The organism is Bradyrhizobium sp. USDA 10063 (genome assembly GCF_054063735.1).
On the sequence record NZ_JBSSGP010000002.1, the window covers coordinates 8,597,871 to 8,654,504 of the forward strand.

The 56,634-nt window shown below is 61.3% G+C and carries 48 protein-coding genes and 4 pseudogenes (2 of these 52 running past the window's edge); 30 read left to right on the forward strand and 22 right to left on the reverse strand.

Going from position 1 to position 56,634, the window contains the following annotated elements:
* The 3 genes in view from exbB to ACVJGD_RS42230 are tightly spaced (at most 4 nt apart) and all read left to right on the forward strand, a layout consistent with a single transcriptional unit that may run on beyond the window.
* Positions 1-230 carry the end of a tonB-system energizer ExbB gene (gene exbB, locus ACVJGD_RS42220; RefSeq protein WP_456639603.1) on the forward strand. The gene continues 592 nt to the left of window position 1, outside the view, so the window shows 230 of its 822 coding nt (coding positions 593-822); the start codon falls outside the window, past its left edge; it ends in the stop codon at positions 228-230.
* Positions 231-234: 4 nt separating this feature from the next.
* Positions 235-660 (forward strand): TonB system transport protein ExbD, encoded by a 426-nt coding sequence (gene exbD, locus ACVJGD_RS42225; protein ID WP_456639604.1) that lies wholly within the window; start codon positions 235-237, stop codon positions 658-660.
* The gene (locus ACVJGD_RS42230; RefSeq protein WP_456639605.1) at positions 657-1,409 is read left to right on the forward strand and encodes a TonB family protein; all 753 of its coding nucleotides are present in this window, start codon (positions 657-659) and stop codon (positions 1,407-1,409) included. The genes exbD and ACVJGD_RS42230 overlap by 4 nt, the downstream gene beginning before the upstream one ends.
* 25 nt (positions 1,410-1,434) lie before the next feature.
* Here the strand turns inward: ACVJGD_RS42230 and ACVJGD_RS42235 are convergent, their stop codons facing one another.
* The gene (locus ACVJGD_RS42235; protein ID WP_456639606.1) at positions 1,435-4,185 is read right to left on the reverse strand and encodes a TonB-dependent receptor domain-containing protein; all 2,751 of its coding nucleotides are present in this window, start codon (positions 4,183-4,185) and stop codon (positions 1,435-1,437) included.
* Positions 4,186-4,830: 645 nt separating this feature from the next.
* Here ACVJGD_RS42235 and mntR point away from each other — a divergent pair.
* Positions 4,831-5,307: a manganese-binding transcriptional regulator MntR gene (gene mntR / locus ACVJGD_RS42240; RefSeq protein WP_456639607.1), complete on the forward strand. Its 477-nt coding sequence runs from the start codon at positions 4,831-4,833 to the stop codon at positions 5,305-5,307.
* A gap of 18 nt (positions 5,308-5,325) precedes the next feature.
* Positions 5,326-5,499, forward strand: a pseudogene (locus ACVJGD_RS42245) (hypothetical protein); the annotation flags it as partial.
* On the opposite strand, the gene ACVJGD_RS42250 reads toward ACVJGD_RS42245, so the two are convergent.
* The 7 genes and pseudogenes from ACVJGD_RS42250 to ACVJGD_RS42280 form a co-directional block, all read right to left on the reverse strand.
* Entirely contained in the window at positions 5,489-6,013 is a 525-nt protein-coding gene (locus ACVJGD_RS42250; RefSeq protein ID WP_456639608.1) for an IS630 family transposase, read from the reverse strand. The pseudogene ACVJGD_RS42245 and the gene ACVJGD_RS42250 overlap by 11 nt on opposite strands.
* Before the next feature lie 269 nt (positions 6,014-6,282).
* Positions 6,283-7,406 (reverse strand): annotated as a pseudogene (locus ACVJGD_RS42255) (IS110 family RNA-guided transposase).
* Between the two features lie 78 nt (positions 7,407-7,484).
* A pseudogene (locus ACVJGD_RS42260) lies at positions 7,485-8,050 on the reverse strand (IS630 family transposase); the annotation flags it as partial.
* Between the two features lie 155 nt (positions 8,051-8,205).
* Positions 8,206-9,846, reverse strand: a complete 1,641-nt coding sequence (gene groL, locus ACVJGD_RS42265; protein ID WP_456639609.1) for a chaperonin GroEL — start codon at positions 9,844-9,846, stop codon at positions 8,206-8,208.
* A gap of 90 nt (positions 9,847-9,936) precedes the next feature.
* The gene (groES, locus tag ACVJGD_RS42270; RefSeq protein WP_456639610.1) at positions 9,937-10,251 is read right to left on the reverse strand and encodes a co-chaperone GroES; all 315 of its coding nucleotides are present in this window, start codon (positions 10,249-10,251) and stop codon (positions 9,937-9,939) included.
* Between the two features lie 355 nt (positions 10,252-10,606).
* Positions 10,607-10,867: a helix-turn-helix domain-containing protein gene (locus ACVJGD_RS42275; protein ID WP_456639611.1), complete on the reverse strand. Its 261-nt coding sequence runs from the start codon at positions 10,865-10,867 to the stop codon at positions 10,607-10,609.
* 45 nt (positions 10,868-10,912) lie between these two features.
* Positions 10,913-11,494, reverse strand: coding sequence for a hypothetical protein (locus ACVJGD_RS42280; RefSeq protein WP_456639612.1), 582 nt, complete (start codon positions 11,492-11,494; stop codon positions 10,913-10,915).
* A 332-nt stretch (positions 11,495-11,826) separates the two neighbouring features.
* On the opposite strand from ACVJGD_RS42280, the gene ACVJGD_RS42285 reads away from it, so the two are divergent.
* Together ACVJGD_RS42285 and ACVJGD_RS42290 are read left to right on the forward strand one after the other, a co-directional pair.
* Positions 11,827-12,402 (forward strand): hypothetical protein, encoded by a 576-nt coding sequence (locus ACVJGD_RS42285; RefSeq protein WP_456639613.1) that lies wholly within the window; start codon positions 11,827-11,829, stop codon positions 12,400-12,402.
* A gap of 104 nt (positions 12,403-12,506) precedes the next feature.
* Positions 12,507-12,641: a hypothetical protein gene (locus tag ACVJGD_RS42290; RefSeq protein ID WP_456640614.1), complete on the forward strand. Its 135-nt coding sequence runs from the start codon at positions 12,507-12,509 to the stop codon at positions 12,639-12,641.
* Between the two features lie 816 nt (positions 12,642-13,457).
* Here ACVJGD_RS42290 and ACVJGD_RS42295 read toward each other — a convergent pair.
* The 4 genes and pseudogenes from ACVJGD_RS42295 to ACVJGD_RS42310 form a co-directional block, all read right to left on the reverse strand.
* Positions 13,458-14,690 carry a helix-turn-helix domain-containing protein gene (locus tag ACVJGD_RS42295; protein ID WP_456640561.1) on the reverse strand — a complete coding sequence of 411 codons (1,233 nt, stop codon included), beginning with the start codon at positions 14,688-14,690 and terminating at the stop codon, positions 13,458-13,460.
* Positions 14,691-14,755: 65 nt separating this feature from the next.
* Positions 14,756-15,736, reverse strand: a complete 981-nt coding sequence (locus ACVJGD_RS42300) for a zinc-binding alcohol dehydrogenase family protein (RefSeq protein ID WP_456639614.1) — start codon at positions 15,734-15,736, stop codon at positions 14,756-14,758.
* A gap of 48 nt (positions 15,737-15,784) precedes the next feature.
* Positions 15,785-16,803, reverse strand: a pseudogene (locus ACVJGD_RS42305) (zinc-dependent alcohol dehydrogenase family protein).
* A complete protein-coding gene (locus tag ACVJGD_RS42310) occupies positions 16,800-17,603 on the reverse strand; it encodes a pyrroline-5-carboxylate reductase (protein WP_456639615.1) in 804 nt (267 codons plus the stop codon). Before ACVJGD_RS42310 ends, ACVJGD_RS42305 begins: the two are co-directional and overlap by 4 nt.
* A 249-nt stretch (positions 17,604-17,852) precedes the next feature.
* Here ACVJGD_RS42310 and ACVJGD_RS42315 point away from each other — a divergent pair, with 249 nt between their 5' ends.
* The 5 genes from ACVJGD_RS42315 (at position 17,853) to ACVJGD_RS42335 (ending at position 23,934) form a co-directional block, all read left to right on the forward strand.
* A complete protein-coding gene (locus tag ACVJGD_RS42315; protein WP_456639616.1) occupies positions 17,853-19,844 on the forward strand; it encodes an FAD-dependent oxidoreductase in 1,992 nt (663 codons plus the stop codon).
* A gap of 51 nt (positions 19,845-19,895) precedes the next feature.
* On the forward strand, positions 19,896-21,527 hold the full coding sequence (locus ACVJGD_RS42320; protein ID WP_456639617.1) for an AMP-binding protein: 1,632 nt from the start codon (positions 19,896-19,898) through the stop codon (positions 21,525-21,527).
* Between the two features lie 27 nt (positions 21,528-21,554).
* Positions 21,555-22,322, forward strand: a complete 768-nt coding sequence (locus tag ACVJGD_RS42325) for a glucose 1-dehydrogenase (RefSeq protein ID WP_456639618.1) — start codon at positions 21,555-21,557, stop codon at positions 22,320-22,322.
* A gap of 10 nt (positions 22,323-22,332) precedes the next feature.
* Positions 22,333-23,103, forward strand: coding sequence for an enoyl-CoA hydratase-related protein (locus ACVJGD_RS42330; protein ID WP_456639619.1), 771 nt, complete (start codon positions 22,333-22,335; stop codon positions 23,101-23,103).
* 351 nt (positions 23,104-23,454) lie between these two features.
* Complete coding sequence (locus tag ACVJGD_RS42335; protein ID WP_456639620.1) at positions 23,455-23,934, forward strand: MarR family winged helix-turn-helix transcriptional regulator; 480 nt, start codon at positions 23,455-23,457, stop codon at positions 23,932-23,934.
* A 30-nt stretch (positions 23,935-23,964) separates the two neighbouring features.
* On the opposite strand, the gene ACVJGD_RS42340 is transcribed toward ACVJGD_RS42335, so the two are convergent.
* The gene (locus tag ACVJGD_RS42340; RefSeq protein WP_456639621.1) at positions 23,965-25,164 is read right to left on the reverse strand and encodes an ABC transporter substrate-binding protein; all 1,200 of its coding nucleotides are present in this window, start codon (positions 25,162-25,164) and stop codon (positions 23,965-23,967) included.
* Positions 25,165-25,399: 235 nt separating this feature from the next.
* Between ACVJGD_RS42340 and ACVJGD_RS42345 the strand changes: the two genes are divergently transcribed.
* From ACVJGD_RS42345 to ACVJGD_RS42355, 3 genes are all read left to right on the forward strand, one after another.
* Positions 25,400-26,188: an enoyl-CoA hydratase/isomerase family protein gene (locus tag ACVJGD_RS42345; protein WP_456639622.1), complete on the forward strand. Its 789-nt coding sequence runs from the start codon at positions 25,400-25,402 to the stop codon at positions 26,186-26,188.
* Positions 26,189-26,286: 98 nt separating this feature from the next.
* On the forward strand, positions 26,287-27,426 hold the full coding sequence (locus tag ACVJGD_RS42350) for an acyl-CoA dehydrogenase family protein (protein ID WP_456640562.1): 1,140 nt from the start codon (positions 26,287-26,289) through the stop codon (positions 27,424-27,426).
* A 127-nt stretch (positions 27,427-27,553) separates the two neighbouring features.
* Positions 27,554-28,771, forward strand: a complete 1,218-nt coding sequence (locus ACVJGD_RS42355) for an ABC transporter substrate-binding protein (protein WP_456640563.1) — start codon at positions 27,554-27,556, stop codon at positions 28,769-28,771.
* Between the two features lie 43 nt (positions 28,772-28,814).
* Here ACVJGD_RS42355 and ACVJGD_RS42360 read toward each other — a convergent pair whose 3' ends face one another.
* A complete protein-coding gene (locus ACVJGD_RS42360) occupies positions 28,815-29,741 on the reverse strand; it encodes a sigma-54 interaction domain-containing protein (protein ID WP_456640564.1) in 927 nt (308 codons plus the stop codon).
* Here ACVJGD_RS42360 and ACVJGD_RS42365 point away from each other — a divergent pair.
* From ACVJGD_RS42365 to ACVJGD_RS42415, 11 genes are read left to right on the forward strand one after another with little or no spacing between them, the layout of a single operon-like run.
* A complete protein-coding gene (locus ACVJGD_RS42365; RefSeq protein ID WP_456640615.1) occupies positions 29,643-30,623 on the forward strand; it encodes a hypothetical protein in 981 nt (326 codons plus the stop codon). The two genes, ACVJGD_RS42360 and ACVJGD_RS42365, sit on opposite strands and share 99 nt — an antisense overlap.
* A 50-nt stretch (positions 30,624-30,673) precedes the next feature.
* Positions 30,674-32,290 (forward strand): class I adenylate-forming enzyme family protein, encoded by a 1,617-nt coding sequence (locus tag ACVJGD_RS42370; RefSeq protein ID WP_456639623.1) that lies wholly within the window; start codon positions 30,674-30,676, stop codon positions 32,288-32,290.
* A gap of 12 nt (positions 32,291-32,302) precedes the next feature.
* The gene (locus ACVJGD_RS42375; RefSeq protein WP_456639624.1) at positions 32,303-33,427 is read left to right on the forward strand and encodes a CaiB/BaiF CoA transferase family protein; all 1,125 of its coding nucleotides are present in this window, start codon (positions 32,303-32,305) and stop codon (positions 33,425-33,427) included.
* Positions 33,427-34,425, forward strand: coding sequence for an NADPH:quinone oxidoreductase family protein (locus tag ACVJGD_RS42380; protein ID WP_456639625.1), 999 nt, complete (start codon positions 33,427-33,429; stop codon positions 34,423-34,425). The genes ACVJGD_RS42375 and ACVJGD_RS42380 overlap by 1 nt, the downstream gene beginning before the upstream one ends.
* A gap of 1 nt (position 34,426) precedes the next feature.
* Entirely contained in the window at positions 34,427-35,725 is a 1,299-nt protein-coding gene (locus ACVJGD_RS42385) for a CaiB/BaiF CoA transferase family protein (protein ID WP_456639626.1), read from the forward strand.
* Positions 35,722-36,501, forward strand: coding sequence for an enoyl-CoA hydratase-related protein (locus ACVJGD_RS42390; RefSeq protein ID WP_456639627.1), 780 nt, complete (start codon positions 35,722-35,724; stop codon positions 36,499-36,501). Before ACVJGD_RS42385 ends, ACVJGD_RS42390 begins: the two co-directional genes overlap by 4 nt.
* A 4-nt stretch (positions 36,502-36,505) precedes the next feature.
* Positions 36,506-37,273 carry an enoyl-CoA hydratase/isomerase family protein gene (locus ACVJGD_RS42395; protein ID WP_456639628.1) on the forward strand — a complete coding sequence of 256 codons (768 nt, stop codon included), beginning with the start codon at positions 36,506-36,508 and terminating at the stop codon, positions 37,271-37,273.
* Positions 37,266-37,973, forward strand: a complete 708-nt coding sequence (locus ACVJGD_RS42400; RefSeq protein WP_456639629.1) for an SDR family NAD(P)-dependent oxidoreductase — start codon at positions 37,266-37,268, stop codon at positions 37,971-37,973. Before ACVJGD_RS42395 ends, ACVJGD_RS42400 begins: the two co-directional genes overlap by 8 nt.
* Positions 37,973-39,139 (forward strand): acyl-CoA dehydrogenase family protein, encoded by a 1,167-nt coding sequence (locus ACVJGD_RS42405; protein ID WP_456639630.1) that lies wholly within the window; start codon positions 37,973-37,975, stop codon positions 39,137-39,139. The genes ACVJGD_RS42400 and ACVJGD_RS42405 overlap by 1 nt, the downstream gene beginning before the upstream one ends.
* A complete protein-coding gene (locus ACVJGD_RS42410) occupies positions 39,136-40,017 on the forward strand; it encodes a 3-hydroxyacyl-CoA dehydrogenase family protein (protein WP_456639631.1) in 882 nt (293 codons plus the stop codon). Before ACVJGD_RS42405 ends, ACVJGD_RS42410 begins: the two co-directional genes overlap by 4 nt.
* Before the next feature lie 5 nt (positions 40,018-40,022).
* On the forward strand, positions 40,023-40,658 hold the full coding sequence (locus ACVJGD_RS42415; RefSeq protein WP_456639632.1) for a 3-hydroxyacyl-CoA dehydrogenase family protein: 636 nt from the start codon (positions 40,023-40,025) through the stop codon (positions 40,656-40,658).
* Between the two features lie 580 nt (positions 40,659-41,238).
* Here ACVJGD_RS42415 and ACVJGD_RS42420 read toward each other — a convergent pair.
* The 7 genes from ACVJGD_RS42420 to ACVJGD_RS42450 form a co-directional block, all read right to left on the reverse strand.
* Positions 41,239-42,741: a tyrosine-type recombinase/integrase gene (locus ACVJGD_RS42420; RefSeq protein ID WP_456639633.1), complete on the reverse strand. Its 1,503-nt coding sequence runs from the start codon at positions 42,739-42,741 to the stop codon at positions 41,239-41,241.
* A 637-nt stretch (positions 42,742-43,378) separates the two neighbouring features.
* Complete coding sequence (locus tag ACVJGD_RS42425) at positions 43,379-44,890, reverse strand: PQQ-dependent sugar dehydrogenase (protein ID WP_456639634.1); 1,512 nt, start codon at positions 44,888-44,890, stop codon at positions 43,379-43,381.
* Positions 44,883-45,338: a DUF2231 domain-containing protein gene (locus ACVJGD_RS42430; RefSeq protein ID WP_456639635.1), complete on the reverse strand. Its 456-nt coding sequence runs from the start codon at positions 45,336-45,338 to the stop codon at positions 44,883-44,885. Before ACVJGD_RS42430 ends, ACVJGD_RS42425 begins: the two co-directional genes overlap by 8 nt.
* Before the next feature lie 518 nt (positions 45,339-45,856).
* Entirely contained in the window at positions 45,857-46,744 is an 888-nt protein-coding gene (gene hflC / locus ACVJGD_RS42435) for a protease modulator HflC (protein ID WP_456639636.1), read from the reverse strand.
* Positions 46,741-47,847, reverse strand: a complete 1,107-nt coding sequence (gene hflK, locus ACVJGD_RS42440; RefSeq protein ID WP_456639637.1) for an FtsH protease activity modulator HflK — start codon at positions 47,845-47,847, stop codon at positions 46,741-46,743. The genes hflC and hflK overlap by 4 nt, the downstream gene beginning before the upstream one ends.
* 162 nt (positions 47,848-48,009) lie before the next feature.
* Positions 48,010-48,606 carry a response regulator gene (locus ACVJGD_RS42445; RefSeq protein WP_456639638.1) on the reverse strand — a complete coding sequence of 199 codons (597 nt, stop codon included), beginning with the start codon at positions 48,604-48,606 and terminating at the stop codon, positions 48,010-48,012.
* Positions 48,603-49,496, reverse strand: a complete 894-nt coding sequence (locus ACVJGD_RS42450; RefSeq protein WP_456639639.1) for a sensor histidine kinase — start codon at positions 49,494-49,496, stop codon at positions 48,603-48,605. The genes ACVJGD_RS42445 and ACVJGD_RS42450 overlap by 4 nt, the downstream gene beginning before the upstream one ends.
* A 374-nt stretch (positions 49,497-49,870) precedes the next feature.
* On the opposite strand from ACVJGD_RS42450, the gene ACVJGD_RS42455 reads away from it, so the two are divergent.
* The 4 genes from ACVJGD_RS42455 (at position 49,871) to ACVJGD_RS42470 (ending at position 56,303) form a co-directional block, all read left to right on the forward strand.
* Entirely contained in the window at positions 49,871-51,340 is a 1,470-nt protein-coding gene (locus tag ACVJGD_RS42455; RefSeq protein ID WP_456639640.1) for an aminoglycoside phosphotransferase family protein, read from the forward strand.
* A 421-nt stretch (positions 51,341-51,761) separates the two neighbouring features.
* Positions 51,762-53,558: a lanthanide-dependent methanol dehydrogenase XoxF5 gene (xoxF5, locus tag ACVJGD_RS42460; RefSeq protein ID WP_456639641.1), complete on the forward strand. Its 1,797-nt coding sequence runs from the start codon at positions 51,762-51,764 to the stop codon at positions 53,556-53,558.
* Between the two features lie 608 nt (positions 53,559-54,166).
* Positions 54,167-54,574 (forward strand): nucleoside diphosphate kinase regulator, encoded by a 408-nt coding sequence (gene rnk / locus ACVJGD_RS42465; protein ID WP_456639642.1) that lies wholly within the window; start codon positions 54,167-54,169, stop codon positions 54,572-54,574.
* Positions 54,575-54,794: 220 nt separating this feature from the next.
* Complete coding sequence (locus ACVJGD_RS42470) at positions 54,795-56,303, forward strand: glycosyltransferase (protein WP_456639643.1); 1,509 nt, start codon at positions 54,795-54,797, stop codon at positions 56,301-56,303.
* Positions 56,304-56,576: 273 nt separating this feature from the next.
* On the opposite strand, the gene ACVJGD_RS42475 is transcribed toward ACVJGD_RS42470, so the two are convergent.
* Positions 56,577-56,634, reverse strand: the 3' end of a protein-coding gene (locus ACVJGD_RS42475; protein WP_456639644.1) for a Na+/H+ antiporter subunit G. 263 nt of this gene lie beyond the right edge of the window; the window shows 58 of its 321 coding nt (coding positions 264-321); its start codon lies off the right edge, out of view; the stop codon is at positions 56,577-56,579.

The following is a 56,634-nucleotide window of genomic DNA, read 5'->3' on the forward strand; positions in this document are numbered from 1 at the left end:
CCAATCTGGCAGTGGTGGCGCCCGGCATCGCCGAGGCGTTGCTGGCAACCGCGCTCGGGCTCGTCGCGGCAATTCCGGCGGTGGTGATCTACAACCTTTTCGCCCGCCAGATCGGCGCCTACCGGGCGCTGCTCGGTGACGGCGTTGCGGAGATCGCGCGGCTCGCAGGCCGCGATCTCGATGGCGGCACGATCGTCGTGCGACGACCGCACCTTGCGGCCGCGGAGTGATCCGGTGGCGGTCAATCTGAACCAGTCCGGCGCCGAGCTCGCCGAGGTCAACGACATCAACGTGACGCCGTTCATCGACGTCATTCTCGTATTGCTCATCATCTTCATGGTGGCGGCGCCGCTCGCCACCGTCGATGTCGCCGTGGACCTGCCGGCCTCGAACGCGCAGCCGCATCCGCGCCCGGACAAGCCGGTGTATCTCACAGTGAGGCCCGATCTGTCGCTGTTGGTCGGCGAGGCGACGGTGAGCCGCGCGGCGCTCGCGGCCGCGCTCGATGCCGCGACGGAGGGCCGGAAGGACAGCCGGATATTTTTGCGCGCCGACAAGGCGGTTCCCTATGGCGAGGTGATGCAGGTCATGAACGGATTGCGCACGGCCGGCTATCTGAAAGTGGCGCTGGTCGGCCTGGAGCAGTCGGCCGCGCCATGATGGCTCTTGCGGCCGACGACGTCGCCGATCTGAGGCGCTGGACATTCTCCGGTCTCGTCGTGTTCACGCTGTACGGCGCTCTCACGGCATCCCTGATCGCATGGCGCGAGCCCGACAACGTCGAGCCAGCCGAGCCATCCGGCGCAATTGTGGTGGATCTTGCACCGGTCTCGGCCGCGCCCTTGACGACGCCCACGGACGTTGCGCCCGGTCCCGAGCAGACGCTTGCCGAGGCCCGGCCAGAGGCAAAGCCCGACACGCCGCTACCTGAGGACACGCCGGAGCTGCCGCCGGCGCAGAATCCCGAGGCCGTTGTCGATGCGCCAACCAAGGCGCGGCCCGACGCCGTGCCCGAGCAGCAGGCTGCGGCCGCTACCACCGCACCGGCCGCGGTTGCAGACCGCGTCGCGCCAGTGGCCACGGCGCCGACGCAGGGACGTCCGGACCGCAAGGCCGAGCAGACGATCGCCACCTGGCGTTCACAGATCCTCGCGTTGATCGAGCGCAACAAGCGCTATCCGGACGCCGCACGTTCCCGGCACGAGCAGGGGATCACGCAGGTCCGGTTCATGCTGGACCGCAAGGGGCTGGTCAGCGATGCGCAGGTCACGCAAAGCTCCGGCTCCAGTGCGCTCGACGGCGAGGCCATCGCCTTGCTGCAGCGTGCGCAGCCGTTTCCTGCGCCGCCCGATACGTTCGCAGGTCAATCGGTGGCCGTAAAGCTGCCGATCCGCTTCACGGTCAAATAGCAGGCGATCGAGCGCGACAGAGCCGTCAATTCGTCGCGAAGATACGATCGCCGGCACCGAAGCGGTAGTTGACGCCGACGCGCACGGCATCGGTGCTTATCCGCGCGTCGGTATCCACCAGCATTACCGCGGCGTCGGGCAAAGTCGGCGTCGCGCGGAACGCTCCGAGATCGGAGTGCTGGTAGTCGATCGTTGCGGTCCAGTTGCCGGTCAACCTGGTTTCGATACCGGCGCCGACGGCCCAGCCGAAGCGGAAAGTGTCCACGCTGTAAGGTGTCGTGAAGAAGGCGGCGGTAGCCGTCGTGCCCGACACTGATCCGGAGGCCGTGACGGTGCCGAAGGGAACGCCGGCTGAGACGTAGGCGAGGGTCTGCGGGGTGACTGCCACGCCGATACGGCCACGCACGGTTGCGAGCCAGTCGAAACGGTAGGAAAGATCGGCCGACATCGGCGCATCGAGCGGAGCCTGTGCCGGATTGCAGACCGCGCCCGGGCACGTGCTCGCCGAGCGGCCGTGCTGGTTTGCGTAAGTGAAATCGCCCTCGATGCCGGCGACCATGCGGCCCGCAGTCCAGTCGTAGCCGGCCTGGACACCGACGCCCGCATGATCGAGTCTTGGGACCGGTGTGTTGCCGAACAGCGGCGTCTCCGTCGCGGTTTCGATGAAGCCGGCATAGGACTTCGCAGTGCCCCAGGCGTAGCCGACATGGCCACCGGCATAGAAGCCGCTCCAGCTCCACGCCGGCGCGGGCGCCGCCTTGGTGAAGAAGGCCATTGCGTCCTGCCCGCGTACCGCGCCGACCGGCGCGTCGGCCCCATACTTCACGTTGAGGAACAGCTTGAAGGTTCTGCCGGGCAGCAGGATCTCGTCCTTGTGGAATTGCACGGAGTTGCGGATGTTGGCGTTCAGCAGATTGTCGCCGATCAGGCCGGTAGCGATTTCGACCGGCCCCCACGCCGACGTCCGCCATCGCTGCCGGTGCTCGATCTGAAGTTTGAGCAGGTCGTAGCCGTCGGTCGGCGTGTCGAACTCCGCAAAGTCGTTTTGCCTGAATGCGTGCATGTAGTGCAGCCTCGTGAACCAATTGTCGTTGCGCCAGTAGATGCCGCCGCCGGCGCGCATCGGCGGAATACGCGGCACGTTGCTGCCATCGGTGAAGGTTGCGCGCACGACGTCAAACTGTCCCTCCACGCCGAAGATGCCGCCCGCGAGCGGCGAGATGTCCCACTGCCAGGTCAACTCGCCGCCACGGAAGATCGCATCGCCCTGCGAATAGGCGACCTGGATGTAATCGCCGCTGCTGGCGGGCGCGCAGGTCGAAAAGTCCGCCTCGCAGAAATTGCCCGTCGCCTGGCCATAGATGAAGTTGCTGTAGCGCGTGTAGTAGAGATTGGCATCGAACCGGACATCACCGGCCGTGCGCTTCAGGCCGACTTCCACGGTGTTGGCGGTCTCGAGCGTCAGCTTCGGATTGCCGATCTTGAAGGTCTTCTCGGAATCATCGGGCCCGCTGGCAAACAATTCGAGCGCGCGCGGGGCCCGCTGGATCCGCTGCAGCGTCAGGCTCGCCTGAAGGTAGGACGGCAGATCCTTGATGGTCGCGAAGCTGATGCTTGTCGGCAGGAAGCTCGATCGGGACGGTGTGCTGGCGGGCTCGTTCGGCGGCGGCAGGTAGCTTGACGGAAAATCGAATGACGTGCCGGACACCTCGACATGTTCGACGCGACCGGCGAGCTGTGCCCGCAGCGCATCGGTCAGTCTCAGCTCGTCGAAGAAGTACGCGGCGGCTGTCGTGGTCTGCGCGGGCCGCAGGATCGCCTGGCCGACCGTATCGAGGCGCTGGTAGGCGCCCTGGGCGCCGACGATACTCGTCAACGCACCAAGCGGCGTTGCAAGCGGCTGCGTCTCGAGCTCGATCTTGCCCTCCGTCTGGCGGTTCTTGAACGTTGCGCCGATAGTCTGGAAGTCGCCGAGGACCGTGCTGTTGTTGACGACCTCGTCGTGCCGGTAGTCCGAGTACCCAAGCCAATAGCGCACGGCTGCGAGGGCTGCAGCGTCGGGGCGGTATTCGCCCTTGCTCGCGATCTTGGTCTGCTCGAGTTGATTGTGCTGTTTGGCCTCGGACGTGGCAATGCCAGGGATATAGTAGTCGCTGGTGAAGCGCGAGATCGACAGGCCGGCATAGCCGCCGTCGAACAGATAAGAGCCGCCGATCGAGGCGCCCGCACTCTGCGTGGCGGAGTTCGGTTGCCGCCCGTTGAACGTCGGCGCGGGATTGGGAGGAACTAGATAGGGGTAGCTGGGAATGCGATAATCCTGGGCACCGCGGCCGTAGACATCGGCATGCACGGCGGCATTGCCGCTTCCGGCGTCGAGCAGAAGGCCGCTTTCCCAGCCGCTGTCGACCGAGGTGACCGCCGATCGCAACTCGGCGGAAAGGCCTCCGATCGGGGCCGCCGTGGGAATGCGATTGTTGGTCGCCTCGACGACGCCGCCGACCGCCTGCGACCCGAAGCGCAGCGCGGCCGGTCCGCGGAGCACTTCGGTCCGCTGCAGCGCCAGCGGATCAATCGGGACGGCGTGATCTTGGGCGATGTCGGAGACGTCGACGGCGCCGACCCCGTTTTCCTGGATGCGGACCTTGGCATCCGACAGTCCGCGCAAGACGGGACGCGAGGATTGGGTCGAGATACCTGCTGACGTCGAGCCGGGCGTGGTGAAGAACAGATTGCCGAAGCCCTGCGTCGGGCTCGACTGGATTTGATCGCCCGTCATGACCGAAGGCGCGAGGGGTGGGGGGCCGGAAGCCGGCGTTGCGGGTTGGGCCGCCGCGGGCACTGGCGGGGTTTGGGTCGCTCGCCGCCCGGCGGCTTCCGCGCGGTTGGCACGGCGGACCGGCCTCTTCTGCCGGCCCTCGACCGTCACCAGCGGAATGTCCACTTCGTCCGGTGAGCCGGATGACGCAGGCGAGGCCGCCGTGCTCGATGATTGCAAAGCGGGTGGTGCGGTCGCCTCGGATGGAGCGGATGTCGCGGGAGCGGCGGGCGCCGTAGAAGGCTGCTGGCCTGGCGTCGTTTGTCCGGCCGGAGGAGCGGCCGTCACCTCGGGTGAAGTTTGCTGGGCGTGAGCGCATTCGCTCAGACACATCATGACAATCGACGTCGTGCTCAGAACAGCCGAGCGAGTTACGCGAACGTGCATTTTCAATCCCCCGCGGCAGCACCGCGGGCGAAGCGGCACTTAGTAGGTACACCACCAAAATGTAGGTTAAGCTACAAATGAAGGGCGCTTGCTACAAAGTCAAGCTGCGCCTGTTGCAATTGCGAAGCTGTTGCAAGAAGGCGACAGGCAACTGCGCGAGCTTGCAATGTCGCCATGGAGGGCCCATGGTCGGATGTCTTAAAGATTCTGGATTTTTACATGCGCCCGAAGGCTTCCATGGATGTCGCGGCATCGGTTCACGCGCTCCCCACTGAGCAGGCGCAGGCGCAGCGCTTCGGCAAGGCTCGTTCGGCGCGCTCGACCGCGATCCTTGAAGACTATGTCGAGCTGATTGCCGACCTGATTGATTCAACAGGTGAGGCGCGTGCGACCGACATTGCGCGAAGGTTAGGGGTGTCTCATCCGACGGCGATCAACACGATCTCGCGGCTGAAGCGGGAAGGTCTGGCGGTGGCTCGTCCCTACCGCGGTATTTTCCTGACCGAGAAGGGCGAAGCGCTGGCCAAGCGGGTGCGCGCGCGTCACCGTCTGGTCCTGGAAATGCTGCTCGCGCTTGGCGTGCCTCGGGAGACCGCGGAGGCGGACGCCGAAGGCATCGAGCATCATGTATCCGAAGCGACCCTCAAGGCCTTTTCGGAGTTTCTCAAAAGATCGAAGGTGAGGAAGGCCAGCTGACGGTCCGTCGCCAACGGTTACACCGCGGCCATCTGGACGATTCAAACAGCCGATGAACTGGGCGCTCATATCCGCAAGGGCAAAACCGGAACGCTCGTCGTCTACTCGACTGTTGCCGTCCTCAACCATCCCGTCAACGTGATAACCGGATTCGACTGGCCGGATTCTAATACCAACGGCCTTAAGGACTGACCGTGGCCCAAGCGCGTGCGGTGATGGAAGCGATACGAGATGGATCGTTTGCGAAGAAGTTCCAAGCGTCGCAGGTTTTGTCGACGATGTCGTCGTCATCATCGAACACGGTGATGGCGAGCTTGTTTGCGCGTAGATACTCCCAGACGTTTTCGATCGGGTTGAGCTCTGGCGCATAGGGCGGCAAGCGTAGAAGGGTAATGTTGTCCGGAACGGTGAGCGCACCGGCGCCGTGATAGCCGGCGCCGTCGAAGACGAGGATGGCATGTGCGCCGAGGGCGACCTTGCGGCTGATCGCGTCCAGATGCAGCGACATAGTCTCGGCATTGGCGCTTGGCATGACCAGGCCGGCCGCGACGCGGCGCTGAGGACAGGCGGCGCCGAAGAGATAGGCCCAGTCGTAGCGCCGATCGCGGGGCGCGCGTGGCCGCGAGCTGCGTCGCGCCCAGACGCGGGTCAGCGTGCCCTGCTGGCCGATCCGCGCCTCTTCCTTACATGAGGGTTCGGCTGTCAACGCCTTCTGCGATGGCGCCTCCTATCTTTTCGTGGTGTTTTATGGCACGTCCGGGTTCGGGGCTGTCTGCATCGCAGCACGTGCTGCGTCACCTTACATGCGGTTGGGCCGGCTTTGCGACCCACACCATAATGCCTCTTGCACGAGGCTTTGCCCCGACGAGACGCGGCCCACCTGAAACGCGGCAGCATGTGGCCACCAAGGAGGAAGACGGTCGCGCTCCCCGTATTGCCGCCGGCGACATTCCGCTTGCAGCAATCCTTGTCAGCTTATGCCTTGGCCACGCTGTCCGTCCTGAGCGCGATGCCATCCGGCACCACGCCAGTCTCCACGTAGCGCCACAACGCGATCAACAACTTTCTCGCCATCGCTACAATCGCAATCCGTCGCGTGCGTCCCTGCAGCGTGCCGAGGCGCTCACGGAACCAACTGGCCAGCCCGCTGTCGGGCTGATAACGCAGCCAGAGCCAGGCGAGCTGGATCATCGTGGTGCGTGCTCGCGGATTACCCGCTCGGCTGATGCTTCGGTCGCGATCCATGCCGCCGCTTTGATAGGGCATGGGTGTGATGCCGACATAGCTGGCAAGCTGGCGGCGATTGTCGAAGGAGCGGTAGAACACCTCCCGCACCAGCACCGCGGCAAGGTTTTCCCCAATCCCGCGGATGCGTTGCAGGGCGGTGATCTTGCCAACCGTCTTGTCAGCCACTTCTGCTTCTTCCAAGGTTCGAGCGCGATTGTCTTCGAGTTCGCGGATCAGTTCCAGGACAAAGACAAGTCGCCGACGCAGGCGATCAAGTTCGGCCCGCAACAATGGCGGCAGGGCACGGCCGTCCCCGGTTCGCAGCGCGGCCACGTCGCGCTCCCAGGAGCGCAAAGACGGCCTTCCCGGATGCCCTGTGTAAATAGCAGCGCCTCAATCCTGTTCTCGATGCGCTGTTTGTCGTGAACAAGCTGTTCGCGCTCGCGGTGCGGGCGCTTGGCGTCCTCCTCCTCGGGCGTCGGCACGCGCATCATGCTACACACCTGCCGGTCGCCAGCCAGGTGGCGAGTACGCGAAGCATGCCTTCTGCGTCGAGCCGGTCCGTTTTGGCCCGCCGTGCACGTCTGTTCACAAATGCTTGTCGGCTCGAGGATATAGGCAGAGATGCCATGCGCCGTGAGCAATCGATGCAGCCAGAACCCATCCCGGCCTCGAAGCAGCACGCCAGGTCGGCGGGGCGGCCCGGCCGAAGCCTTCAAGCGCAGATCAGTCATCGTCTTGAGCAGCGTGGCCGCGTCGCCTCCCTTCACACGGTGTAGCCGCGACTTCTCGATCCCGGGTAGGCGCGCGGCCACGAGCCACGACGAGACGCTGAGTTCGATGGAGACATACACGGTGTTGTCGGCTGGCATGGCGGCAGGTTCCTCGATCTGGTTGCGGACGCTGCCAATGTTGCCAATCAGGCCGGGCGTTGTCCTGGCTCATAGCATCTGGAACCAGATCTCGATCGGCTTGCTCTGGACGTGGCTGGGGAGCGCTGCTGTGACGATCGCGGCAAAGTTTTTTTGAACGTCTCCTGGGCTCCCTCATCGGCTTGCGGATGACGGGGGCGTACAGAAAGAAGACGGTAGCCAAGCTTCGCCAGAACCTTGCCGACCGAGCGCTCATGCAACTTGACGCCGAAGCGTCGCTGCAACTCGTCACGCAAATCGACCCGGCGCCAACGGACCACCCCGTGTCGGGCTGGATCAGGGCCGGCTTCGACAAGCGCGGCCAGTTCGGCCTGTTGCGGCGCCGTGAGCCTTGACCGCGGACCTGATGGTTTGATCGAACGCAGCCCCGCCAGACCTTCGGCGTTGTAACGATGCACCCAGTCCCGCAAAGTCTGGCGATCCATTCCGCAACTTTCCGCGGCCCTCTTGCGATCTACCCCTTCAAGCACAAGCGCCAGCGCCAACATGCGTCGGGCCACTGTACCGTCCTTCTCCTTGCGCGCCGCCTTCCGAAGTTCGATCGCCGTCAAATCGAGCCGGGTGATCGCAACCGCCGTCCCCATCAATGTCGCTCCTCTCCCAAAGAGCAACTATCGATTCAGAAATTCCCTGATTTGGGAATCCCCATCATGAGTCAAACCTTAAGGCCGTTGGTATAAGCGCCCCAAGTAGAAAAACCCCGGCATTGCTGCCGGGGTTTTCGCGTGACGCGGCTGGATCAGAAGTCCATGCCACCCATGCCGCCGCCAGGAGGCATCGCGGGGCCAGTGGCGGCCTTCTTCGGCAACTCGGCGACCATGGCCTCGGTGGTGATCAGCAGCGCCGCCACGGAGGAGGCGTTCTGGATCGCGGTGCGCACGACCTTGGTCGGGTCGATAATGCCCTTGGTGACGAGGTTGCCGTACTCGCCGGTCTGCGAGTCGAAGCCGTAAGAATACTGATCCTTCTCCAGGACTTTGCCGACCACGACCGAGCCGTCTTCACCGGCGTTGATTGCGATCTGGCGGGCCGGCGCCGACAGCGCCTTGCGCACGATCTCGACGCCGGTCTTCTGGTCCTCGTTCTTGGTGCGCAGGCCCTTGAGCGCTTCGGTGGCACGGAGTAGGGCGACGCCGCCGCCCGGCAGGATGCCTTCCTCGACCGCCGCACGGGTCGCGTGCATCGCGTCATCAACGCGATCCTTGCGCTCCTTGACCTCGACTTCGGTCGCGCCGCCGACGCGGATCACCGCGACGCCGCCCGCGAGCTTGGCCAGACGCTCCTGCAGCTTCTCACGGTCGTAGTCCGAGGTGGTCTCCTCGATCTGCGCCTTGATCTGCGCCACGCGCGCCTCGATGTCGGCCTTCTTGCCGGCGCCGTTGACGATCGTGGTATTCTCCTTGTCGATCATCACCTTCTTGGCGCGACCGAGCATCTGCAGCGTGACGTTCTCGAGCTTGATGCCGAGGTCTTCCGAGATCGCCTGGCCGCCGGTCAGGATCGCGATGTCCTGCAGCATGGCCTTGCGGCGATCGCCGAAGCCCGGCGCCTTGACGGCCGCGACCTTGAGGCCGCCGCGCAGACGGTTGACCACCAGGGTGGCGAGGGCTTCGCCTTCGACGTCTTCAGCGACGATGACGAGCGGCTTGCCGGTCTGCACCACGGCCTCGAGCAGCGGGAGCAGCTCGTTCAGCGAGGAGAGCTTCTTCTCGTTGATGAGGATGTAGGCGTCGTCTATCTCAACGCGCATCTTGTCGGCGTTGGTGACGAAGTAGGGCGAGATGTAGCCGCGGTCGAACTGCATGCCCTCGACGACGTCGAGCTCCGTCTCCAGCGACTTGGCTTCCTCGACGGTGATGACACCCTCGTTGCCGACCTTCTTCATGGCGTCGGAGAGGAACTTGCCGATCTCGGCGTCGCCGTTGGCGGAGATGGTGCCGACCTGGGCGATCTCGTCGTTGGAGGTGACCTTCTTGGAGTTCTTCTGCAGGTCCGCAACCACAGCCTCGACCGCGAGGTCGATGCCGCGCTTCAGATCCATCGGGTTCATGCCGGCGGCAACCGCCTTGGCGCCTTCGCGCACGATCGCAGCCGCGAGGACGGTTGCGGTGGTGGTGCCGTCGCCGGCCGCGTCAGCGGACTTGGAGGCGACTTCGCGCACCATCTGGGCGCCCATGTTCTCGAACTTGTCGTCGAGCTCGATCTCCTTGGCGACGGTGACGCCATCCTTGGTGATACGGGGCGCGCCGAACGACTTGTCAAGCACGACGTTGCGGCCCTTCGGACCCAGCGTGACCTTCACCGCGTTGTTCAGAATGTCGACGCCGCGCAGCATGCGGTCGCGCGCGTCCACGCCGAATTTGACTTCTTTTGCTGACATATTGGTTTCCCTGAATTGTCTTGGTCTCATTTCACCCTTGGCAGGCCGCCCGGCAAGCGCTCCTCAGGGGTGAGTGGCGCGAGCGGTGGATTAGGCGGCCTTCTTGTTGGAAGACACGTCGGTGAGAACGCCCATGATGTCGCTCTCCTTCATAATCAACAGCTCCTGGCCGTCGATCTTTACCTCGGTACCCGACCATTTGCCGAACAGCACGCGGTCGCCGACCTTCACGTCGATCGGGATCAACTTGCCAGCCTCGTCACGGCCGCCCGGGCCGACCGCGATGATTTCGCCCTGCGAGGGCTTTTCCTTGGCTGTGTCTGGAATGATGATGCCGCCCTTGGACTTCTCTTCGGCTTCGATGCGCTTGACCACGACGCGGTCGTGAAGCGGACGGAAATTCATGCAGCCCTCCTAAGTATTTGCACGAGTCAACGGTTTCAATTGCTAGCAGTCGACGCCCGCGAGTGCCAGCGCAGCTGAAATAGGACAGGGTTTTTCGGGAGCAAGGGTTGGTAGCAAAAAAAACGTCGCCCAGTCCCGCCGATCTGAAGCAAATTCTGTCGGACGCTAGGCGGTTCGGTGGCGGCCACCTGCGGAGCGAGAAGCGCAAGCGTGACGAGTCACACCGTTGTGGCTCGACCTGTTGCTCATGAGAGCGCTTTCAGGAAAAGTAGAATCCGGTTTTCCGTCAGAAAGCGCGACAGGGAAAAGAAACGAGCCTTTCACGTTTCCACGGAAACGTGAAAGGCTCTCGGCGTCAGCTGCGGCGGTCGTTCCGGTAGGTGGCCGGTGTCGCGCCGGTCAACCGCTTGAAGACCTTGGTGAAATGCTCCTGATCGGCAAAGCCGCAGGCCGATGCGCTCTCGGCGATCGGTGTGACGCCTTGGGCCAGCAAGTGTTGGGCTCGGCCGACGCGGGCGCACAGGATATATTGGTACGGCGAAAGCCCGGTGGACCGCTTGAATTGTTTGACGAAATGTCCCGCGCTGAGGCCGCTGCCGGCCGCCAGCTCAGTCAATGACAGATCTCCATCGGACCGGCTTCGATCAAGTCTTTACCTTATTCAATGCCGTTGAACGCAACCCCGACGGGGGTTCAAGTTCTTGAACGCGAGCGCCGACACATTGGAATGGTCGCGGAGGAGGCGCGCGGCCAACGCCCTTGCCAGATGGTCGGTGTACAGGCGCGCCGAGTGCGGAGGATCGTCCAACGCCGCCCGCGCGGCCAAGGCCAAGCGCTCGACGACGTGATCGGCGGCTCCAAACCTGGGGATGATCTCCACCACGCTCGGGTTGCCACGAACGAAATCCGACGTCACTTCGTCGATGACCGACTTGCGAACGTAAACGTGCAGGGCCGTGATTTGTCCTTCGAGCGCGATGTTGAAGTCCGTGGTCGGCGGTACAGTGACGAAAAGTCCTGGCTCTGTCCGCCGCCGTATACTTTGTCCGCGGATTCGTCGAATGATCGATGCCGAGCCAGCAAGCCGAAGCTCGATGAGTGCGTCAGGGCGTCCGGCGAAGAAACCGTCGTAGCACGTCGTGGTATGAACGGACGCATAGAGGCACGTCCAGCCGAGACCGTCACCGTGTGTTTCGTGGCCGCCGAACTCGTTGAGCGCGCCCGCTAACTTCCCCTCCGCCATCGTGCCTCCCTGCAATGCTGGAGCGCATGAAACGCGCAGGGCCGACCTCCCGCTCAACCATCCTTCACATATCGGTGAGCAGCGCAGGTCGTTGCGAAATGACTCACTTCGTCGCGGTCTCCAATATGCACAGCCGCTAGAGGGTAACGGTAATCAACTGCCGGTTGCAGGTAATATGCTCGTGAATATCGATAAAGATTTGTGATCCAGCACGCCGCTTTGCTTCCTCATAGTTCATATGACGAGGGACGTCGTCATCGCGGAAAAGAGCGCTCTGATCCGGTTGCTGCGGTTGAGCGGTCCGCTACAGGCCGTTGAGGAAATTGATCGCCATGCAGCACATCCATCCCGACATCTACGCCCATATCCGCTTCATCATGGCCATGGTGCTCAGTCTCAGCCTTGCACGACTGCTCAACGGCCTCGCGACATTCGTTCAACATCCAATCAAAGTTAAGATTTTCTGGATTCACATAGGATGGGTGCTGTCTATGTTTCTTTTCGTCATTCATCTTTGGTGGTGGGAATTCCGCCTCAGAGAGGTCGCCAGCATCGACTTCCCAACCTATTTCTTTCTACTCGTCTTCTGCAGCCTGTTCTTTTTTCTCTGCGCCGTTCTGTTTCCGACCTCGATGGAGGAATACACCGGATACGAAGACTACTTCATCTCCAGACGGGGTTGGTTTTTTGGCATTCTTGCAGTCCTCTACGCCGCGGACTTGGTCGACACGGCGATCAAGAGCCCGGCCTACTTCGCTTCGTTCGGGCTCGAATATCCGATACGGAACATGGTCTACATCGCGCTGTGCCTCGTCGCAATCGTCGTCAGCGATAAGCGGTTCCACGGTTTGTTCGTGGCGTTAGGTCTTGTCTACCAAGTAAGCTGGATCATTCGCTCGTTTAGCTAGATCAAATAACAGCAGGTCCTTCAGACAAGGCGAAATTCACAGCGAGCACTTTCACCTGCTCGCTCCACAAAGCCCGTGCGAGCGTACGTACGCTGGAATTGTCGATGCCCGTTGACGCGCGACGTGCGCTCTATGAGGCGGCTGTCGCGCTGCTGACGCGCTTTAAACGCAAGGACAAGGTAGAAGATGGGGGTACGACCTCAGATGATATGTTGGACCCGAAGCTCTTGACGCTGTGATCGCCGCGCGTTGAACGATGGAACTCTGCGACAGCGGAAGAGGCTTGGTGCGGATCAAGGACGACGGAATGGCAAGCCGCGATCTGGTCCGCACTGATGCAGAGCGGGGCCGAGCAAGCGATCGGACGGCTCAATCCGAGCGTCACGCCCCAGGCGCTCAAAACATTCGCCAGGCAGGCCCTCAGGCGGATGCGGACCAACAGCGGTGGCTACCGCCGCGACCACGTGCATGCGCTCGCCCAGCGCATCGAGGTCGATGCGAAAGAAGGTCGTATCATGGGGCCCAGAAGCGTGCTCCTACGCACGCTCGTCGCCGCATCAAACGCACAAACGGCAGGTTTTGGATTGCCCAGTTTTGTACCGAAGTGGCGCGCCCGCCACGATTCAAACGTCCGACCTCCACCTTCGGAGGGGAGCGCTCTATCCAGCTGAGTTACGGGCGCATCTCTTATTGTCGCCTACTCCGAGCGACCCGCGCAGGTCAATGGATTCGGCTCACGCCGGGAACATTCGTCTTGCGAGAGCGATCGCCGCTCGGCCCTCTGCACAGTTACGCCTGTCTATCCGATCGTTTCCGAAATTACCCATCTCACTGATTACGCAGTGCTTACGTGAAATTTTCTTCGATTGGATCGCCCAGCGCCGATCTCACAAGTCCTTGTCTTTCCGGCCTCTTCCAAACCCTCTTTTCCACCAACTGGTTTGACATCTGCCTTCGGAGGGCAACGGTCGATCGCGCAAGCGTGGGAAGCGTCCGAGGTCTTCGTCGAACGTTCGTCGTGACGGTGCGCCAGCGATGAGCTCCCGGAACGCCGGTCACTCCATGCCGAACAGTTCGGCGGTCGTCGTCAGCGGGATTGATTCCCTTCGGCGCAAAGCCTCAGGATCGAAATCTTCCGGCGCGAGATCCAAGCCGGTGCGCTTAGACATCACCCATAGGAGGACGTCCTCAACGTCGTCGCCGCCGTCCAGCCGCTCCAGCCACGCTCGCCCTTTGGTCGAAAGGGGCCAGCGGTTGAGGGAAGCCGAGCCGGTCGAAATGTCGTCGGCTAAGTCGAACAACGAATGGTCCGCCGGAAGCAGATCGTGTTTCTCAGCGAGCGAACGGGCTTGGGCCGGATCGTCGATTATTGCAAAGGCGAGGGCGACCCTCGCCGGCGTAGCGTGCTCGCCGCGGAGGGTATCCAAGGTGAGCCCATCGGCGTCGGCCGCTAGCTTGGTGCCCAATGCCAGCAAGGCGGGCGCGGCAAGCTGCGGGTCAACGTGCCCTGCGGCCTTTGCGTAGACCATGCTCCATGCCGCCGCGTAGCGGATTGGATAGAGGTTCTCACTGGAGTCGCCGGCAACAGGGTCGTCTTCCAGGCTCCGCTCGAGCGTCGCCCAGATCCGATCGTCGTGAGACCGCGTCAGTAGGCCCAGGAGACTTGCGTGGAGCTCCACGTCCACTGGTCCATGGGGGCGGCCGTCGAGGACGGTGATGACGTGCTCGACCGCTTCAGCGGGCAGGGACTCAAACTTGCTCAATGCGTCGGCAGCCGCCCGCGCCACGTGGTACTCGGGCTCTTCCCTCTGTTGGTGCTCAGGGTGGCGGGCGTAGTTGCGGGTGTCGCCGAGCAGTGTCAGCAGCGTCGGGAGCCCATCGGTCCAGCGGTGCCTGCCGACAATTTCCGCCAGAGCGGCGCGCACCGGCGCGCTTCTGTCGCTGACCTCATCCAGCAAGCGCTGCCGCCGCGGTCCTTCGGCGCGGGGCGCCAGGACCTCGATTGCATGCAGACCAAACATCGCCGGGAGCGCAGCCTGGCTTGATAGGTCGCGCGAAGATACGCCTTCGCTCAAAGTACGCACTTGGGGCGTCAAGCCGAACAAGGCGTTCGTTTCATCGAAGGTTACGTAACCGTCATCGCGCAGCGTATCGAGCAAGCGATAGCACGTCGTCCTGTTGAGCCCGGTCCGCTTCGCGAGTTGGACGGCATTCGACGGCCCGCTCGCATCGAGTTCGTTGATCAGCGCCAGTCCTCGGGAAAGCGCCCTGACGTCGCGGTGGATGATCCCTCCGGGCGTGTTCGCAGCGCGAACATTCCATAGACTCCGATGGAATCATATGATTGGCGCCGTCATGAGGTAAGCACGACGATCTTGCCTCCTGCAGAGTTGTCTTCCATGCAGCGATGGGCTTCCGCGATCTGGTCGAGATGGAAGACGCGTCCTATGTGGACGCGGAGCGTGCCCGCTTCAACCTGCCTTACCAGGGATTGGAGCGGCGTTTTCATGAAATCATCGGCCCCGCCGGAATATGTCGTGAGGTTGACGGCGGTCGGGATGACATCCATTGGGCTGAACTTATCGAACCACCACTTATCTCCAACCATCCCGGTCATGCACACGCTTCCTTGCCGACGTGCGCATCGAAGAGAATCGGCCAAAGTGGTCGTTCCAACCAATTCAAGAACTTTTTGTGCGCCCCCGTCCAGGGTTACCTTGACGGTTTCGGCGATGCTGCCATCGTCGACCAAGACGTGATCGGCGCCCGCGGAACGAAGTAGCCGAAAACGGTCTGCACTTCGTGTGGTAGAGATCACTTCCGCGCCGTGGCTTTTGGCGATGGCCGCGGCGGCCAACCCAACTGATGTCGTTCCGCCGCGGATCAGGAGACTTTCGCCCCGGTCGAGCCGCAGAGCGGTGAAGAGTGAACCCCACGCAGTTTGCAACATTTCCGGTAGTGCACCCAACGTCTCCCAGGAAAGCGTCGTCTCCAGAGATTGGACCTGCGCAGCCGGTACGCAGACGTATTCCGCATAGCTGCCGTCGAACTGGCGTCCCATGCCGCCCATTGCCGTTGCCACGACCTGGTCGCGCCGGAATTGACCACCTGGTGCACTCTCAACCAGCCCAACGGCTTCAATACCGAGCACTCTCGGAAACGAGACGCTCGGCGACAATCCGCGTCGTGTGAACAGCTCCGATCGGTTGAGACCAAAGGCTTTGACGCGGATCAGGACCTGTTCACCAGTTGGTACGGGCATGGGCCGACTTTCAATCCGCAAGACTTCGGGTCCGCCAGCTGCACGTATCACCGCTGCTTTCATTTGCGTCATAGCTGACCACCCATTCTTGTCATCGCAACTCCCGAAAGTCGCTCATAGCTAGGTGGCTTGTATGCCGATCGCCATTTTTCCAAAGTGAGAACCGCTCGCCATGTGAGCGAATGCCTCCTTCGTCTGGTCGAACGGGAACGTCCGGTCGATCACCGGCTTCATTCCATTGAGCGAGATCGCGTCGCACATCGCCTGAAGATCCTCGACAGAGCCGACCGTGACGCCTTGCAGGCGCTGCTGCTGCATCACCATCAACGGGAGCCGCGAGTTGGGTGGCGGGGGGCCGGCGAGAACGCCAATGAAGGCGATCGTACCGCCGATCCTGGTGGCGCGGATCGACTCGTTCAGAGTACCGACGCCTCCTACTTCGACGACGATATCTACGCCATGGTCCGTCAGCTCGCGTGCCTTCTTTCCCAGTCGGGCGTGGTCTTGTAATTGATCGCGACGTCGGCGCCTAGGCTCTTGAGCCGTTCGATCTTGCCGTCGCTTGAGGAGGTTGCGATGACGCGCGCTCCACACATCTTTGCGAACTGGAGCGCGAAGAGTGAAACGCCGCCGGTTCCTTGCGTCAGAACGGTCTGACCGGGCTTGACGCCGCCGAGCTTGATCACCGCACTCCACGCGGTAAGGCCGGCGCAGGGCAGCGCCGCCGCCTCCTCATCGGCGAGGTGTAGCGGCGTCTTGACCAGCGCGTGCGCCGGAAAGACGCGATACTCGGCGAGCACGCCATCCACCGAGCCGCCAAGCGCGGCGTGCATCTTCGCTTCGCTCGGTTCGCCGCCAAGCCAGTTCTCGAAGAAGCTCCCGATGACCCGATCGCCAACGGCGAACTGTCGAACGCCGGCGCCCACGGACTCGACCGTGCCGGCCCCGTCCGAAACCGGGACCAGCGGAAATTTCTGGCGCGAGCCGTAGCCGCCTTTGACGGTCAGCAGGTCGCGATAGTTCAGCGTGGCTGCCCTCATGCGGACCAGCACCTGGTCCGCGGCGGGTTGTGGGATGGGTCTGTCAACTAGCCTGAGACCTTCCGATCCGTCCGGTCCCTGCAGTTCGTAGCACTTCATGGCGCTTCTCCTTCGAGCGAATTTTCAAACGGCGTCGCTCTCACTCTTTCGAGAACCGCGTTCATCGCCGCCTCCAGGGCCGCGACGCCGCCGTGATCGCGGAAAGCGGCATAGCACTGTTCGTTGATGCCGCCGACTGTGCTATAGTGACTCCGGAGGTCGTCTAGTGGAATCTCGGGGGAGGTCAGCGCCGAGCTGGCGATCCCGAAGTTCAGACCGGACACGTATGCCCGTGCCGCCGCGGCCGCCATGCCGTTTTCCGATAGCCACCTGACACAGGTCTCCTGAACACCAGCGGCGACAGCCATGAGGGCGCTGCCGGCGCTTGCGGCCTCGTACTCGCGTAAGCTTTCAACGCCGATCGCCCCTCCGATCGCATCGAAGATCTTCATCGTCTCCAGATCCGGCGGATAGACCACGGTTGGGCTCATCTTATCCGCGACGAAAGGCAGTGGAATCGCTTGCGAAATGTGCGTGCGTCCGCCGGTCCACCGCAAAAGCTGTTCCCGATGGGTTGCGGCGACGAGGCCGATAACACGCTGTCCATCCCGGAAGCGTAATTCTCGCAGAACGTCGCGTAAGATTTGGGGTCTGATCGCGAGGAAGACGATATCGGTATGATCGATCACTGCTTGGTTGTCGCGCGCGACTTCGACCAAGGGGAACTTAGCCGCGAGCTTGGCTGCCACCGTCGAATTCCTTGGAGAGACGACGAGGGCCGCTACATCAAGTTTCGATTGAGCGATGCCGGTGACGATGGCTTCCGTGATCGTTCCGGTACCGATGAAACCGACCTTCATGTCACTTCTGGCTCCAGGGAAGGGGACGACGATCTGCGGCTCATCGTACCAACATATTGTTTCATGTAGGGAAACGCCACTATCGCTGCAAAAACCGTAATTTCGCGGGAAGACGTAGTGTTTCGGCGCCCCTTGTGTCATCTCACTCAAGCGCCAGGCCGATACAATATATAAATATATTGACATATTGTTCGGTGGCGTTATTTATCCTGCAGCGCCGCTAAGACGCGCAGCTCGGAGGATCACCCCATGGACGCTCGATCAGTTCTTCTCGACCCGATCAGAGTGGGCTCAGCGACCCTGAAGAGCCGGATCGTCATGGGGTCGATGCATACCGGCCTCGAGCACCATCCGGAGCGCTTCGACGAACTGGGGCGCTTCTACGCCGAACGGGCGAAGGGCGGCGCCGGCCTGATCATCACAGGCGGCTTCGCCCCGAACTTCGCGGGGCGCATGAAGAACGAGCCCGGCACGTTCGAGCGGTCGGACCAAGTCGCGGATCACAAGAAGATTGCCGGTCCCGTCCGAGCTGCCGGCGGACGGATTTTGCTGCAAATCCTGCATGCCGGCCGCTACGGTTATCATCCCGCGGTTGTCGCGCCGTCGCCGATCAAATCGCCGATCAATCGCGACGTGCCGGCCGAGCTGACCTCCGAGCAGATCGAAGAGACGATCAGGGACTACGCGACCACCGCACGCCTTGCGATCGAGGCCGGTTACGATGGCGTCGAGATCATGGGGTCGGAAGGCTATCTGATCAGCGAATTCCTCGCGACCCGGACCAATCACCGGACCGATCGGTGGGGCGGCTCACTTGAAAATCGTGGCCGCTTCCCGATCTCCGTCGTCAAGGCGGTTCGCGCTGCTGTAGGCGACGCGATTCTCTCCTATCGGATATCGGCCCTCGATCTCGTTGAGGGCGGATTGACGCTGGACGAGACGATCTGGCTCGCCAAGGAAGTCGAAAAGGCCGGCGCAGATTGCCTGTCGACCGGCATTGGCTGGCACGAAGCTGCGGTGCCGACGATCGCGGGGCCCGTTCCCCATGCCGCCTTTATCGAGTCGACCCGTCGGCTGAAGGAGGTTGTGAAAATCCCTGTCACCGCGAGCAACCGCATTAACCTGCCGGAAGATGCCGCACAGATTATCGCCGAAGGCTCCGCCGATCTGGTCTCGATGGCGCGGCCGCTTCTGGCCGACGCCGAGTTCGTCAACAAGGTCGGTCGCGGACGTCCGGATCTCGTCAACGTCTGCATTGCCTGCAATCAGGCCTGTCTCGACCACTACTTCACCGACCAGGTCATCACCTGCCTGGTCAATCCGCGGGCTGCGCGCGAAAACGAATTCTCCGATACGCCGGCGGCATCGGCGAAGCGCGTCGCGGTCGTCGGCGCCGGCGTTGCCGGAATGGCCGCCGCGCTCGAAGCCGGACGGCGTGGCCACCACGTGACGCTGTTCGAGGCTGCGCCCCGCATCGGCGGCCAGTTCGCACTCGCCGCCGTCATCCCGGGCAAGGAGGACTACGGGCTCTCGCTAAAGAGCTACGAAGCGCAACTGGCCGAGGCCAACGTCGAGATTAGGACCGGTATGGCGGTCGATCCGGAGGCCCTCAAGCGCGAGAACTTCGATGAGGTTATCGTGTCGAGCGGCGTCACTCCGCGGTTGATCGACATCCCCGGCGGCGATGATCCCCGGGTCGTCGGGTATACGGAGATTCTGAACGGCACGGTCAAGGCCGGCCAACGCGTAGTGGTCATAGGGGGAGGCGGCATCGGCCACGACGTCGCACTCTTCCTCGCCATGGAGACGAACGGCCGTCGGCAGACGCGTGAAGAGTTCTTCGAGCGGTGGGGCATCAACGGAAAACCCAAGCATCATCCAGCGAAGCGACATATCACGATGGTCAAGCGTTCGCCGGGCGCGTTCGGACGAGCGCTCGGGAAGAGCACCGGCTGGATCCTGCGGCAGGAGCTGAAGGATCTGAGGGTCCGCCAAATCGCCGACGCCAAGTACCTGAAGATCGACGGCGAGGGCTTCCATATCGCCCTACCTGATCGGAACGAGGTTTTGCCGTTCGACACGATCGTCGTCTGCGCCGGTCAGGAGTCTGATCGACGGATAGCCGACGATATCGCGGCAAAGGGGCAGTCAGTGCACGTGATCGGGGGCGCCCGGCTCGCGGGCGAGCTCGATGCCAAGCGCGCCATCTACGAAGGTGCGATCTTGGGCAACCGGATCTGAAAACACTTGCGGCGGCAGCGATCGCCGTACAGAGAAAACGAGGAAGCCCCAATGGCGATGGATCTGAGTGCGGAGTTTCTGCAAAGGCGGGCGGCGAACTTTCGTCCGATGACGCCGATACAGTTCCTTCGGCGCGCAGCTGATGTCTTTCCCGACCGGGTGGCGGTCATTCACGGAGAAATCCAGTACACTTGGCGCGATCACGAAAAGCGCTGCCGCTTGCTTTCTTCGGCGCTCAAGCGCAGCGGTGTCGAGAGAGGCGATGTGGTGGCTGTCCTGTCGCCGAACACGCCTTCCATGCTCGAGGCCCATTTTGGCGTGCCGATGGCGGGCGCGGTACTCAACACGCTGAACACCCGCCTAGACGCAGCGGCGATCGCGTTCATCCTTGAGCATTCCGAGACTAAAGCGTTTCTTGTCGATCGCCAATGGAGCGGTGTGGCCAAAGAGGCGCTATCGAAGATGAAGTCTCGTCCGCTCGTCGTCGATATCGACGACGTCTATGCAGACAGCGGTGAACTGATTGGAGATTGCGACTACGAACAGCTTCTCGCCCGCGGGAATGGCGACGATGCCATCGAGTGGCCGGCTGACGAATTCGATGCCATTACCCTGAATTACACCTCGGGCACGACGGGCAATCCAAAGGGTGCGCTCTACCACCACCGCGGCTGCTACCTGAACACTCTGAGCCAGATCATCCATCATCAGCTCAACAGCGATTCCAAGTACCTTTGGACACTGCCAATGTTTCACGTCAACGGATGGTGCTTCTCGTGGGCGATGGCCGCGATCGGAGGCACCCACATCTGCCTTCGGAAGGTATTACCTGCTGAAATATTCGACGCCATCGACAGGTTCGACGTGACGCACATGTGTGGCGCCCCGACCGTGCTCGGCATGCTGATCGAAGGCGCCGCCAAGACAGGCATAAAGCTGAGCCGTCCCGTGGCCGTCATGACCGCGGGAGCCGCGCCGCCGGCGCCCATTCTCAAAGCGACGGAGGAATTGGGCTTCGTCGTTCGCCACGTCTACGGCATGACCGAAGTTCACGGCGTGGCCGCTCTTTGCGACTGGCATCGCGAATGGAATTCGATGTCGCCCGAACAGCGGTCGAAGCAGATGGCGCGTCAAGGGGTCCGCACGGTCGTCACCGACGACATGATCGTCGCTGATCCGAATTCCCTGGAGCCGCTTCCCCGCGACGGCGCGACGATCGGCGAGATCCTCTTCCGCGGCAACAATGGCATGAAGGGGTATCTCAAGAATCCGGGTGCGACGGACGAGGCGTTCGCCGGAGGTTGGTACAGGACCGGCGATCTGGCCGTGACCCATCCGGACGGCTACATCGAGATCAAGGATCGTTCGAAGGACATCATCATCTCGGGCGGCGAGAACATATCGTCGATCGAGATCGAGGAAGCCGTGTTCCAGCATCCTGCCGTCTCCTACGCGGCCGCCGTCGCCATGAAGGACGAGCATTGGGGTGAGACACCCTGCGTGTTCGTTGAGCTCAAGGAGGGGTACGACGGCAAGGTCACGGCCGACGAGATGATGGAATTCTGCCGAGTGCGGTTGGCGAAGTTCAAGCTTCCAAGGAAGTTTGTTTTCGGGCCGATCGAGCGAACCCCGACGGGGAAAGTCCAGAAATTCAAGCTTCGCGACCGTGCTCAAGATGCATGAAATAATCAACAGAACCGGAGTTCCCACATGAGAGGCCTTAAAGACCGCGTTGCGATCGTGACCGGCGCCGCCGGCGGTATTGGCCGGGAGATCTGCCGACGCTTCGTCGAAGAGGGCGTCAACATCGTCGCGGTGGACGTCAATGCGGATGCCCTGAAGCGATTGGTCGCCGATCTTGGCGCGGACGAGACGCGACTGTTCTGTGTCGCGGTCGACATCACCGACTACGCGAAGGTCAAGGACGCCGTCGAGCGTGGGGCCGCGAAATTCGGCAAGCTCGACATCCTCGTCAACAACGCTGGCTGGGACGTCGCCGCGCCGTTCCTGAAGACCGAGCCAGATCTCTGGGACAAGATCATTGCGATCAACCTCAAGGGACCGCTCAATCTGCACAAGGCCGCGCTGCCGCACCTGATCGCAGGCGGCGGCGGAAAGGTTGTCAACGTCGCTTCCGACGCCGGCCGGGTTGGGTCATCGGGTGAATCCGTTTATTCCGCATGTAAGGGCGGGCTAATCGCGTTTTCAAAAACGATCGCCAGGGAATGCGCACGGGACAATGTGAGGGTCAATGTCGTGTGCCCGGGTCCTACCGACACTGCCTTGCTGCGTTCCTTCGTCGGGGACGGCGATTACGGACAGAAGATCTACGATGGTCTGAAGCGGGCTATTCCCCTGAAGCGCCTCGGCCAGCCGGAAGACATTCCAGGCTTGATCGCCTTCCTGTCGAGCGACGACGCGAACTTCATGACGGGGCAGGTGATCAGCGTATCCGGTGGACTCACGATGAACGGTTGAGGAGACCAACATGCAATTCAAGGACATCATTTACGACGTACGCGGGCCCGCTGCCTGGATCACCATCAACCGGCCCGATAAATACAATGCTTTTCGCGGATCGACCTGCGAGGAACTGATCCACGCCTTCAACAAGGCGGGCTGGGACAAGTCGATCGCAGCGATCGTCCTCACCGGCGCCGGCGGGAAGGCGTTCTGCACCGGCGGAGATCAGTCCGCTCACGACGGGGCCTACGACGGACGAGGTACGATCGGCCTTCCGGTGGAGGAATTGCAGACAACCATTCGCGACGTTCCGAAGCCGGTCATCGCTCGCGTCAACGGGTTTGCGATCGGGGGAGGCAACGTGCTCGTCACGTGCTGCGATCTCGCCATCGCTTCATCGACTGCCGTATTCGGGCAGGTAGGTCCGAAGGTCGGATCGGTCGACCCTGGCTTTGGTACGGCCCTGCTTGGCCGCGTCGTAGGCGAGAAAAAAGCCCGTGAGATATGGATGCTTTGCCGGCGCTATTCGGCGCAGCAGGCGCTGGAAATGGGCCTCATCAACGCGGTAGTCGAGCCGTCGGACCTGGACGCTGAAATCGACCGCTGGTGCGCCGAGATCGCGGCCTTGAGCCCGACGGCCATCGCGATCGCCAAAAAGTCCTTCAACCAGGATTCGGAGTCGATTCGGGGAATCTCGGCAATGGGCATGCAGGCTCTTAGTCTTTTCTACCAGACCGAGGAATCGCGCGAGGGCGTCAAGGCGTTCCTGGAAAAACGCCCGCCGAAATTCCGATAGGTCGGTCGACCCGCAGCAAAACTCCCTCAACTGGCTCCTGTCGAACGACCTTTGACGGAGCCGTTTTTTTCCATTCTGGCGGGCAGATGATTTGGGTTTTCGGCGAGGGGAGCGGAAATCTCACCGAATAGATGCTTTTTGATACTGGAAAGACGGTCGCAAAGGCGGGGGATTAGCCCGATATTGTTGCCTCGGGGGCGATCTCATGCTCTTTCGTAGGAGATTGTAACTTCTTGGCTTCCCGGATCGATCGATCAGATGGCTCCCCTCAGGCAACCGCGAAAAGCCGCTACCGAAAAAGACGAGGATTCCGCCGACCGGTCAGGAGCCGTGTCCGGAAAGCCGGACCGGGTGGCTGACCATCTCAACAACCGGATCTTCTTCCGGCTATTTCAGGTCGCGAACACGCTGCAAAAGCAGGCCGTCAAGGAGCTCGGCGTCACTACCGTCCAGTGGGCGGTGCTGGGGGCGCTATCAGACCCCAGACCGACCTACGGGATCGCCGTAGGCACGCTCGCTGACTTTCTTGTCGTTAGCCGCCAGAATCTCGACGGCGTCCTGAAACGCCTTGAGCGCGATGGGCTTGTCGAGAGGGTGACCGATCCGGAGGACAAGCGTGCGCGGGTCGTGAAATTGACGCGTGAGGGCTTCGCGTTCTGGGCCGAGCTGCGCGAACGAATCTTTCAGTTTTACGACCAGGCGGTCGCCGGCTTCAAATTCGACGATCGCGTCGCTCTCGCCCATTATCTGAACGAGCTCCAAAAGCAGTTGATGTCGGTCCGTCTGGAGCAGCCGCGGCGTGAGAGAAAGAAGCCCAAGCGGCGTCTCTGACGACAGGAGCCGTCAGAAACACCGTCAGGCTTATGGTTTCTTCACGAGAGGGCAAGCGCTTTCGGATAGGGGGCGGAACGCTTCGTCGGCCGGAATCCGGGCCAGGAGCTTGTAGTAGTCCCACGGGCCCTTCGATTCGTCGGGTTTCTTCACCTCGAACAGATACATGTCGTGAAGCTTCCGGCCGTCCTCTCGCACACTCCCTTCACCGAACGCTACGTCTTTGGTCGGCATCTTCTTCATCTGCTCGACGACAGGCTTTGCAGACTTGGATCCCAGCGCCGCGACCGCCTTCAGATAGTGCAACGTAGCCGAGTACGCTCCGGCGTGGATCTGGGATGGAACGCGGCCCGGCGCCTTCTCTGCAAAGCGCTTTGCAAAATTGCGCGTGTCGTCGTTCAAGTCCCAATAGTAGGCTTCCGTCAGCACAAGGCCCTTCGCGGTATTCAAGCCGAGGCTATGAACGTCGGTAATGAAGGCCAACAAGGCCGCGAGCTTCGTGCCATTGGCCGTGATACCAAACTCGCTGGCCTGCTTGACCAAGTTGATCATGTCCGAGCCTGCGTTAGCCAACCCGATGACCTTCGTCTTGGCCGATTGTGCCTGAAGCAGAAACGAAGAGAAGTCGCTTGTGTTCAGAGGATGCTTAACGCTTCCCGCAACTTTACCGCCACGTGCCAATACGACGGCGCTGGTGTCCCGTTCCAAAGCGTGGCCGAAGGCGTAGTCGGCCGTGAGAAAGAACCAGCTTTCGCCGCCAGCCTTCACGAGGGCCCCGCCGGTGCCGTGGCTGACGGCGTAGGTATCGTATGTCCAGTGGACAGTGTTCGGTGAGCATGCCTTTCCGGTCAGATCTGAAGTCGCCGGGCCGGTCCCTAGAAACACCTTGTCCTTTTCTCGAGCAATCTGACTGACCGCAAGAGCTACGCCCGAGTTCGCGATGTCGACGACCGCATCTACGCCTTCCTGGTCGAACCATTTCCGCGCAATCGCCGAGGCGATATCCGGCTTGTTCTGATGATCGGCCGAGATCACCTCGACAGTTAAATCCTTGTTCTGCGCTTTGAACTCTTCCACGGCGAGGCGCGTGCCAATGGCGGATCCTTCACCCGACAGGTCGGCATACGGTCCGCTCAAGTCCGTTAAAACCCCTATCTTTAATGACGTTTGCGCGTAGGCGGAACCAATAGCCAGCGTTGCGCCCAAAACGGCGACTGAAAGTGCCCTCATTTATCTCCTCCTTGGCCAGCTTGCCATTTATAACAATATATTGTTATATTAGACGAAGCGAGCGTTCAACTGCATCGTGCTGGCGCTCTGAGTGAACCGAGGCCTGACGCACCCCGCCAGCCAATTGCTGACGTTTCGATCGTCATGGTGGTGGACCGGAGGGGCCTCTGTAGGCTTGCAGCAACTTAGCTAAAACAACATATTGATATATCGAGGAAACTTTGAGGGAGGTGTCATGTCGAGCGAACCGGTAATTCTAGAGCGGGTGGGCGCGGTCGCTCGCATCCGATTTAACAGAGGAGAGGTGCTGAACGCCCTGGATACACCCTCGGCCGAAGCGCTTCTGAATATCTGCCGGCAGATCGCGGCCGATCCAGCGAACCGGGTGGTCGTGATATCCGGCGCTGGGCGTGCCTTCATGGCCGGTGGCGACGTGGCTGAGTTCAGCGGCGAACTCGCCGAGCGCTCACCGCGTATCGAAGGATTGATCGCCAAGCTTCACGAGGCTATCGAAATCCTGACCAATCTGCGTAGCCCGGTGGTGGCAAGCGTTCATGGCGCGATTGCCGGCGCCGGCGTCAGCATCATGCTCGCCGCCGACCTCGCAATCGCAGCCGATAACAGCGTCGTCAATCTGGCCTACGCCAAGCTCGGTGCGAGTCCCGACGGCTCGGCGTCCTGGTCGCTGCCTCGCGTGGTCGGAGTTAGGAAAGCACTCGAGATCGCGATGCTGTCGGAGAATATCAAGGCCGAGGACGCGCTTCGGCTCGGTCTAGTGAACCGCGTCGTGGCGGAGGATGTTCTGGCTGCGGAAACCGAGGCGTTGGCGAACCACCTGGCGGCCGGTCCCACCTTCGCCTACGGCAGAATCAAGCATCTCATGAGAACGTCGCTCGAGCGCACGCTTCATGACCAGTTGGATGCGGAGCGGCATTCCTTCATCGAATGCAATAAGACGAGCGATTTCGTGGCGGCGGTCTCCGGGTTTCTCGATAAGAAACCAGTCACTTTCAAGGGAATGTAAGGAGCCTCCGCGAGCGGAGGCCTCGATACCCACTGTGATGCCTCCAAGTCCCATCTGCCAAAGGATCTGTCGTGAGATCATTCGAGCACTATGAGAGAATGCGCAATTGGTCTCCCGAGGAGGCAATCGTGCTCGACCAAGTGTCACGGCTCGCCAAGGAAGCCATAGCGCCTCGCGCGGAAGGTCTTGATGAGCGCAAAGAGTTTCCCTGGAAGAACATCGAGGACCTCCGGAAAATCGGGCTAAGTGGCATATTCGTGCCCGAAGTGTACGGGGGCACTCCCGTCACGTATCGATGCTTTCTCGAAGTCGTTCGGATCTTATCCGCAGCGTGTGCGGCGACGGGAATCATCTTCGGGACCAATAGCGCGACCTCGAAGCCCATCATCGAATTCGGCGACGAGGACCAGAAGAAGAGGTTCTTGCCGCGGTTTGCTGAGGGAGCGCTTGGCGCTTTGGCGATAACCGAGCCTCATGCGGGGTCGGATGCCGCCAACATCCGCACCAAGTTCCGACCGGACGGAGACAACATTGTCATCAACGGAGAGAAGATTTTCATCACGACAGGGGATGTGGCCGACGTCGTACTGCTGTTCGGCAAATGGACCGAGATCGAGGACTCTCCGAAGGCGGTTTCCGCGGTCCTGCTCGAGAAAGGAACGCCCGGGTTCCAGACACTGCGGCTAGAAAAGAAGATGGGGACCCATGCATCCTCCACCGCAGCTCTTGCCTTTACCGACTGCCGAATTCCGAGGAAGAACCTGTTGGGAAGGCCGGGCGACGGCATGAAGATCATGATCGCCACTCTCAATAAATCCAGGCCGAGCGTGGCGGCGCAGGCGTTGGGTATCGCGTCGGCCGCGTTCGACGATATGCTTACGTACACCAACGATCGCATCCAGGGCGGAAAGGCGGTCGTTCAACATCAAGCCAACACGTTCCTTATGGCGGATCTCGCAACCGAGTTGTTGTCGGCCCGCCTGTTGCTGGATCATGTCGGCCGACTCGTGGACGAGTGCGAAAAGGATATCGCAGTCGAAGCTTCGATGGTGAAGGTCAAGGCCAGCGATCTGGCCATGCGCCTTACCACCGAAGCCGTCCAGATGTTCGGAGGCCACGGCTATACGCGCGAACATCGCGTCGAACGTCTGATGCGTGAGGCGAAGATCACGCAGATCTGGGAGGGTACCAATCAGATCCAGCGCCAACTGATCGGCCGCGATCTCGTGTCGCGTTAGAGGACACGTGTCCTCCTGGAGATCAGTCGCTGTCGGAGAAACAAGCCAAATACGACCAAATCTCACTGAAAACCCGGCTGGCATTCGAGTTGCTAAGCAACCTGTAAGCCAATCAGGGAGGTTCAAGATGAGAAAAGAATTAGCGGCGGCATTTGCCGTGGTGTCGTTGTTGGGCTCGGCAATGGGTGCCCGTGCTCAGGTCTCGGACGACGTCGTCAAGATCGGGGTTCTGGACGACATGTCTGGGCCCTATGCCGATATTCAGGGGCCGGGCGACGTCGTTGCGGTAAAGATGGCCGTGGAAGATTTCGGTGGGAGTGTCAATGGCAAGCCGATCGAGGTCGTCTCTGGGGATCTGCAGAACAAGGCGGACGTCGGAAGTGCGATTGCGCGACGCTGGTATGATGTCGAGAAGGTGGACGCAATTCTGGGACTCGGCAATTCAGCGGTAGCGATAGCCGTTCAGGGAATCTCCCAGGAGAAGAATAAGGTCGCGATCACGACCGCGGCGGGGTCTACCGCGCTCACGGGGAAGGCCTGCTCGCCCAACGGCATTCATTGGGTGTACGACACCTACGCTTTGGCTAAAGGCACCGCGACCGCGATGATGAAGCAGGGCGGTGCAAATAGCTGGTTTTTTCTGACCGCCGACTACGCCTTTGGGCAATCGTTGGAACAGGATACGTCTTCGATCGTGAAGAAAAGCGGAGGGAAGGTGCTTGGCAGCGTCAGAGCGCCGCTGAACACATCCGACTTTTCGTCCTTTCTTCTTCAGGCCCAATCGTCAAAAGCCGAGGTGATTGGCCTCGCCAACGCTGGAGCGGATGCGGTCAACTCAATCAAGGCTGCATCCGAGTTCGGTATCGTGGCTGGCGGCCAAAAGCTGGCTGGTCTGTTGGTGCTCATCACGGACATCCACAGTCTGGGCCTCAGCGTAGCCCAAGGACTGTTGTTCACCGAGGCGTTCTATTGGGATCAGAACGACGAGACCCGCGCTTTCTCGAAGCGCTTCGCGGAACGACATGGCGGCAAGCCCCCGACGATGTTCCAGGCCGGCATCTATAGCGCTGCGATGCACTATCTGAAAGCTGTGAAGGCCGCGGGCACCGACGACGCGCTGCCGGTGATCGCTCAGATGAAGAAGATGCCGGTCAACGATTTTATGACCAGGAACGGAACCATCCGCGAGGATGGCCGGATGATGCGGGACATGTACCTTCTGCAGGCCAAGAAGCCATCGGAATCGAAGGGAGCGTGGGATCTCATGAACGTGGTCGTGACGATCCCGGCAGATGATGCTTTCCGTCCGCTCTCGGAAAGCGAATGCCCGCTGATCAAGAAGTGATCGCGCGGGGGCGGCGGGTGGAGTTGGATTCACTCGCCGCCGGTCAACCGTCCTGGCTCTCAATCTCGGCGAGCCGCTTGTACAGGAATGAACGCGAGATCCCGAGGTTGGCGGCGGCCTTTTTCTTGTTGCCGCCGCAAGCTGCGATTGCTTCCCTGATCTGCTCGTTCTGGACCTCGGAAATTACGTGCTTGAGTTCACGCTGCCGATTGGTCTCGACGGTCGGGCTGCGAGCGCTCTGAGTACGTTGCGGTAATTCGGAGAGATCCTCGGGTCCAATCATGACGCCGTCCGAAAACACGAGTGCGCGCTCGATCTCGTGCTGCAATTGGCGGATATTGCCTGGCCACGGACGTTCGGCCAGCTCGGCGAGCGCCTCTGGACTGATACCGGACACGGGCCGGGCATGCCTGTAGGCAAAATCCTGAAGAAATTTGGCGACGAGCAGGGGGATGTCATCCAGCCGGTCGCGCAAAGGCGGCAGTTCGATGACGATCGGCGAGATACGGTAAAACAGATCGAGACGAAAAGCCCCACGCTCGACCATCGACTGCAGATCCTGGTTGGTGGCGGAAACGAGACGGAAATCGACAGTGCGGGAGCGGTCGCCTCCCACGCGTTCGACGATCCGGTCTTGCAACACGCGCAATAATTTGGCCTGGACGTCCAACGGCATATCGCCGATCTCGTCGAGAAAGATTGTACCGCCTTCGGCCTGCTCGAATTTGCCCTTGCGTCCCTTCTTGTCCGCCCCGGTGAACGCGCCGGGTTCGTATCCGAACAGCTCGGATTCCACCAGATTGGGCGGAAGTGCCGCCGCGTTGACGTTGATCATCGATCGGTCACGCCGCGGGCTGAGCTGATGTAGCGCATGGGCGACCAACTCCTTGCCCGTGCCGCTCTCGCCACGGATCAGCACCGGAATCTCAAGCGCGGCCACCTTGGCGATCTGCGCGCGCAAACGCTGCACCGCCGGACTTCGGCCAATGATCGCCTCCAGGCCGTAGTCGCGCGCACGCAGCGTTTCGGTCTCGCGCTTGTAGAATTCGAGTTCGCCTTCAAGATCCTTGATGCGTCGGCTCAATGCCTCGAGCTGTTGCGGTCCCTTGAACATGACGCGTCCAATCGCGCCAAGCACGCGGCCGTCCCGCCTGATCGGAACGCGCGACACGACGCGATCTGCCCCGCGCATCCGCTGAATGGCTCCGATGTCGGCCTTTCCTGTGGCAACAACCTCGTGCAGGCGCGTATTCTCGATCACCTGTTCGACGGGCTTGCCGTTGCCTTCGCCAAGCTTGAGTCCGAAAAACGCCTCATGGATCGGCGAAATGAAAACGAGGCGCGCCTCGTGATCGACGATCGTCATCGCGTCGTGAGGATCGGTCAGCAGATACTGGATGATGTCCCAAGCGAAATTCACGCTGCTGACGAAGTGCAGGAGGGGATCGCCCGGCGCGTGGCTGATCACGAGCAGCTCACCGTCCGTCGCCGGCGCGAGCAGAACCGCGTAGACCTTGCGATCCAGGTTGAGCGTCGTCAGGCGACGCTCGCGCAGCTCATTCAACCAGGCGCGATCGGCGACAAGCGCTTTGAGCCGAGGGTCAGATCCGAGCCCCGTGCTGAAGATGGTCTGGCCCTCTTTGCCCAGGAGCGTTGCTCCCGCAATCAGGGGTGTCGACGGCATTTCCTCGTGTCCTTCTTGAGGACACGTGAGCATGGCGCAACGACGCATGCAAGGACATTTGTTGTCGCGGAAGACACGTCTGGTGGAACCGAACAATCGAGGGCGCTGAAAAGCCTACCGATTTTTGGATTCGGAACGTGGCGCTTCGCATGGCACGGCCGTTGCTGATTGAACGTGACCGACAGCGCCCCAAGCCATGCTGCAATTGCGAGATGACCATGCGGCCGTTCCTCACCCTGCATCACCCAGCGGACGCAACCCGCTACTACCAGCAAGGGCTCTGGTGCAAAGACACGTTCTACAGCTTGCTGAGCAAGCATGCGGCGGAGCGCCCCGATGCCATTGCCCTGCAGGACGGTCGGCGCTCGGTGTCGTGGTCGCAATTGCTTCCCTGGGTCGACGGGGTCTCCAACAGTCTTCGCGAGTTCGGTCTGGTCGGAGGCGATCGCGTCTCGATCTGGATGTCTAACCGGATCGAAGCGGTCGTGATGTTCCTCGCATGCGCCCGCGAGGGGTTCGCCTGCAATCCATCTCTCCATAAGACCTACACGTGCGCGGAAATCATCGAACTGCTGTCGACGTTGTCGGCGCGCGCCTTCCTCACGGAGCCCGGCTGGGGCGCTGACCGCGCGAAGGTCGACCTCGATTCGATGCTCGTCCGGCTTCCCAGCCTGAAGATGGTCTATACGCCCGATACTTTCCCTGGGCCGGTCGGCAATGCCACGCCGCCTTGCGCCGATCCCGACAAGGTCACCTATCTCGCCTTCACTTCGGGGACGACAGGTGCGCCCAAGTGCGTCATGCACTCCGACAACACCCTGCTTGCCAACGCACGGGATCTGGTCGCCGACTGGCGGCATGGACCTGATACGGTGCTGTTATCTCTTTCACCGCTGTCCCATCACATCGCGTGGGTGGGCGTTGCGCAATGGCTGCTGAGCGGGGGTCGTTTCGTGACGGATGATCCCCCATCCGGCATGAGCCGGCTCGATTGGATCGAAGCAACGGGCGCCACCTACGCGCTCGGTGTCCCGACCCACGCGATGGACATTCTCGCCGAACAGCAGCGAGCGGGGCGGCACGGACTCGGCAAGATTTCAGTCTTCTACATGGCAGGTGCACCGATCCCGCCAGCCACCGCTGCGGCCTTCGTCGATCAGGGCGTAACGCCGCAGAACGTCTACGGCATGACCGAGAACTCATCCCACCAGTACACCCACCCCGGGGATACCCCTGAGGTCATCGTGACGACCTGTGGTCGGGGTGGCAAGGCCTACGAAGTTCGGCTGTTCGATCCATCCGACTCCGACAAGGAGGTCGGTCCTGGCGAGTTAGGTCAGATCGGCGGGCGCGGCGCGGCCCTGATGCTGGGCTATTTCGACAATCAGACAGCGACTGAGGGCAGCTTCAACAGGGATGGCTGGTTCATGTCCGGCGACCTTGGCGTTGTCGACGCTTCTGGAAATCTCCGGATCGAAGGTCGCCTGAAGGACCTGATCATCCGCGGTGGCCACAACATCTATCCCTCGCACATCGAGGCCGTGGCGGTCCGCCACAAGCATGTCGATCGGGTAGCCGCGTTTCCGGTGCCCGACGATCGGCTCGGCGAGCGGGTCTGCATCGCGATATCGGGAACCGCAGAGCTCGATGATCTCATGCGGCATCTTCGGGATCAGGGCATCTCCAAATACGACATGCCGGAATACTTCGTTCGCGTGGACGAGTTTCCACTCACGGCAAGCGGCAAGATCCTCAAGCGGGAACTGACGCTCCAGGTACGTCGCGGTGAACTTCAGCCGCACCCCGTCGTCAGCAACTCGATGGCCAAGGCCTAGCGGGTGCTTTTGATGATGCAACCACTTCACGACATCCGCGTCCTCGATTTCAGCACTCTGCTGCCTGGGCCGTTCGCCACATTGATGCTGGCAGAGGCGGGTGCCCAGGTGATCAAGATCGAGCGGCCCGGAAGCGGCGACGAAATGCGCAGTTACGTGCCGAAGCTCGGCGCCGACAGCACCAATTTCCATCTGCTCAACGCCGGCAAGGAGAGCATCGCGATCGATCTGAAGGCCAGGGACGCATTCAATCGCTTGCGACCTTTGATCGCGCAGGCCGACGTCGTCGTGGAGCAATTCCGGCCAGGTGTAATGGACCGCCTCGGCTTCGGTTACGACGCGTTGCGCGCGGTCAATCCTCGCCTGATCTATTGCGCGATCACGGGCTGGGGCCAGAGCGGGCCGAAATCGACCATCGCTGCTCATGACCTCAACTACATGGCCGAGGCCGGGCTGCTGGGGCTCAGCCGCGGCAGCGATGGCGCGCCGGTGGTGCCCCCGGTGCTCGTTGCCGATCTCGCGGCCGGTGCCTTGCCCGCCGTGGTGAACATCCTGCTGGCGCTGCGTCGGCGGGATCAAACCGGCGAGGGGGCTTATCTGGATATCGCGATGGGAGAGAACCTGCTTCCGCTTGCCTATTGGGGGCTCGGGAACGGGTTCGCGGCCGGCGATTGGCCGGACGGTGGCGATGCACTCGTCACGGGCGGAAGCCCTCGGTATCAAATCTACCGCACCGCCGACGGCCGTTTTCTCGCGGCGGCACCCATTGAGGATCGGTTCTGGAATAGTTTCTGCGAGCTGATCGGACTAGATCCGGAATTGCGGAGCGCCGCGGCGGATCCCGAGACGGTCAAGCGCGCCGTCGCGGGGATCATCGCCGGCCAAACGGCCGGTGCCTGGCGCGACATCTTCGCCGGCCACGACGTCTGTTGCTCGATCGTCGTCAGCCTCCAGGAAGCCGTCGCCGACCCGCACTTTGCCGCCCGCGGATTGTTCGTCCGCAAGGTCGTCGCCGACGGCCGATCCATTCCGGCGATACCGGGGCCGATCGCGGCCTGTTTCCGCGGCGAGCACGACCGCTCGGCTCCACTCCTCGGTGCCCAGACGGAAAGCCTGCTTGCCAAGGAGCGTGTCTGATGCGCGCCTATCAAGTCGTCGAGTTCGGACCACCATCCGACCTGCGCATCGGTGAGATGGAAGATCTCGTGCCGGGCGACGGTCAGATACTGGTCGATGTTGCGGCGGCCGGCATCAACTATCCGGACATTCTCGTAGTGTCCGGACGCTATCAGATTCTGCCCAAACGACCGTTCGTCCCAGGCAAGGAGGTCGCCGGTGTGGTGCGAGCGGTTGGCGCCAATGTGCGCCGCTTCGCTCCCGGCGACCGCGTGCTGAGCCAACTCGAACACGGCGCATTCGCCGAACAGGCCCTGGTCAGGCCGGACGATACGTTTCTCTTGCCGGACGAACTCGGATTTGCCGATGCAACCGCCATGGGGCTGGTCTACCAGACCGCCTATTTCGCGCTGCGCGACCGCGCCGGCTTGCGGCCGGGCGAAACCGTGCTCGTCGGGGGAGCTGCGGGCGGTGTCGGCGTCGCCGGCATACAGCTTGCCAAGGCCTTCGGAGCTCGCGTCATTGCAGCGGTCCGCAAGCCCGACCAGGTCGGATTCGTCCGCGCCTGCGGTGCAGACGTTGTGATCGACGTCGGCGGAACGAACCTGCGGGAGGAACTGCGGTCACAGGTTCTCGCCGCAACGAATGGGGCCGGTGCCGACGTTGTGCTCGATCCCGTGGGGGCGGAGTTCTTCGGCGCCGCGCTGCGGGCACTGGCGTGGTGTGGACGGCTGGTCGTGATCGGCTTTGTTGGCGGGGAGATCCCCTCCGTGAAGGCTAACTATCTTCTGGTGAAGAACATCAGCGTCAGCGGCCTGCAGTGGAGCGATTACCGGGAGCGCACGCCGCAGCGGATCACCGAAGCGCAAGCGGACATATTCGCCCTGTGGAAGAGCGGAGCCTTGCGCCCGCCTGCCACGAAGACTTTCGCCTTCGAAGAGCTCCCCGCCGCTCTGGAGCTCATCGGGCAAGGCCGAATTCTAGGCAAGGCCGCGATCCTCTTCGATAGGAGGGCGTGAGGTGGACACGGAGATCCATACGCCGTGCACTGAAGCCGCGCCGCGAAGCGACGGTCTGCCGGCGGATGCATTGCCGGTTCGGCAGCCTGGCGTCGGGTTCGACCTGCTTTCCGGTGTGCGGGTCATCGACCTCACGACGTCCATTGCCGGTCCGTCCGGCACCATGCTGCTTGCCGACATGGGCGCCGAGGTCATCAAGATCGAAAGACCCGGCGGCGGGGATGACGCGCGCTCATGGGGACCGCCGTTCCTCGATGGCGAATCCCTCTGGTTCGCGAGCGTAAACCGCAGCAAGAAGAGCGTGGCCTTGGACTTCTCGCAGCCTGTGGGCCTCGATCTCCTGTATCGTTTTGTCGGCAGCGCCGACATCGTATTCGCAAATCTGCCACCGCGCGTGGCAAGCAAGCTGAAGGTCGACGCCGAGGCGCTGCGCGCGGTCCGTCCGGATATCATCTACGTCTCGATCACGGGCTTTGGACTGAGCGGGGATCGTGCGGATTGGACCTGCTACGACCTGATCGCTGAAGGTTATTCGGGGATCATGGACGTCACCGGCGCCGCCGGCGGTGAGCCGCAGAAGATCGGCGCTCCGGCGGCGGACATGCTCGCCGGACAGGACGCTGCCTTCGCTGCCGTCTCGGCGCTGTACGCGCGTCGTGCCTCCGGCAAGGGACGTGTGATCGACGTCGCGCTCGTCGACTCCATGACGCGTCTGCTGTCATGCCGCATCATGTCGTATCTCGGTTCGGGTGAACTGCCGAAGCGGTCCGGCGGCAAGGACAGCGTGATCGCCGTCTATCAGACCTTCGATACAGCGGACCATCCGGTCGCTCTCGCGCTCGGCAATAACAACCTTTGGCAGCGTTTCTGGGAGGCCGTCGGACAGCCGGAGATCGCCGAGTTTCCAGGGATGAAGACGAACGCCGATCGCCGCCAGCATCGTGAGGCAATAGTCGCGAGGATCGCCGGGATCCTGCGCGAGAAGCCGCGAAGCCATTGGCTCGCGTTGTTCCGCAGCGCGAGAATACCGGCTGGACCGATCAACAGTGTGGCCGAGGTAGTCGCCGATCAGGCGCTGCTGGAACGCGGCATGTTCTATCGGCTCCCGCGCACGGACGGGCGCGCGGTACCACAGGTTGGGACCGGCATCCTACTAGACGGAGAATGCTCGTCGGCGCGCAGCGCACCGCCCGATCTCGGCGAGCATACCGACGAGGTGCTGAGCGAGTTGCTCGGGTTGGACGTCAACGAGCAACGAAAGTTGCAGGAACAGAACATCATCCGGAGGAAAGATCCATGAGCTTCAACACGATCATCTATGAAGAGGATGGCCCGATCGGCACCATCACGCTGAACCGGCCGGACGACGGCAACATGTTCACCGTGGAGATGTGTCATGAGATCCGCGATTGCATCAATGAGATACGGCGCGAAACGCGCACCCGCGTGATCGTTATCACCGGAGCCGGCGACAAGTTCTTCTGCATCGGCGGCCGCAAGGAAGGAATGGAGAAGACGATCCTGTACGCGGGCGTCCTTCCGACCTTGGAAATGTACGAGTCGATCGACCGGCTGCAGAAGCCGGTCGTCGCCAGCGTCAACGGGTTCGCGGTCGGTGGCGGCAACGTCCTTCAGGTCGTGTGCGACCTCACCATCGCCAAGGAGAGCGCGATCTTCCGGCAGGTCGGGCCGATGATGGGATCCTTCGATGCCGGATACGGCACCTGGTACCTCGAGGACCTGATCGGAAAGAAGAAGGCCAAGGAGATGTGGTACCGAAACCCGAAGATCACGGCGCGCGAAGCCCTTGAGATCGGGTTGATCAACAAGGTCGTCCCCGACGACAAGCTGAGGGAGGAGACGCGAAAGTTTGCGTTGGAGATCGCCGAGCGTGGACCGTTCGCCCTGGCGTCGATCAAGGCCGCCTTCAACGCGCGTCACGGCGGAGTATCCGGGCTTGCCCGCGTTTCGCACGATCTTCTACTCCGGCCCTATCTCGATACGGACGAGAGCCACGAACTCTCGGCTTCATTCGCTGGCAAGCGGAAGCCCGACAGCGCCAAGTTCGGGAAGTAGCGCGATGACGGTGGAGCTCAGCAAGATCGACGATCATGGGCTGTTGCGCCTCAATCGGCCCGACGCGCTCAACGCGCTATCCTTTTCCATCCTTCGCGATATCGCGAAGGCGCTGGACGAAGTCGCGTCCTGGAAGATCCGAAGCCTGATCGTCACCGGCGCAGGCGAGAAGGCCTTTTGCGCCGGCGCCGACATCAAGGAATTGCGCGGTCGCACCATGACCGAACGCAAGCGCGGCGTGGAACTCGGACAGGCGGCTTTCGCGAAGCTCGATCGGTTGCCGTTTCCTTCCGTCGCGGCGATCAACGGCTTTGCTTTCGGGGGCGGCCTGGAACTCGCACTGGCCTGCACCTTCAGGGTGGCGGTCCGAAGCGCCAAGCTGGGGCTTCCTGAGATCAAGCTCGGTCTCATTCCAGGGTATGGTGGAACGCAGCGGCTGCCGCGAATGATCGGCGAGGCGAGGGCACTCGACATGATCCTGCTCGGGCGCACCGTGAATGCCGAGGAGGCCGAACGGATCGGCCTCGTCCATCGGCTGGTCGATGGTGCTGCCGTGGATGGCGCGATGGCCCTGGTGCGCGACTTCGCGTCGTACAGTCTCGTTGCGTTGGGACTGGCCCGCGATGCGGTCACCCGCGCGCTCGACGTCCCGGTTCACGAAGGGCTGAAGATCGAGGCGGACCTCTCCACGCTGGCGTTCAGCACCGCGGACGCCGAGGAGGGCATGGCGGCGTTCACAGAGAAGCGGAAGGCGGTTTTTAGAGATGAGTAGGGGGCAGGTGATCGTCACCGGAGCGAGCCGAGGCATTGGCGAAGCCATCGCGATCGAGCTCGATCGGCGTGGTTTCGAGGTCGCGGGCCTATCGCGCAGCGGTAAATCGCCCGTCGGCCAGGGCATGGTCTGCGACATGACCGACGAAAGCTCGATCACCCAAGCGATCGCGTCCGTCGCGCGGCGCGGAACAGTCGTAGGTCTGGTCAACAACGCCGGCGCCCACGAAGCGAGGGCGAGCGCCGAACTGTCGATGTCGGAATTCGAAGCCTCGATGCGGTTGAATGCATCGGCTGTGCTCGTAGCGAGTCGCGAGGTCTATCCGCATCTGCAGAAATCAGGCGACGGGTTGATCGTCAATATCGGATCCTTCTTCGACCGGTTGGCAGTGGCGGAAAACCTGGCCTATTGCGCCTCGAAGGCGGCGGTCGGTGCCATCACGCGATGCCTCGCCTCGGAATGGGCGAAGGACGGCATCCGGGTTCTCGACGTAGCGCCCGGCTACATAGAAACCGATCTCAATCGCGACTTCCTCGCCAGCGAGAAGGTGAAAAGCTGGCTGAAGCGGCGGGTTCCCGTGGGACGGCCGGGGAGCGTCGAAGAAGTTGCGCGTCTGGTCGGCGCGTTGTTCTCCGAAAGGATCGGTTTTCTCACCGGCGAGACCATCTATGTCGATGGTGGACAGGGAGCCAATCTCTGATGAAGATCTTCGAAGCTCTGGAACGGGGGCGCCGCTGGACCGAGGACGAGAGGTTGCTCCTCGCGCAGGTCGATCGATTGGCCGAGGAGGTGATCGGTCCGAATGCCGCCGAGGCCGACGAAAAGAGCGCATTTCCCTGGGCGAGCATCAAGGGAATCAACGATATCGGTCTTAACGCGATCTTCGTCCCCGAGGCGTTCGGTGGCGCTCCGATGTCGTTCAAGCTCTATCTGGCCGTGGTGCGCAGGATCGCCGAGGCTTGCGCGTCGACCGGCATTATCTACGCCACCAATTTCCACGCGATGAAACCACTGATCGAATTCGGCTCGGATGAGCAGAAGGCAAGACTTCTGCCTTGCATCGCTGAGGGTGGACTTGCTGCGCTTGCGATCACCGAGGAGACTGCAGGCTCGGACGCGACCGGCATGAAGACCAGCTTCCGTCCAGACGGCGACGAGATCGTAGTCGATGGTGCAAAGCTCTTCATCACGAACGGTGACGTCGCGGATCGCATTCTGCTGTTCGGAAAGTACACCGAGATCGATGATCCGCGAAAGGCAATTTCCGTTATCGTCCTGGAGAAGGGTACGGCCGGGTTCGAAGTCGCCGGCCTCGAAAAGAAGATGGGACATCGCGGTTCGTCGACCGCGTCGCTTCGTTTCGATGGCTGCAGAGTGCCGCGCGCGAACCTCCTCGGGCGCCCCGGCGACGGCCTCAACATCCTGCTCGCCTCCTTGAACCGGTCGCGCCCCAGCATTGCCGCACATGCGCTTGGCATCGCGAGTGCAGCGTTCAAGGACATGACCGCCTACATCAACGAGCGGCGGCAATCCGGGCGCAGGATCATCGATTTCCAGGCCAATCAGTTCCTGCTCGCCGACCTTGCGACCGAGCTTGCCATGGCCGAACTCTGGTTGGACCGTCTTGCGGAACGGATCGATGCCGGCGACACGGACTTCGGACTGGAAGCATCGATCGCCAAAATGAAAGCCTCCGATGTCGCCAATCGCATCGCCGCCGAAGCGGTGCAAATGCATGGCGGTTACGGCTATTGCAGCGACTTCAGGGTCGAGCGCCTCATGCGCGACGCCAAAATCACCCAGATCTGGGAAGGCACGAACCAGGTCCATCGTCAGCTCATCGGACGGAGCTTCGTAGCAAAATGACGAAAACCATCAAGACAGTCGGAGTTTGCGGCGCGGGAGGGACGATGGGCGCCGGCATCGCACTCGTTGCCGCGCGCGCCGGATTCACGACGGTATGCTTCGATCGTTCCGACGACGTACTCGCGACAGCTGCAAAGCATTCGGCCGGGTTTCTCGACAGATCGGTCGCTCGAGGCAAGCTCGATAGTACAAAGCGAGACAACATCCTCGCATCGATGTCGCAGACCACCAAGATCGACGGTCTGGCGGACTGCGATCTCGTCATCGAGGCGGTGTTCGAGGACCTTGCCACCAAGCGCGAGCTGCTCGGCCGTCTCGACGGCGCCTGCGCCGAGGACGCGATTTTCGCATCGAATACGTCGACGCTGTCCATCACCGAAATCGCATCGGGCTCGAAGCGGCCGGAGCGTGTCGTCGGCATGCACTTCTGTCTGCCCGCACAATTGATGAAGTTGATCGAGATGTCCCCGGGGATCCTTACGTCCGAGGACACGTTCAGAGCCGCTTGGCAATGGACGGAAGCCTGCGGTCAGACCCCGGTGAAGACGCAGGACAAGCCCGGCTTCATTCTCAACGCGCTTCTCGTGCCTTTCAACAACGATGCGATCCGGGCTGTGGAGGCGGGCGTAGCAGAACCTGCCGATATCGATCGCGCGATCAAAGTCGGCCTTGGTTACAAAATGGGTCCGTTAGAACTGATCGACTTGATCGGCCTCGACACCCAGGTGCGCCTTTGTGAGGCGTTCTATCCGATCACTCTCGATCCGAGGGCGGCGACGCCGCCTCTGTTGCGGCGAATGGTGGCGGCAGGCCTGCTCGGACGGAAGTCGGGCAGAGGCTTCTTCACCTATGACGGCAACTCAATGTTCGGAGCATGAACAGTATGCGCTATACGTTTGTCAAAGTCAGAGAGAGCCGCTCCTTTCCGGACGACGACGCCTTTTTCCGCGCTCGATCGGAACCCGATACGGCTGAGATCGTCATCTACAGCGGTGTCCGCTTCAAGCCGGATCCGACCAAGGCAGCGATCCTGATCGAGCTGCAACACGAATGCCTCGGTGAGCATGTCGACGACCAGGACGGGGCGAGCACCAACGTTCTGGGCGTCGCTCGCTATCGCAACGGCGACGATGAGCCGTCGAAGCTCGTGGAATTGGTCCGACATTCGAACACGAGCGAGACGGCCGTCGCCGCGGCGCGGGAATTATTCGCCACTGCCGGGCTTGAGGTGGTGGTGTGCAGCGACCAGGCCGGTCGGATCATCGATCGGCTTGTGATCCCGAAGTACAACGCGGCGCTGCGTTTCCTGGACGAGGGGCTCGCAAGTCAAGCCGACATGGATCTGACTTGTAAGCTGGGTCTCGGTTACCCCGACGGTCCCATCGAGCGGGTCATTCGAGGAGGTCTCGTCAATCACTATAGCGCAAGCAAGGCGCTGTTCGAGGCTTACGGCATGCCGGCCTTTGCGCCGCCGCGGCGCGCTAGTGCTGCTTACAAACGCGAGAAGATGCGCGGTTGAGCTGACGCGGTCGGCGTGAGGGTTGGCCGCTGGGTTATCGGTGCGAGGCCGAAATCATCAATATCCACGTGCCCGGCGGTCCGGAGGTTCTGACGAAACCGTCGACACGATGATCCCGGGCCGAATGAGTTGCGCGTTTGCCAACTGTGGCGTCGGTCTGAGCGTCGATTGCAGCGTTTCTCCGCGGACTAGACATCGATTGGCAAACGGCTACATCGGCGCCGATCTGCCGGCCCAGCCCGCATCCGGAGACCCTCGGCATAGTTGCGAGCGTGTCAGACCGGCGAGCTTCCGGCCGACGGCGTCGGTTGCCTAGTTGCTCGAACCTGGAGGCGACTTTCTCCAGACTGCTTACTCGCTCGAACGAAAGAGACCTAGGCGCTTCTGTTCGTGCGCACATATCGCGCTGTAAAATAAAGAAGAACTTGCGCGCCCGGCACGATTCAAACGTGTGACCTTTGCCTTCGGAGAGCAAGCCTACAAAATCCCACGGACATTATCTCAGAAACAGTCGACGATTGTCACATCAGCTTTCCACGGATGGAAATGGGCAGAATCAGTCAAGCAGAAGCTAGGTGACTCAGGCCTGCGTGCCGCGTTTGATCGGCATCACCTTCTTGGGATAGAGCCAGTGGTCGATCCGATCAGCCCAATGCTGCATGAGCTTCGTGCGCGAGCCGATCAACGCGAGCGGTCCGTGCTTCTTGTAGAGCCCTTCCACAGTCGAATTATCGAGATGCGCGAGCTGCAACTCGACGACATCGCCATCCCATGCCTTGGCGTCCTTGATCTCCTCGTGGTGAGACAGGGTGGAGAAGGTAGTCCGGAATCCGTGGGCACAATGATCAGTCTTGGTGTCAATGCCAAGCAGCCGTAAGCGTTTGTTGAGCGTGTTGTTCGATAGCGGCGCGTCCTTCGAGCAGGAAAACGCGTACCGGCGATGGCCGGTCAGCTTCTGAACGCTGCGCAGAATTGCGAGTGCCTGCCGTGACAAAGGCACGACATGGTCCCACCCGGTCTTCATTTTGGCGGCTGGAATAGTCCAGCGTTCGGCATCCCAATCGACCTCGCTCCACTCCATTTCATTGACCATGCCGGGGCGGGGAATGGTCAGCGCATCGAAGCGCAAGGCAAGACCAACAACGTCACCAAACCTCGCTCTCGTCCACGGGGCGCTGATGAGCTTGAAGACGCGCGTCACGTCGCGTGGTTCGGTGACGCCGGGACGCGGCGTCGAAATGTTGGCAATCATCTGCCCATTCAGATTTCGGAATGGATTGTAGCCGTCGCCTTCAATATCGGCATAGTCGCAGATTTGCTCACCGATGCTGCGCACGCGGTCCCGGGTCTCCAGTTTTCCCTCGGCTTCGTATGAACGCAGGAAAGCAAGCACATCCGGACGCTTGATGTCCTGCCTGCTGAGCTTACCGAATCGCGCCTTGACGTAGCCGACCCGCAGCTCAAGCACCTCAATGGTCTTCGGGTCGCGCACTGCGACGATTCTGCCGCGTTTGACTTTCTCCACCTTCTTCTTCGCGAGCCACTCGTCGGCCCATTGCCCAAAAGGCCGGGCGGCGGCCTGCCTGCGCTTGTCGATCTGCTTCTCGACGCTCGGGTCTTTGCCCTCCTTGAGCAGGTCTTTGGCCTTGTCGCGCTCGCGCCGCGCGTCGGCGAGCGAGAACGTGCCATCCTTGCCGTTCCCGTAGGTGCCGATGGAATAGGTTTTCTGGCGGCCGTGGAAGCGGTAGTCCATCCGCCAGAGCTTGGAGGCAGCGTTGCCGAGCCTGCTCACGTCCGGCGTGACGAAGAGATAGAGCCAGCCGCCGGTCACGTCGGAAATCTTGGCGGGACTCCACGCGCCATTGTCGAATTTCGGTCGGGCGGCGCGGCAGTCGACGTCGGTCTTGATCTGCTTGGGATTGGCGCACGCGCCGTCGTTCTTGCCGGCCATCTGCTCAATTCCTTCATTCGGAAAAGCGAAAGTCGCCGTGAACGTTTGTTCTCCTGATACCAGCACGATACCAGCAAAAATACCAGCAAATTGGGCGGCTGGGATCGGAGGAGAACAAACAGTGACGAACAAGAATGTACGCGGAAGTGCCTATTTTTCAAGGGTTTCCGGGCACTGCGCGGACGGTTGCGGACGCTTCCGAACGGGTTTGAACAGCCTAGTTGGTGCCCCTGGCCGGAATCGAACGGACGAAGAAAAGGTCCATGCTCCCGGCCTTAAGTGGGGCGTCGCGCTGGTATCTACACGCCAATCGAGTCTTGAGACAAGAAGCGTTTGCCTTAGAGAGTGACGCACCCGATACGATTCGAACGTCTGGTTTTCGCCTTCGGAGGGCAACGTCCGGTCTGGGCTGCGAGGCGGCGGGGGATTTCCGAATCGAAACTGAACAGCTAGCTAGAAGAGGCGGTCTGACGGCGATTGCGGCCGGCTGTACGAAGGTGGCGACGAACATGCGCCACTTCTCGACTTTTCGTGAATTCCACCGCTTTGGCGAGATACCGAGGTTCCTAGCCTTTCAAAATACGCCTAAGAGCATAGAGCTTAGCAAGAGCATAGAGCTTAGAGGGCTGTGGTCATGCGAAGGATTGGATGAGATATAGTAGGTTTAGTTGGTGTGGGGAAAGGCGGTAGCGCTCCGGTGCTGCTGCAGGCAAGACCGGACGACTACCCTGCTGAGAACTCGCGGCCTCCAAATGCTTATGGTCCTTGCTTAGACGATCGCCCCGTGTCGGGTCCTGGCGGCGATATGGCGGGGGCGATGTTCAACTGCGGCGGGTTCGGCGAAGCAGTATTTTTCGGGAGAGGAAGCGGCCGGTTGCCTTCCGCCGCCCGCGGCGGAGCCGACGGTTATCCGGTCAGTGCCGACCGGTTCGGGCGTCGTAGAGCCATCTGCCGCGGCAATTCGCCAGATCGTGTTGCCGGCGTCGTCGGCCACAAGCAGCGCACCGGTGCCATCGATCCCGACGCCAACCGGCCGGCCGCGCGCCCGGTCGCCGTCAAGGAATCCAGTCACCACGTCGCGCGCCTTGCCGGCAGGTGAGCCATTCTCAAAAGGAACGTAGACCACCTTATAGCCGTTGAAGGACCTCCGGTTCCAACTGCCATGCTGACCCACGAAGGCGCCGTTTCGGAATTGCTCCGGCAGTGCCGAGTTCATCGTGAACGTCATTCCGAGGGCAGCGACATGGCTCGCAAGCGCGTAGTCCGGAACGACCGCCCTTTCGACCATGTCAGGCCGCGCTGGATGGACACGATCATCAACGTGATTGCCGTAATAGCTCCATGGCCAGCCATAGAACGCGCCCTCTTTCACGGAAGTCATATAGTCCGGAACGAGGTTGGGGCCGAGTTCGTCGCGCTCGTTTACGACAGTCCACAGCTCGCCGGTCTGCGGATGAATTGTCAGCCCGTTGGGGTTGCGCAGGCCGGAGGCGTAGACGCGGCTTGCGCCGCTTTGACGATCCACTTGCCAAATGGCCGCACGGCCTTTTTCCGCTTCCAGCCCGCGTTCTCCGACATTGGAGTTGGAGCCGACCGAGACAAAAAGAAAGCGGCCATCGGGGCTGAGTGTGAGATCCTTGGTCCAGTGATGGTTTATCGGGCCACCTGGCAGCGGCGCAAGCACTCGATCCGGCGTCGCGATGTTCGTCTCGCCGAGCCGATACTGATAGGCCAGGACGGCGTCGGCCGCGGCGACATAGAGGGTATCGTCGTGCCAGGCGATGCCGAACGGCGAGTTGAGGTCCGTCAGCAGATCCTGGCGCTCATCCACCGCGCCGTCGCGGTTGGTGTCGCGCAGAAGCGTGATGAGATTGCTCTTCTTGTCGTCGCCGCCGCCCTGCGCGAACGACATGATCCAGCCGCGGATCAGATCCTTGGGCCGCGAAATCGGCTTTCCAGGCGGCGTACGCGATTGGACGGCGAGCACATCTCCGTTCGGCAGCGTATAGACCGTTCGCGGATGGGCCAGATCACGCGCATAGGCCGTGATCCTGAGTCCGTCCGGCACGGTCGGGGTGTCGCGCTCGCTCCAGCCGACCACTTCAGCGACTTTCAAGCCGGGTAGAAGCGGTCGAGCCGGTGCCGGCAGAACGGGATCAGGCCCGACCTGCGTGGAAACATCAAAATCCGAACTGCGCTCGCCACAACCCGCGAGCGCGATGAGGAGGAGGTAACTGCCGGCCAGCCCGGCAGTTTGAGGCGAGCGAATGGAACTAATCATGCCGGCTCACTCCTACTGCATGACGAAACACCAGCGCGCGGCCTGACCACTCGGTGACGATGATCACGATGACCGTCACTGCGGAGAGAGTAAGCCCCCATGGCACGACAGCGGTCCAGCCGTCTCTGGCGTGGACGAGGCTGTTGAGAAAGGCCAGCGCAAGGACGATCACTCCGCCGACGGCGTGCGGCCATGCTGGCGCGGCAGTGCGGATCGCCGGACCAAAGAAGAATTCAATCAAGCCAGCGACGAGAGCCAGCGCACCGAAGACCAGACCGGCGAGGAGCAGCCAGGACGAAAATTCCAGCCACATGAGGTGTGAGGTTCGCCAGTATGCGATATCGGTCAGCAGCGTCAGCGTGAAGCAGACGATGGGAAACTGTGCGAGCATCGAATGGACCGGTTGGCCGGCGATGGTCGCAGTGACCGGGGCATGTACATGAGCCATTGTCGCATCCGTGATAGTTTCGTCGACGCGGTGTCCAATTCAGCTTCGTCTGACCTGCCGCGTTGCATCATCTACGGACAGAACCAGGCTGGCCCGATCGCGATGCAGCCCCGCCGCCGCCAATCTCCCGGCCGCGAACCGTAGCGGTGCCATCCAGGAGGCGGATGCCGGTAATGGCGTCCGTGCCGCCATTCGCCGCGCGCATCCCGATGCCGCCGCAGGTGTCTTCGGTCGTCTCGCCACCCACGGCTATCTCTGTACTGCACATCGGTGAGCGTCGGCTCGGATACGTGCAGGGGCTGAGAAACCGGCATGGCGATGGTCGCCGAGACGCCTCCGAGCGTGGCTGAAAGGACGATCGCCAGAGCGTATGAACATCGTTTCATCTGTGTGTTCTCCATCGTGTTGTTGGCGCGACGCCGCAGTAGGCACCTCGTTCCTTCTCATGGATGGTACGAGACGGTTGCTGTAGAAATTGCGGCGTCTGAATGCGCGGTGTGAGCATGTCCACAACCATGCTATTCTGCATCTGATCTGTTGGCCTGCTTCGTCCGGCCTTCTTCGTTCCCGAAATACTGAAAGAAAGTCGAGTTTGGTTTGAGCAGCATGCGTGTGTCCTCGGAGGAAAATCCCTTCTCGTAGGCCTGAATCGTGCGGTAGAAGGTGAAGAAATCCTGGTCGCGCTCGAAGGCTGCAGCGAAAATCGCGTTTCGCTCCGCGTCACCTTGCCCTCTGATCTGCTCTGACCTGGAGTTTGCCTCTGCTACCAGAACCGTGACCTCCCGGTCTGCGCGCGCACGGATCTCCTGAGCACGTTGGTTGCCGAGCGCGCGGAACTCCGCAGCTTCCCGCTGGCGCTCGGTTTGCATGCGCTGGTAAATGGCTTGACTGTTCTGCTCCGGCAGGTCAGCGCGCCGGATGCGTAGATCTACGACAGAAATGCCCAGGGCCGCCGCCTCTCGATCGACCTGTTCGCGCATGCGCGCCGTCAGTTGCGAACGCTCCTCACGAACGACCTGTATGAAGCTGGATTCGCCGAGCACTCGGCGCAGCGTCGAGATCACAAATGTGGAGAGCCGCGAATTGGCGCCCTCAAGCGTGCTGACCGTTTGATAGAACTTGAGCGGGTCGCGAATGCGATAGCGAACAAACGCGTCAACGATGAGGCGCTTTTGATCGGATGCAATCACTTCCTGAACGGGAGCCTCCAGATCCAGAACCCTGCGGTCGATCGTCACAACCCGATCGATGAATGGCCACTTGGTATTGAGACCAGGCTCCATGATCACTCGAACCGGCTCTCCGAATCGTAGTAGCAGCGCTTGCTCGGTCTGATGGACGCTGAAAAGGGCGCTGTACGCGGCCACGGCGGCAAGAACGGCGAAGGCAATGACGGCATGGATCATTGCGATTCCCCTTTGCCCCTGACATCAGCCGCCGTCGAGCGCCGTGCTTGCCTTGTCAACTCGTTCAGCGGCAGGTATGGCACCACCCCGCTGCCGCCGACTTCGGCATCTATGATGATCTTGTCCTTACCGGAGAACAGACGTTCCATTGTCTCGATGTGCAGGCGCCGTCGCGTGACCACGGGGGCCTTTACGTACTCGCCATAGACCTGAAGAAACCTCGCTGCCTGGCCCTTTGCTTCGACGACCGCTTGCTCGCGGTACGCCTCGGCCGCCTGAACGATCTGCGCCACCTGGCCGCGTGCCTCGGGGACAACGCGATTGGCGTAAGCTTGCGCCTGGTTTTGGATCCGCTCGGCATCGGCGCGCGCGGCCTGCACGTCGCGGAAGGCGTCGATCACCTGCTGGGGCGGATCGGCCTTTTGCAATTGCACCTGCGTGACCAGAATGCCGGCGCCATACTGATCGAGGGTGGACTGCATGAGTTCGTGAACGCTGGTTTCAGCGATCTGACGACCCTCGGTCAAAATCGGTTGCAACAACGAACGTCCGATCACCTCGCGCATCGCACTCTCCGCTACCGCCTTCACCGTGCCTTCCTGATTGCGCACGTTGAAGAGATAGTCAGTCGTGCCGCCTCGTTCGGGGTTGACGCGCCAAAACACGGAGAAGTTGATGTCGACGATGTTTTCGTCGCCCGTCAGCATCAAACCCTCTTCCGGAACTTCTTCGCCGACGGCGACGCGGCGCGTGTCGCCGGCAAGACGCATTCCGACATCGATCCGGTTCACGCGCGTGACCTTCGGCGTCATCGCTTGCTCGATGGGATAGGGCAAATGATAATTCAGTCCCGGCTGAACCAGCCGGTCCATCTTTCCGAACCGCAGAACCACGCCGTGCTCATCGGCTTGGACGCGGAAGAAGCCCGAGGCGGCCCATACGAAGACGCACGCCAGGGCGAGCAAAAAGAGCCCTCTGCCGCCGAGATTGCCGCCTGAGTACCGCCGTTTGATCCGTTCCTGGATCCGTCGGATGTATTCCTCCAGATCCGGCGGTTGATGATCCCATCGTGGGGGCGGAGAGCCCCAAGGTCCGGTCGGCATGGTCGATCCTCCGCGGGCAGCGGTCATTCGCCTCCAACTAGTTCATCGGGAATTTGAGCAGGGCTTTGAACAGAACCAACTGTAAAGATTGACAGTGTGGTGCAATGACGCGGCAGCGCTCGGTCAGCGCAGGAGGGCTGCGCCATCAGAGCTGCGCAGTGTTCAAGTTTCGATGAGCCCCAGCAATGCGCAACGGATCGCCGCCTGCACTCTCGTCGCCACGCCGAGCTTGCGGATCACGTTATTCACGTGAAAATTGACGGTCCGTTCGCTCACGTTCATGAGCACCGCAATATCGGTGGACGATTTCCCTTTCGCCACCCAGGTCAACGCTTCGATTTCTCGCTCGGTCAGCAGAAAGTCGACGGTCTCCTGCTTCGAACGTTGTGCAAGACGGCTCCGAATGATTTCAACCAACAGCTCGAAATCAAGGGGCTTGGCGATGAAGTCGTCACACCCGAGTCGGCGCGCCTGCAGGTGGGTTTCACGGCCGCCATATGCGGTAATGAACAGGAAGGGAATATTGTGCAACTGGCTCGCGTCCTTGCGGAAGGCGCCGAGCACCTCGAATCCCGTCATGTGCGGCATGTCTATATCGCACAGGATGAGATCCGGTTGAGTAGAGAACCGTCTGATACCCTCGATGCCGTCCATTGCGACAACGGTCTCGAATCCCTCGTCTTCCAGAACCTCCACCAGCAGGTCCACGGTTGCGGGATCGTCCTCGATGCACAGGATTCGCGGCCGGCGTCTTGTCACGGCGTGGCATCCCTGCTTTGCGGAAGGTCGATGATGACCTGCGTGCCCTTGCCGAGGTCGCTTTCGATGAAAAGTCGGCCGCCATGCGCGTCGACGATGCGTTCGACGAAATAGAGGCCGAGGCCGGCTCCGCTGGTCCCTTTGCTGTTTTTTCCGCGGTAATAGGGTTCCCGCACCCTCGGCAGTTCGTCGGGTGCGATGCCGCCGCCCCGGTCTGCGATCGAGACGCGAACCACGCTGGCACGGGAGCCTATATCGACCGAAATCGATGCATCGGATGAGCGGCAGTACTTGATGCAGTTGAGGACGACGTTCTCGAACAATTGTCGAAGCAGCATTTCGTCGCCTTCAACGAACAGGCTTTCGGACGAAGCATGCAATTCGATACTGCCGTATCGTTGTTCCTCCCTGAGCTGGTCCAGAAGCGTGGCGAGCAGTAGCCGGAGATCGGTCGTCCGCCGTCCAATCGGGATCGTACCGTCGCCCAGCGAGGATGCGAATTGAACCCGCCCCACGATTCCCTCGATGCGCTCCGCAGCGCCCCGGATCTTTTCGGCGCGTGCTTTCAGGTCGTTCGGAGAGATCCGATCTGAGAGCCTGGCAAGGCGGTATGCCTGGCCCGCGATGGTGGTTAAGGCGGTGCCGATCTCGTGCGAGAGGATGGCGACGAAACGACGCTGGTATTCGGCTTGCTGCTGCATATCGACTTGGCGCCGATACTGCACCTTGACCAGTACTGCAACCACCCACTGTGTGGCGACGGCAATGAAGCGGTTAGCAAGCACCGCCGCCAATGGCAAATCTCCAAACGGCAGCGCGAAAGATCCGGCGATTGATAGTGCGGTCGCCGTTGCGGCATAGAGAAATGGCCGTGGCTTCAGCTCGAACAAGCTCAGAAGAATCGGAATCGCGTATGCAAAGCAGGCTGATACATTTTCGGGATGTGTCCAGATGTCGAAGAGGAAAATGGATCCTATCAACAGCCAAATGGCCAACTCAACTGAGCGGTTGCTGACGAGCAGAAGCGGCGATTCAGTAGGTCTCGTCCTCACCGTCAATCCTCAGGTGTGGGACGCGAGAGGGGCACCGGGGGCGGCGCGCCTCGGGCACCTGATAAGGTTAACAGGTATGAAAGCTGGCGACCATGTGCAATCTCGTCACGGTGGTCGGAACTGTACTGCTCCCGAGGCGCGAGTCGGAAGAGGGAGAGGGTCGTGACGAGAGGCGATCGCACCGGTGCGAATACGAGCTCCGGGAAGTCCAGATGCCGCATGTCCGATGGGGCCAAAGCGCTGGCTTTTTGGAGCAATGGCGGCTGCATAAGAACAGCAGTGTCGACCGCGAAATCGCGGGATCGAACACCGTTTCCGTCAACTGGCGCAGTCCAGGCAAAGTTATCAAGGCCAGCACGGTCGAAGTGTGCGGTGGAGCTGAACAGTGGCCGATGTTGCAAGCATTTCGATCCACCCTAATGGCGCGACATGCCTTCAGTCTGTCTGCACCTCAGAGTTCGGACGCCGTCCTATGGGTCTCTATTGCAGCTCTTCGAACGCGAGTTGCTCCTGAAAAAATGATGCGCCATTCAGTACAGTCAGTGGGACAGGTCGCTCGTGTAAAGCTTTGGAAAGCTCTTGAATGCGCAAGCGGGGGCGCGGATATCTGGTGGCAGCTTACGATTAGAGTGGAATGTGCTCACAAAGGTTGCCAACATTCGTGCATGCACGACTCTGATATGCAAGCCATTTGCGGTTTTCTCGCTGAAGTTGCTGGCGCGCGTTCACGAGATGAGAAGGTCGAAGTGAAGGCGATGCGAGGCGGACTGGAATCTGGCGTCGCTTTGGTGACATCGCATGTTGTCGGCTCCGGCGGCCGTTTGCGCTCGGTGCGCTTCGTCCTGAAGCGACTCGAGGGCCGGATGATGCGCGAGGCGGATATCTATGAGCGGCTCGCACTGTGGTTTGCCGCAGAGAGTTGCCCGCGGCTCCTAAGGATCATCCGATTCGACCAACACCACGTTTATCTCTGTCTTGAAGCGGTCCGCCGGGCAAGCGCTTGGCCATGGGCCGACGTTTCGCTCAGTCGGGAGCTTCTGACGCGGATGGCCCGTTTTCATGTCGCCGCTACCGGTAGCGACGATCACTGCCCGTTCTGGAACTATGATGCGGATCTAGAACGAGCGGCGCTGGAGACGCTGGACGCACTTGAACGCTCGCGGAACGTTCCAGCTCTTGCGATGTTCACTCGTGACATTCCGCCAGTCAGGCGTATGGCGCTGGCGCATGCGAAGCTCCGGTGTGAGCTGTTGTCGGGGGGGCCGCTTTCAGCTCGGCCAATCCACGGTGACCTTCATACCGGAAATGCACTCGCGCGGCGCCGTGCGTCTGTCGTCGAACCGATACTTCTGGATTGGGGGCGAGCCCGTGTCGGCTCTCCATTGGAGGACGTCAGTTCATGGCTTCAAACACTGGGCGTTTGGGCGCCCGAGATCCGGTGCCGTCACGACAGTCTATTCGCCGACTATCTGGCCGCCCTTGGTATGGAGCGAAAGTTAACTCCGAGCATTCAGAATGCGTACTGGCTTGCAGGATGCTCGAATGCGCTGTCCGGAGCATTGGCGCACCATCTACGTGTCGCCGCTAATGCTGACGACGGGTCGCGGCGTCGCTCGTCAGCAGTTAGGCTGGCGCTCGCCTGGCTTCGCATCATTCGGAGGGCCGACTCTTGCTGGAGTTGATGCGTGATAGTCAGGACGCTCTGAGCTGTTCTACGAATTCGCGGTCGCTTCGTGCCACGCATGGAACAGAACAGGGAGCAGCGAACGTGAATTAGCCAGTTGAATTACCCTCGGACGAGTCTCAATTGCAGGAGTCCGGAACAACTGCCTGAAACATCGGCTGTAGGATGCAGTGCTATGCCACGTAGATGATCAATGCAGTACCTCGCTGCATCGGCAGGACGATAACGACTGAAGAACCTCGAACGTGTAGTTGGACGAAATTGTCGCGCGACAAACAAGCGTCTGCCCGAATCCCGAAAATCGCGGTAACGCAACTACCGTAACAACAAGTGTCAGCTACGCGGTGACAGCTCTTGCGATTCGTGGTGCTGCCGTGCAGTGGCTGGCTCGCTTTACGAGTATGACAGGGAGGACTGTGATGCGCGAACTTCTGTCAAAGCTCTGCTTCAGTGCTGCCGCAATGCTGGCCGCTGACGCGGCAAATGCCAACGACGAACTCATCAAGATGGCGCAGAACCCGAAAGAATGGGCGATGCCAACGGGCAACTATGCCAACCATCGCTATTCACAACTCAAGCAGATCACTTCCGACAATGTAGGCAAACTGCAGGTGGCTTGGACGTTTTCGACTGGCGTTCTACGTGGACACGAAGGCGGACCACTGGTGATTGGCGACGTTCTGTATGTCCATGGTCCGTTTCCAAATCCGGTCTTTGCGCTCGATTTGAAGAACGATGGGAGAATCCTCTGGAAGTACGAGCCAAAGCAGGATCCCAATGTAATCCCCATCATGTGCTGCGACACCGTCAATCGCGGAGTGGCCTACGGCGACGGTAAGATATTTCTCTATCAGGCTGACACCACGCTGGTCGCTTTGGATGCGAAGACCGGCAAGGTGGCTTGGTCAGTCAAGAACGGCGACACGTCGAAGGGGGAGACCGGCACTTCGGCTCCGATGGTAGTCAAGGACAAGGTGTTCGTCGGCAATTCCGGCGGCGAATTCGGGGTTCGCGGCTCGATGACGGCGTATGACATGAAGAGCGGCAAGCAGGTATGGCGTGCATATTCGGTCGGACCCGATAGCGAGATGCTGATTGATCCGCAGAAGACCACAGAGCTCGGGAAGCCCGTCGGCAGCGACTCCAGTCTCAAAAGCTGGGAAGGTGACCAGTGGAAGATCGGCGGATCCACGACCTGGGGATGGTACTCCCATGATCCAGAACTCAACCTGGTCTACTATGGCTCCGCCAATCCCGGGACATGGAATCCGAGCCAGCGGCCGGGCGACAACAAATGGTCAATGACGATCTTTGCACGTGATGTCGACAGCGGAATGGCCAGGTGGGTGTACCAGATGACGCCACACGACGAGTGGGACTACGACGGTGTCAACGAAATGATCCTCGTCGACCAGGCCGTCGGCGGTACACCGCGGAAGCTACTTGTTCACTTCGATCGAAACGGCTTTGCGTATACGCTTGACCGCAGCAATGGCGAACTCCTCGTGGCCGAAAAGTATGATCCCGCAGTCAACTGGGCGACGAAGATCGACATGGATAAGAACTCGCGGACCTATGGTCGCCCTATCCTCGACCCGAAGTATTCGACTCAGAAAGAGGACGTCAATGTGAGAGGGATCTGTCCGGCTGCGCTGGGAACAAAGGACCAGCAGCCCGCTGCATTCTCGCCGGATACCGGCCTGTTTTACGTACCGACGAACCACGTCTGCATGGATTACGAGCCATTCAAGGTGAAGTACACGGCTGGGCAACCGTATGTCGGGGCGACGCTGTCGATGTATCCGCCACCAGGCGAGAACCACATGGGCAACTTCATTGCCTGGGACGCCCGCACCGGCAAGATCGTCTGGTCGAACAAGGAGCAGTTTTCGGTCTGGTCGGGCGCACTGGCAACCGCAGGCAACGTCGCGTTCTACGGAACCCTCGAAGGTTATCTCAAGGCTGTCGATGCCAAGACCGGCAAGGAGCTTTACAAGTTCAAGACGCCTTCAGGTATTATCGGTAACGTGACGACTTACGAGCACAACGGCAAGCAGTACGTCGCGGTTCTCTCCGGAGTGGGTGGTTGGGCCGGTATCGGGCTTGCGGCGGGTCTGACCGAACCGACCGCGGGACTGGGTGCCGTCGGCGGCTATGCCGCTCTCCATGATTATACGGCGCTTGGAGGTCAGCTCACCGTGTTCTCGCTGCCTTAAGGCTGAGCCAGCAACAAAGCGACCCTGGCATGGTACGCCGGCCATGCCAGCCGTCGATTTCCTGGCCGCACACCCGCGGCGTTGGAGTTGCTGTCACCGCTCGTTACGTAATCGCGCTGGTGCACCGGCCATCAACTATGCTGTCGACTGGACTCGTTTTTGTAGAATGCCACCGCCATGACAAAAGCTGGTAGATCGCAAACCAACGCCCGCCTGCGCTTAGGTATGAGCGCACTGGGCGGGAATAGGATGCTGGCTGCATCCGGACGCTTGGGTGGATCGGCGCGATGCTCCAGACTCGCCCAGTACGTGACATCGAGGGGCAGCGCTAGCACGTTATGGAACTTTATCGATCGCGCTGCACGGCGAAGAAATTTCGCCGGAGAGTGTCGGGTCATCGCGGAGATGGAGATGATGAACGCAAACGCAGGCGCGCCAGGGTTATCTTGATCTTGCTTGCGCCTATGAAGCGCTTGCAAGCGATCAGGAGGCACTTGCGCGGCCATCGACGACTACCAGCAGATCGACTGGACGTGCCGCCGTGTTCGTTAACGATGATCCCGGGGACCATCCAGGTCCGACCGCCGCCTAACCGCACCGGTGAGGTAATGAGCAACAAGAAGTGCACAACCAAACCCGAACTGCCGCCCATCCTGGTCACAACCGACGAAATGCGACGGTTGAGCGTGCTTGCCAAGTCCACCATGGGCCGCTTCCCGGCCGTGGCGCATTTCCTCGCGCGCGAGATGGACCGCGCGACCGTCGTGCCGGACGATGCCGACCTGAAGGGTGTGGTCCGGATGGGGTCCCGCGTCAGCTATTGCGACGAAAGCACGGGTGAGCTTAAGGAGGTGGTATTGGTCTATCCGCATGAAGCCGACATCATGCGCAGACGCATCTCTGTCCTTACGCCCGTCGGTGCTGCGCTGATCGGCCTATCGGTCGGCCAGACGATCGAATTCGAGACGCCAGGCCAGCAAACGCGAACGCTGACCGTTCTCGGCGTTTCGCACTGAAGCGCGGGAAACAATCCCACCATGCGCGAGATTTCTCCAAGCGGGGCCGGGCTGACTGTGATTTGCGTGACTGTTGCGTTGATCGGCCTCCTATATCTCGCACGGCTGCTCATGTGATACCGGCGGGCGTTCAAGCGGCTGCAGCGTGTTCCGTCATGCGCACAAGCTCGCTTCTTTCAGGCTGCTGCGGCTGGCGGCAATTCACCGCGATGGAGAGAGAATGAACGTCCATATTGAATCCGTCGAAGTTGAGCGTGGCTACCGCCTCGAAGACTACGCCGAGTATAACTACCTGACCTCGCAGGTTGCGGATCTCGAATCCGCCGCACGAGTTTCCGTGCCACGACTGACCGGCCGCAGGATATGGATGGTCAGTTCGACGAGGCAGGGAGGTGGCGTGGCCGAGGGCCTGCCCCGTGTCGTTTCCTTGATGCGACAACTCGGACTCTCTGTGGAATGGCGCGTTATCCACAGCCCGGACCCGGCGTTCTTCGCATTGACAAAGCGCATCCATAACCAGCTGCACGGCGTGGGCAACGCCGGCCTTGGCAGACGGGATCGTGAGCTCTACGATGGTGTGAGCAGCCGGCTTGCCGATGAGTTCGCCAGCGAGATCGGCTTCGACGACATCTTGATCGTTCATGACCCACAGCCGCTTGGAATGGGTGCCCGCCTAAAAGCGAAGCGCAGTCTGCCCACGCTTTGGCGGTGTCACGTCGGTTTCGACCAGACCGTACCTGTGAGTGAAGAGGCCTGGCAGTTTCTGAAGGCCGATGTCCTCGCTTACGACCGCAGCATCTTCACGCTGGACGCATACGTACCTTCTTTTCTCTCAGGGAAGGCAGCGGTCATCCCGCCGGGGATAGACCCGCTGACTCACAAGAACCGCGAAATCTCGGTGCCTAAGACATCGGGCATCCTGATCGACGCCGCCTTGGCTGCGACGATGCATCCGGTGCTCACTCCGCCGTTCGAGGCGCCGGCACTACGGCTCCAGGTCGATGGGAGCTTCAAGTCTGCGGTGTTCCCGGAGGACCTAGGGCTGCTCTTCCGTCCCATACTGACCCAGATCTCTCGATGGGACCGGCTGAAGGGCTTCGGCCCGTTGCTGGATGCTTTCCTGCTCCTCAAGAGAGGAAAGCCTGCACGGGCTCGGAGCGAGCGGCACCAGCTCTCCATTGATCACGCGAGGCTGGTCCTCGCCGGTCCTGAGCCGGAAGGTGTACAGGATGATCCCGAGGCTTTGGACGTATTAACCGAGTTATGCGAGCGATGGAGCACCTTGCCGCCTGAACTCCAGCATGAAATCGCAATTCTAAAGCTGCCTTTGGCCTCGGTGAAGGAAAACGCGCTAATGGTCAATGCCTTACAGCGTTGCTCAACGGTCGTGGTGCAAAACTCAGTTCGTGAAGGCTTTGGTCTCACGGTCGCCGAGGCAATGTGGAAGGCCCGTCCAGTGATGGGAGGTGCAGCGGCCGGAATTCGGGCTCAGCTAGTCGATGGAACTACGGGCCGTCTCGTGGAGGATCCCGGGAACGCCCAGGCGGTCGCAGACACGCTCGATGCGATGCTCGCAGATGACAAGGAGCGTGAGGTCTGGGGGCGAAATGCGCGTGACCGCGTGAGCCGCGAGTTCCTGATCTTCAACGAGGCACGGCGTTGGCTGCTGCTCCTGGCGCAGGTTGCGTCCGCACCTCGATCCGGTGGACCGGTCCTTGCTCCCGAATGATCAATCACGGCTTTCGCTCGTCTTTCGATCGTGCATATCGCACTGCGTTGCGGTCCCTTATGACCGAGCCGATTATCCGGAGATCTCGATTTTTGGCCGCGGTGGCCGGTCGGCCGGGCTTCTGGCCCTCGTAGCCGAGCCTTGACTGCCTGTCTCAGGCGTCACTGCGCGGACAGCCCCTGCGCACAGGCGTCCCGACCGGTGGTTCCAAGCCTCGCTTATCAACTCAACGCCCGTCGTTCCTCGTCACGGCCGCAATGCTTCAAAGCGCCGCTACCTCCCCGACGCATTTTGGTCGGCGTTCCGGCTCCGGCTGCTCTCCTTCAGAGCC

Bases quoted from the DNA above. Each gene is read 5' to 3' on its own strand.
- ACVJGD_RS42395 (WP_456639628.1), top strand. From the start codon at position 36,506: ATGACGGTGGAGCTCAGCAAGATCGACGATCATGGGCTGTTGCGCCTC.
- mntR (WP_456639607.1), top strand. From the start codon at position 4,831: ATGCGCCCGAAGGCTTCCATGGATGTCGCGGCATCGGTTCACGCGCTC.
- groES (WP_456639610.1), bottom strand. From the start codon at position 10,251: ATGAATTTCCGTCCGCTTCACGACCGCGTCGTGGTCAAGCGCATCGAA.
- ACVJGD_RS42345 (WP_456639622.1), top strand. From the start codon at position 25,400: ATGTCGAGCGAACCGGTAATTCTAGAGCGGGTGGGCGCGGTCGCTCGC.
- ACVJGD_RS42425 (WP_456639634.1), bottom strand. From the start codon at position 44,890: ATGATTAGTTCCATTCGCTCGCCTCAAACTGCCGGGCTGGCCGGCAGT.
- ACVJGD_RS42375 (WP_456639624.1), top strand. From the start codon at position 32,303: ATGATGCAACCACTTCACGACATCCGCGTCCTCGATTTCAGCACTCTG.
- hflC (WP_456639636.1), bottom strand. From the start codon at position 46,744: ATGATCCATGCCGTCATTGCCTTCGCCGTTCTTGCCGCCGTGGCCGCG.
- ACVJGD_RS42285 (WP_456639613.1), top strand. From the start codon at position 11,827: ATGCAGCACATCCATCCCGACATCTACGCCCATATCCGCTTCATCATG.
- ACVJGD_RS42290 (WP_456640614.1), top strand. From the start codon at position 12,507: ATGCCCGTTGACGCGCGACGTGCGCTCTATGAGGCGGCTGTCGCGCTG.
- ACVJGD_RS42350 (WP_456640562.1), top strand. From the start codon at position 26,287: ATGCGCAATTGGTCTCCCGAGGAGGCAATCGTGCTCGACCAAGTGTCA.
- ACVJGD_RS42370 (WP_456639623.1), top strand. From the start codon at position 30,674: ATGCGGCCGTTCCTCACCCTGCATCACCCAGCGGACGCAACCCGCTAC.
- hflK (WP_456639637.1), bottom strand. From the start codon at position 47,847: ATGCCGACCGGACCTTGGGGCTCTCCGCCCCCACGATGGGATCATCAA.
- xoxF5 (WP_456639641.1), top strand. From the start codon at position 51,762: ATGCGCGAACTTCTGTCAAAGCTCTGCTTCAGTGCTGCCGCAATGCTG.
- ACVJGD_RS42235 (WP_456639606.1), bottom strand. From the start codon at position 4,185: ATGACGGGCGATCAAATCCAGTCGAGCCCGACGCAGGGCTTCGGCAAT.
- ACVJGD_RS42325 (WP_456639618.1), top strand. From the start codon at position 21,555: ATGAGAGGCCTTAAAGACCGCGTTGCGATCGTGACCGGCGCCGCCGGC.
- ACVJGD_RS42300 (WP_456639614.1), bottom strand. From the start codon at position 15,736: ATGACGCAAATGAAAGCAGCGGTGATACGTGCAGCTGGCGGACCCGAA.
- ACVJGD_RS42315 (WP_456639616.1), top strand. From the start codon at position 17,853: ATGGACGCTCGATCAGTTCTTCTCGACCCGATCAGAGTGGGCTCAGCG.
- ACVJGD_RS42410 (WP_456639631.1), top strand. From the start codon at position 39,136: ATGACGAAAACCATCAAGACAGTCGGAGTTTGCGGCGCGGGAGGGACG.
- ACVJGD_RS42470 (WP_456639643.1), top strand. From the start codon at position 54,795: ATGAACGTCCATATTGAATCCGTCGAAGTTGAGCGTGGCTACCGCCTC.
- groL (WP_456639609.1), bottom strand. From the start codon at position 9,846: ATGTCAGCAAAAGAAGTCAAATTCGGCGTGGACGCGCGCGACCGCATG.
- ACVJGD_RS42415 (WP_456639632.1), top strand. From the start codon at position 40,023: ATGCGCTATACGTTTGTCAAAGTCAGAGAGAGCCGCTCCTTTCCGGAC.
- ACVJGD_RS42355 (WP_456640563.1), top strand. From the start codon at position 27,554: ATGAGAAAAGAATTAGCGGCGGCATTTGCCGTGGTGTCGTTGTTGGGC.
- ACVJGD_RS42405 (WP_456639630.1), top strand. From the start codon at position 37,973: ATGAAGATCTTCGAAGCTCTGGAACGGGGGCGCCGCTGGACCGAGGAC.
- ACVJGD_RS42310 (WP_456639615.1), bottom strand. From the start codon at position 17,603: ATGAAGGTCGGTTTCATCGGTACCGGAACGATCACGGAAGCCATCGTC.
- ACVJGD_RS42280 (WP_456639612.1), bottom strand. From the start codon at position 11,494: ATGGCGGAGGGGAAGTTAGCGGGCGCGCTCAACGAGTTCGGCGGCCAC.
- ACVJGD_RS42330 (WP_456639619.1), top strand. From the start codon at position 22,333: ATGCAATTCAAGGACATCATTTACGACGTACGCGGGCCCGCTGCCTGG.
- ACVJGD_RS42380 (WP_456639625.1), top strand. From the start codon at position 33,427: ATGCGCGCCTATCAAGTCGTCGAGTTCGGACCACCATCCGACCTGCGC.
- ACVJGD_RS42340 (WP_456639621.1), bottom strand. From the start codon at position 25,164: ATGAGGGCACTTTCAGTCGCCGTTTTGGGCGCAACGCTGGCTATTGGT.
- ACVJGD_RS42230 (WP_456639605.1), top strand. From the start codon at position 657: ATGATGGCTCTTGCGGCCGACGACGTCGCCGATCTGAGGCGCTGGACA.
- ACVJGD_RS42365 (WP_456640615.1), top strand. From the start codon at position 29,643: ATGGGCGACCAACTCCTTGCCCGTGCCGCTCTCGCCACGGATCAGCAC.
- ACVJGD_RS42455 (WP_456639640.1), top strand. From the start codon at position 49,871: ATGCCGCATGTCCGATGGGGCCAAAGCGCTGGCTTTTTGGAGCAATGG.
- ACVJGD_RS42320 (WP_456639617.1), top strand. From the start codon at position 19,896: ATGGCGATGGATCTGAGTGCGGAGTTTCTGCAAAGGCGGGCGGCGAAC.
- ACVJGD_RS42400 (WP_456639629.1), top strand. From the start codon at position 37,266: ATGAGTAGGGGGCAGGTGATCGTCACCGGAGCGAGCCGAGGCATTGGC.
- ACVJGD_RS42390 (WP_456639627.1), top strand. From the start codon at position 35,722: ATGAGCTTCAACACGATCATCTATGAAGAGGATGGCCCGATCGGCACC.
- rnk (WP_456639642.1), top strand. From the start codon at position 54,167: ATGAGCAACAAGAAGTGCACAACCAAACCCGAACTGCCGCCCATCCTG.
- ACVJGD_RS42430 (WP_456639635.1), bottom strand. From the start codon at position 45,338: ATGGCTCATGTACATGCCCCGGTCACTGCGACCATCGCCGGCCAACCG.